We start from the raw sequence: 57,014 nt of genomic DNA, 5'->3' as shown, positions 1-57,014 counted from the left end.
AAAAGGAAGTAGGCATGACTCAAAATAGTCCGATATCCATCTTAGTGGTGGAGGATGAACCGGCACAACGTAAACTGATTGTGCAGATGTTAGCAGCACAGGAACACAGGGTGACGAGTGCAGCCAGTGTCGAAGATGCGATTGTCAGTTTAAAGCAGCAAACGCCGGATTTGATATTTTCCGATTGGAAGCTCGGTCAACTTACGGGGATGGATTTACTGCGTTATGTACGCACTCACTACCCTGATATCGGTTTTATTATTGCTACAGCATACGGCACGATTACCCATGCTGTTGATGCAATGCAAGCTGGCGCAGATGATTACTTGGCCAAGCCTTATCAAAGACAGACGTTACTGTTAGCCATCGATAAAGTGGCTAAATCTACCCAGTTAAAGCAGCAAAACCGGCAGTTAACCTCAGCGCTGGCAGAGCAGCAACAACTGGTTGGCTTAGTGGGTAAAGCGCCGTGTATGCAAAAAGTTTATACCCGGGTCCAGCGCATCAGTGCAACCGACGCCACCGTGCTCATTGGTGGTGAGAGCGGTACAGGCAAAGAGTTAGCCGCCAGAGCCTTGTATCAGTTATCAGACCGCCACAATAAACCCTTTGTCACTATTAATTGCGGCGCAATTCCAGAGTCGTTAGCTGAAGCTGAATTATTTGGCGCTGAAAAAGGTGCCTACACCGGCGCTAACACGCTAAAAATCGGTAAATTAGAAGCCGCTGACGGCGGCACCTTGTTTCTGGACGAAATTGGTGAGCTGCCGTTACTGCAACAAACTAAGCTATTACGCTTTTTACAAGAAGGCGTTGTATCTCGCATTGGGCAAAATACTGAAATGACACTCGACGTGCGGGTGATTGCCGCAACTCATCGAGACTTACAGGCTGAAGTTGCGGCGGGGCGTTTTCGTGAAGATTTGTATTATCGGCTCAATGTGGTGCCGATTCACATGCCTGCATTGCGTCAGCGCCGTGAAGATATCGGTCGGCTTGTTGAACACTTCCTTTGCTTACACGCAAAACAATACGGCGTTACAGCGCCTAAGCTGACAGCGAAAACATTAAAAGTCCTGTTAGATCACCCATGGCCAGGAAATGTCCGAGAATTGGCTAATCGCATCGAGCGTTTTGTGTTACTCGCCGATGAACAGGAGATGATTGCCGAGCTCAATAGTTGTGCTCCGGCTATCAGTCAGTCGCAATTTGTGTTACCTGATGAGGGCATTGAGTGGGAAAACTTTGAGAAGCATTGCCTACAGCAAGCGATGGACAGGCATGATGGCAACCGGACTAAAGCGGCGAAATTGCTAGGGCTAAGCTACAAAGCCTTTTTATATCGTTTAGAAAAACACCAATTGGTATAGCGTAGCACTAATACTTGAGTAAATTTGCATTGCAAATACCTGAGGCTTTTCTTACGCTGCCTGTAAAAATAGTAATTAAAAGGATCAGCATGACGACAGACAAGCAAAGCTCAGCCTATGGGATTGGTAGCGTAGGGCAGAAATGGGGCAAGGATGAACGTACATTATGGCTAAGTAAACAAAGCATTAAGCGCAGTTATCAGCAAGAAGTTGTGGCGAAGCTTGACGTACTGCCCGATAGCTTGGTTGTTAGTCAGTATGGAGAGTTGCCTTACAATGAACGCAATTACCCACTGTTTGTGGTTAAAAATCGGGTTTGGGATCAAGCTAAACCTACTGTGTTAGTCACCGGGGGCGTACACGGGTATGAGACAAGCGGCGTACAAGGAGCGATTCGTTTTCTAGAAACTCAAATTGCCCATTATCCACAGTTTAATTTTGTAGTGGCGCCTTGTGTCAGCCCTTGGGGTTACGAGACCATCAATCGTTGGAACCCCAATGCCGTTGATCCTAATCGCTCTTTTATGGTTAATAGTCCCGCGCCAGAGTCAGCAGCTTTGATGGCCATGGTTGCCAGTTTGGGGATTGATTTGATTGCCCATATTGACCTGCATGAAACCACTGACACCGATAATAGCGAGTTTCGCCCAGCGTTAGCCGCGAGGGATGCGGTAGCGCATACCAATTGGAACATACCCGATGGTTTTTATTTAGTGGGTGATAGCGAAAATCCCTGTGACGATTTTCAACAGGCCATTATCAAGGCGGTATCACATGTCACCCATATTGCGCCAGCTGATGACAATGACAAGTTGATTGGTGTCGACGTCAGTCAGTTTGGGGTGATTAATTACGCCACTAAAGCGCTGAGCCTCTGTACCGGGTTTTCTGATGCTCAGTACAATACCACTACTGAAGTCTACCCAGACAGCCCGCTAGTTGATGATGAAAACTGTGTTGCTGCTCAAGTTACTGCCATTACATCTGGACTTGATTATATGATTAGCCAGCATCAGCTAGGCTAGTTTAATCTTGTTTTTTGAACTGTTGCAGTCGTTCATGACTGGCTGTGACAGTTCGATTAAAGTGTTAATACATCTGGCATTGATGTTTGCACAAGGTGTTCTGCCTGTAGTCAAACTATTATTTTTCAAGATTATTTAGTCTGTTAATTGACTTGCCCATATGCCCACCTATAATGCGCGGCGATAACTGAGCTCATTCAGCAAAAAGCTCGTTCAAAAACAAAGCTTATTCAAAATCTTTAGTTGGTACTCACTCGCCCATAGGTGACTTGTGCCTTTTCATTCACCCCTACATCAGGAGATAAACATGGAAATTGATTACCCTCCTAGTATGTGCGGCGTGGAGAAGGACAGCAACTCATTGATATTCGCTCGCCCATCTGTTTTTTATAAACCGCTTCTCCCACGCCCCTTATTTTACTTAGCGATACGTTAAACCCGAGAAAATTAGGGAGGACGATTTATGTCCAATATTGCACTACCTTGTGAGCAAGGTTTGTCGATTACGCACACAGCCAATACGCTAGCTTTAGGGTCAGAACTCGATACGACTCTGAGCGGCACAAGCTTGTTGAAAATGAATTCGCAGCAGCAAAAGCAAATGCTTGCACAGTGTAGTTTGGCAAAAAGTTATCAGCTCATTGCGCCGCTATCCGTTAAACAACGCAAAGTACTGCGCGCAGCCATCAGTGAGGATATCTATGCCGATCTGACCATCGCATTAAGTCAAACCGAGCCCGTTATTGCGGTGATGTCCGGTGGCTATTCAATGCCGTTGGTGGATAGCATGGTGGTTGGTGACGTATTGGCTTTGTTGCAAACACAAAATTATACCCATTCTAGCTGCTTCCTTACTGATAGCGATGGCCAATATCTCGGCGTGTTAGAACTTGCGCGTTTAGCTGGCGAAGATCATAGCAGTTCTATTGCGAGTCTAATGCAGCGGGTACCTGCCTATCATGTCAGTTTAGATCAAGAGCAAGCGGTAACTTTATTGAGTCAGTCTAGTATTGACTGCTTGCCACTGATTGACAGTTATGGCCGTCCTGTCGGCTTTTTCAATAGCCAGCAAGCCATCTCGGTTATGCAGCGAGATCAAACTGAAGATGTAGAAAAAATGATGGGGATTCAGGCCGATGCGCTAGGTGGCACTTATTTAGAAACGTCGGTATTTGCCCATATCAGTAAGCGCATTTACTGGATCTTGGGCCTTGCTGTGGTGGGCATTACCTCAGGTATGGTAATTCAAAGCTATGATGATGCCATTATGGCATTGACCATTTTGGCCTTGTATATGCCTATGGTGGCTGATACTGGCGGCAACTCGGGTAGTCAAGCGGCTACGGTCATTGTTCGAGCACTGGCATTGGGTGAGTTAAAGCTCTCTCAATGGTTACATGTTTTGTGGAAAGAGCTGCGTATTTCATTGTTCATCGGCGCGTGCTTGGGTTTGCTAACCGCATCAAAAGTTTATCTGTTGTCGTATGGTATTGAATTGCCCGAAAACCTGACATTTTCTCTAGTGGCGTTTGCAATCGGCCTCGCCTTATTTTTACAGGTAATTTCGGCTACGGTGATTGGCGCTGCGCTGCCACTGATGGCGCAAGTGTTAAAGCAAGACCCTGCGGTAGTAGCAAGCCCCGCTATTACTACTTTGGTTGATATTACTGGCTTGCTTATCTATTTCTATGTCACAACGTCAATCTTGTTGAGTTAACGGCAAAATCGCAGACTGGCTGTTAGTACTACGTTGGCGTGGTTGCTATGTTAATGACGTGGCCAATGAGATGATGATGACACTGGATGCAATAATAAACAGTGCCCCTGTTAACAGGTTTATCAGGGCGCTGGCATTCAGTAATTTTTGCTGAATGTTGGGACGTGATAAGAAAAGCGCAATAATACAAAACCAAGCCAGTGACAGCACGAGTAACAATAATGCGGCGGAAACTTTAGTTAATAGCTGAGTTTGCGGCGTTATCATGGCTGAAAATAAGGTAATAAAGAAAACTAAGGCTTTAGGGTTGAGTAGGTTGGTGTATAAGCCCTGCAGAAAACCTTGGCTTCGGCTTAGCTGTGGTTGCTGATTATCAAGGCGAGTGAGTTGTTGCTTAGCCCGCCATTGAGCCATTGCCCCTTTGACCGCTGATAGCCCCATCCACCCTAAATAGGTTGCGCCTGCAAGCTGTACACAAATAAACAATACTGGCGAACTTTGAATGACAATACTGATGCCCGTCAAGCTTAGTATGCAGTGGATCAGGATAGCTAAAGCAATCCCCACTGCACCGGCAATAGCAACCTGACGCTGTTGTTGACTGGCCAATTTGACTACTAAGGCAAAGTCAGGGCCTGGGCTCATTAGGGCAACGCTATGAATGATTGCCAGAGAAAAAAGTAGTTGCCATTCCATTTGTAAGCTCACTTATCTTTATTATTGTGTTTCGGCATGTTGTCAGGACAAACACCGTCTTAGCTTGTTACAAAATTGATTAAATCGCTAGCGCTGATTTCAATTTAGCTGCGCGGTTTAATTGAACCCCATTAGAACAAAGGTTTGCTTGCCATGCCGGAGTGCTTTAATTAGCGACTTGTCGGTTGAGTCCGTCTGTCAACATTTAACCTGAGTAGACCCATTTATTAAGCTAATTGGTATTGGGTCAAAATCTTATTATTCAATCGCAAATATCACAATTTAGTCGTGAATTTTATTTCAAGTTATCACATAATGATGCGGGGATTTTGGGTTAAATTAATTTATTTTGGAGCTGTGTTGTGAAAGGACAAATCATTCGCGAAATGAAGGTTCAACCTGTAATTGAGGTTGATTATGAAGTTCAGCGTCGTATTGCATTTATCAAAACAAGATTGAAAGACGCCAATGCAACTCAGCTCGTGCTTGGGATAAGCGGCGGGGTCGATTCATCTTTGACCGGCAAATTGTGTCAACTGGCCGTAGATGAGTTAAACGCAGAACATCAGAGCAGTGACTATCAATTCATCGCAGTACGTTTACCCTATGATGTACAAAAAGATGAAGATGAAGCTCAGTTAGCGTGTGATTTTATCGCCCCCTCAAAACGAGTGACTGTGAACATACATGCCGGTGTTGATGGTGTTCATCAGCAGACTTTATCAGCGGTTGAAGCAGCAGGATTGGCTTTGCCAGAGCAAAGTCGCGTCGACTTTAATAAAGGCAATGTTAAAGCCAGAATGCGTATGATTGCCCAATATGAGATAGCCGGTTTGCTCGGTGGTTTGGTTGTTGGGACAGACCATAGTGCCGAAAATATTACCGGTTTTTATACTAAATGGGGTGACGGTGCCTGTGATTTAGCCCCTTTATTTGGACTGAGCAAACGTCAGGTCAGGCAACTTGCCAGCTTCTTAGGCGCGCCAGAACTGTTAGTTAACAAAGCGCCTACAGCAGATTTAGAAGATGACCAACCGCAGTTAGCAGACGAAGTTGCCTTAGGGTTAAGTTACGATGAGATTGATGATTTTCTTGAAGGCAAAGCGGTCAGTCAACAGGTTGAAGATAAGCTAACGGCTATCTATTTGCGCACTCAACATAAGCGTGAAGCGATTCCCACCATTTATGATTAATTGCTAACATTGAGGCGATAGCCATTGGGTTCTTGTCTCCTCAATTAGCGCGTTAGGGCATTGTCGATAATCTAAATAGGGTAGGGCAATAATTTGTCCATTTGTGCAGTTTTTCATTTGCTGCTCAAGTTGGTGCTGCATCTTATTGCCACAAATAAAGTGCTGCGTTGCATGCGGTGATAACTGTATGGCGTTGATATAAATCGCTTCATGATGCTTGAGCAAATGGTTTGCTAGGTAATCACGCCACTCATCTGATGGACTCATCAACTTTGCCATTATTACCATGATCTTGCGCCAATGATTACCATTGTCAGCGATTAATTGCTCTATCGCGTGGTTGTTTTCGTGCCGCCAATCCGAAGCTAATATCGGTGGTGTGGGTAGATAGAAAATGCTGCGAGCATCACTTGGGCCAATAATCATAACGGTATAAATCACCTTTGTGGGGGTTGCATAGCATAACAACTGCCAGCGCAAAAACAGATACGGTTGAGGCTTTTACTATACCTCTGCATACTGAGTATAGGAATTGATAAAATGATTGTAACGGATTAGCCATGATGCGCTTCAACTGGCTATCTTAGGACAGGTAATGAAAACCTTAGTGATTGGATCAACAAAGCACCTGCTGATGGCCGCAATGTATATCGCGATGGGAGGCTTTGCGACTTTAATTGTTACCGCGGTTATCTTTCTCAATGCTCGGCCTGATTTAGATATTTGGCATACCCGCTTATTAGCGCATCAATATCACCACGACAGCGCCATAGACTCATTTAGTGACTATATTGCCAATGAGCAAGATTTGTTCAATGAAGTCGAAACTCATGTTTACCAAAACACATCATTAGCGCAACACTCGCCTATTAATCGTTATGTACGTGGCAGCTTGGCTGATCCCAAGCATTGGTCTACTGATTGGAATCGCAGCTTTGAGTGGCCAAATAGCCAAGCTGAGTATGGTTTGCTCTTGTTGCATGGGATGTCTGATTCACCCTATGTCTTATCGCATATCGGCAATCATTTTCGTGATAAGGCCCATGTACTTGGCTTACGGTTACCAGGGCATGGCACATTGCCCTCGGGGTTGGTGAATTTATCTTGGCAAGATATGGCTGCGGCAGCCAAACTGGCTACAGAGCATTTGCAGCAGCAATTGCAGGGCAAGCCATTGTATGTGGTTGGTTTTTCAACCGGTGCTGCTTTGGCATTAAACCATGAATTGACCGCGATAGAGCAAGGTGGTGCTACGGCTTATCAGTCTATGGTGTTCATTTCACCCGCTATTGGTTTACCGCCCGTTGCGGCTGGGGCCAAATGGCAGGCAAACCTTGGACGTTTACTGTCACTGGATAAATTACTTTGGAATAGTATTCAGACTGAATATGATCCATTTAAATATGGCTCTTTTGCGGTTAATGCTGGTGATGTTGTCTATCAGTTGTCACAGCGCAACTCTCGGCGTCTGCTACAGTTGCCCTTAGCGCAGCGTGAGCGAATACCGAAGACACTGACATTTCAATCACTCATGGATGCGACCGTATCTAGCCCTGCCGTAGTCAATGATTTTTATCTGCATTTGCCGCAATCAGTAGCGCACCAACTGGTGATGTTTGATATCAATCGAACTCAGATAAATATGGGACTTATTCCAGAAGATCCACGGGTGCCATATGAAAGTTTACTGGCAGCCAATCAGTTCAATTTTGAATTTACTTTGATTCAAAATAAAGCGCAGCCATCATTAGCGACTTACATGGGGTTAAAACCACAAAATGAAGTCGAAGCGGTGCGCTATCAATCTGGCACGACCGAAACAGAGGCTTTGTCGCTGTTTTGGCCGCCATCAGTGTATTCTCTTTCTCATGTGGCTTTACCTATCCCTAAAGAAGATAGTCTGTATGGCCCTACTGCAAAGGATGAGTTGCCACGGGTGCATATTGGTGCCGCAGACTCCCGCGGCGAAAGGGGCTTGTTAAGCGTGCCGGCTAATGAAATATTGCGGCAAAAATGGAACCCTTTTTACCCCTATATGTTGCAACGAATTGAGCAACATATAGGTCATTAGCGCTAAAGTTTTGTTGCCTGTAAAGGTGCGTCTGGCTGCATTGAGGTTACCACTCGATTGCGGCCATTTGATTTGGCGTGATAAAGGTTTCTATCCGCAATCTTAAACCAATCTTCAAGATCGCTTGAGTAACTGGCATTACCCATCACAGCACCAATACTGATTGTCATCGAGATGGTTTTATCATCTTTAGCGGTTGGAATCGATAGTGCTGCCACTTGTTGTTTAAATTGGTTAAGGTGCGCTTCAACTTTAAGGACATTACATAGCGGCAAAATCAGTAAAAACTCTTCACCGCCATATCTAGAAACCATGTCAGTATCACGCTTAAAAGACTTCAGCATCTGTTTAGCAAGTATGCGAATCGCTTCATCACCGACTAAGTGACCATGGCTATCATTGATGTCCTTAAAATGATCAATATCGATAATGGCAAGGGTCATAGCTTCATCCGTTCGCTGACACATCTCTTGAATACTGGCAAATTTCTGCTCAGCATAGCGACGGTTGTAAAGCCCGGTGAGATCATCACGCTCTGCAAGGGACTTTAACTTAGTATTGGCTTTTTCTAATTCAAATGTGCGAATGGCGACTTTTTCTTCAAGCTCTAGCTGATAGCTAATGAGTTGCCGCTTACTTTGGCGAATACTGCTATGTAACGCTTGAATTTCAAGCGGTACTTCAGCTTCAATGATGACAGCCTCATCTTCAAAGTCGGTACGCTTTTCAGAGAACTTCTTAGCAATTAGTTCTAGCGGTCTCGTTAATCGCTGACTAATCGTTTGGATTAAAAAGACGGTGATAATTAACGAGATAACCAGCACTGCAAACGTAGATAAATATTGTGTCTCAAGCAGTTTTAGCAGTGGTGAGAAAGGTTTAACGGTATAAAGTGACCAACCGTTGTCTAGCCCGAACTGGGTAAAGACATATTCTGGACTTTGGTTGTCAATATCACCGAAGTTAATCATTTGCAAAATTGTTTTGTAGTTTTCACCACTTAAGCTGTATGTAAAGCTTGAGAGCGCTGCCATTCCCAATTCAGGAGAGGCATAGATAACGCGATTGTCATTGTCGATGATCACCATAGAGATGCCATCAACACCATGTTTAATATCAAACTGACCAAAATTGTTGAGATTTAACGACCCCTCGATAATACCAACAACCTGATTTTGCTGATAAATAGGTGCACTAATCGCTACTATTGGGTCACTGCCAAACCCGCGACCTTGGAAAACCGGTGATACATAGGTTCTCTGGTTGTAAAACGCCTCATGGAAATAGTCGCGGTCACTAATATTGATATTACCTTTAGCTATTTTTTGTTGGTTTAGGCGACTAATGGGACTTGCAGCATTGATATTACCGTCAGCGTTGGCCATCAACATAGTGATAAAGCTGGGGTAATTTTGATGCATACGTGACAACATATTTTGCCATTGCTGGTCTTGTTGACTCGATAAACTAAGCCAACTCGCCGCATTGTTGATGGCGGTTTGATGGTGTGCAATGTATTTGTTGGTTGCAATACCTATCTGAGTTGCTGTGTCTTCGAGGTTGCGCTTTAAATGGTTTTGCTGTTTGTCGATAAAGTAGTGATTAAAAAGTAGTGCTGAGCAGATCAGCGCCATGGTCAAAATTTGCGTAAACGTATAGGTGAGCTGGGCATTAAAAGGGCGTGACTGACTATCGGCAATTTTACTCGGCCACTGCCACAGTTGCGGGATAAAAGTGACCAACAACGAGCCCAAAGACGTACAAAATATACCGTTAATTGCTTGTTTTAATGTCACAAAAGTTAAATGGCTCCCAGGCATGTCTGAGAACATGACCACATAACCATAAAACAGAGGCATGCCAACGATTAACCAAAAGGCAATGTCGGCATATAGGGAGTAAATATCTTTACGCCGAGCAAAGCCTAGCCAGAGTGCTTGAATCGAAAACAACACAAAAATATGCCAACTTTGCCAGGCGATAAATAGCCCAATTGAAGTCATTGTAGCAGCAAGTAGTGCGTACCAAGGGCCAAGTAAAATTGCCACGATCACATAGGCGGCATTACCGACAATCAATTGTGCATTGCCAAACAGCGGGATGGGATACAGATTGATAACTAAGCCGATAAGGCCGAGCAAAATAGTGAACTTGAGACGCGATAAATGGACTTTGGGCATGGTTTTTTTGCTTTGTTTCTGCTTAGTTATCATGCTAGCCGCTATTAGTAGCTTGTTCAAATAAAATGTTGCAAATGTTAATTTTTTATTTTGCTGGTATGGTATTCTTGTATATTGGAACTTAAGAATAATTGGATGTAGCTCACAACGTCGAAGGATAAAACGTTAACTGCTAGACAAGTTACTACCAAGTATAACATTCTTAAGCTTCAATTAAGGAACGTAGCTAAAAATAGCCTTAACTTGCTGATGAATTCCGTGGTAACGTTATTAATTACATGGTTTTTTATGCACAGTTTGGCAGGGAAAATTAACTAATAAGTGAAACATTAGGGTTAGGCAGAAGTACTCTAGCTTAGCGGAGTAACTAGCGATTAATGGTTTCATAAATTGATGTGAGATGACATCAATTAAGGGCGATAGCCCATCTTGATGAGGAGCATGTATGAAATATTTAACTATGGTAGCAGCATTGGTTTTCGCTGGTTCAGCGGTAGCAGTAGACTGTACTGATTGTCACGAAAAAATTGACACCACTATGCACGTTGAGTCTGAAGCAACGCTAGCAAATTGTGCAGATTGTCACTCGATTGCAGATGCGCACGAGATTGATATGGACCTACATACTCAAGATCTTACGATCACTGAGTGTGCTGATTGCCACGAGATGTAAACCATCTTCACTACGGTAATGCGTAGAACTAAAAGCCAGCATCATTGCTGGCTTTTTTGTTTTAGGAGAGGGTGGCAGCCATGACTTTGACGGTGCGGTCTTCTATTTGGCTACGGCTATGTCTAAATTCGTGGGCAAGTTGATTGAATGTTGCCACAAGTTCAGGGTTGAATGCCTTACCGCTGAGTTCGTTGATGATTGCTGAAGACTTTTCAAAATCATATGCAGGCTTATAGGGCCTGATGGACATCAATGCATCAAAGCAGTCCACAATACTGACTATTTGCGCTTCAATTGGTATCTCATTGCCGCTGAGCCCTCTTGGGTAACCCGTACCATCCCATCTTTCATGGTGGCAATAGACGATGTTTTCTGCCACCGGACTGAGATTAAACTCTCTAATCAAGTTATAGCCATTTTCCACATGTAATTTCATCACTTCCCATTCATGGGGATCTAATTTTCCTGGTTTGCTCAAGATGGCATCGGGTGTAGTGATCTTGCCTAAATCATGCAGTGATGCATAGCGATGAATATCTTCTATCACAGGTTTTGGTAACTTAGCTTTTACCGCCATTAATCGAGAGAAGTGGCTGACACGTTGCACATGGCTGCCCGTGACCGGGTCATCACCTTCATGTAATCGCTCTATAAGCTCGGTGACTTTCTCTAATACTGCATGCATTTTCATTTTCTGTATCTGCGACTGAATGCGCTGATAGTTTTTATAAAGCAGCGTGCTCAATAAAATGCAAAACATAAAGGAAAACACCATGTATCCCCACCACTTGTGAGAGGTTAGGTACAAGTCATAGTGGCGGTGGTTCGCTGTGATTGTTGGCTGATAATCTGCTTTGTATTGCAGCACAATGCGGTCGAAATAATGGCTGTTGTCCGCATGTTTAAATATATCTGAAAAAGCCATGATATCTTCGTAATAAAGCAGGCTATTTTGATTAATCTTGAAGTTATTAAAGTCCAGCTTTCTATTACAACCTAAGTCTTCACAAAAGGTCATTGACTGATTAGGGTGAAGTAGAAATTGCGACTGTTTATCGACAATGATGACATTGATGTTGGGACTTGCTAGGTCATTGAGACTATTAAACAAGGTATTGACGTCGTAGTTAAGGATGACGCTGCCGAGTTTATTACCAGTGTCATCAAGCACGGCTTTACCAATCCGCACAACCGGACGATGGGGCAGTTCAAACACACCGTAGTCGCGATTAAGACTAACTTTAGAGATATAGAGTTCATGGTCACTTTGGGTACTCATCTCTTTAAAATAGAAATGGCCTGACTTATCTTGTAGCTCTTGTCTATCAAGGGTTTGAGGCGCACCACCACGTTGGACGATTTTAAATAACTCTAGCCCCTGATTATCAATCAACCTAGCTTGAACAATTCGAGGTTTACTTAACATCATTTGCGTAAAGATATCTTCGATATATTTATATCGACTGGTATTGAGTGCATTACGGGTGCTGATTAACTGCGCCAAGTAGTCGACTTCCTGCTGATCTTGACGCATTTGGGTCGCGACAAAAGTTGAAATCGCATGTGCTTTTGCCACTAGTTTACTATGGGCGTCTTGTTCAGCCTTTTGATGGTTATAGTGAATATCGAGCGTCACAAAAGCCATCACCACGGTGATTAAGATGGCAGAAGGAATGATATATAACAGCAGGCGTATCATTATTTAAAGAAAACCCTAAGTATTGTAATGGTATTATTATGCAGGAGTTAATTAACCTGATCTATTGAGTGAAAACTCCAATTGCTAACGAGGTGTAGAAGGCCGTAAGTTTACTCATTACTGATAATTGGCGTTTATACTGTCAGGTTTGTTTAATCACGATAAATATACTGGAAACGATTGATTGTTTAGTAAAATAAGTTGAAGTACATCACGGTTGAAAAATGTATGGGATGTTGTTGGCTGGTGGCGTAAATTGCTGCCAGTTAGTCTCGGTATAGATTTTTATATGGTTAGTTAGAGCATTTAAAACGGTTACGTCTGATTTTTTGCTCAGATATCGCATATCGACCATTCGTTTCGCGCGTTAACGGGTGGATGCAAATTGATACAAAAATAATGTCTTTTATGCTGTAAAAAACCTTAGATATTCACATTTTTAAAGATTATCTGGTTGTTGTAAGGCCCTTGGTGGGTATTTGATTCGCTTTAAAACCCATTTATTCCCGTTGCAAGCGATAGAGTAAAACGGGTTTTTCTTGCTGACTTCACGCTTAAAAGATACATAGGTGATCGCAAGTTTTGTCCCACGCGTATTAGTTATTAGCCGTCGCAATAGGATAATTCTGTGGTTGTAGAAAATTTATCAAACTCCTCATCTGTCGCTAATCATCACTCCCAGCATAGGGAATGCACACGATTAAGTGTTTTCCCGTTACCGTTATTTCTGCTTCCGGGAGCGGTGAGTCATCTGCGTATTTTTGAAGCGAAATATTTGGATATGGTCACCGCTAGTTATAAAGAAGGCGGCTTTGTTATTGCCCGCTATGACAAGGATTTCGCCTTTAATGTGCCCAAGTGGGGCTGTCATGTTGAAATCGTTGATTTTCACACCAGTGAAGACAATGTTTTAGTCATAGAGGTACGAGCCAAAAAGCTGGTGGCATTAAATGATTTTAACTATCGTGATAATGGGCTGCTTAGCGCCATGGCGACTACACTCCCTAATTGGGCTCCACGTCATCACAACGACATAACAGACGAATTCGCACTATTTTTGGCTGAAATTTATGAAAGACAACCAGCATTACAGCAGCTACATGATGCCCTGCATCTGGATGACCCTATTTGGGTTTGTGCTAGAATTCTAGAGATCATTCCTTTATCTTTGATAGAGAAGGAAAAATTCATAGGTGAAAATGAGTTTGATAATCTAGTTTGTTTTCTTCAAACGCTGATTTTAGGTCAAGTAAATAAAAATTGATCCCTTTAACTATTTGCTGCGTATTGATGATTATGTCGAACAACTAAAAGCACGAGCTATGCAAAAATCAGTCGCAGCAATCGACAAAAAAGAGGTTTGCACTATCAACGCGAACACCATGGAAAATCAGGTACCACCCGAGTTGTCTCAGTGGTTGGTAGACGTTGCTAATGTGCGCTGCAAACGCGCCTTTACTGAATTGTTCCGGTTTTTCTCTCCCAAAATCAAACGCTTTGGTATTAAACAGTTGGGTAATGAAGCTCAAGCCAATGAGCTGATTCAAGACACAATGACTAATGTGTGGAAAAAAGCCCATTTGTACAATGCAGACAAAGGTGCGGCAACGACATGGGTTTACACCATTATGCGTAATGCCTCGTTTGATATGTTGAGACGGATCAAGAGTAAAGGTGAGGTTCAACTTGCGGATGACATCTGGCCTACTTTTGCCGATGAGCAACCTGAAGAGGTCATGTTTGGTGATCATCTGATGGAAAAGCAGATGTTTAACTATGTCGACAGTCTACCCGAGGCTCAAAAAGCCGTGGTTAAAGGCGTTTACTACCAAGAGTTATCCCAGGAGCAACTCGCCAAACAGTTGGGCGTGCCAGTAGGCACCATTAAGTCGAGATTGAGATTAGCGCTTGCAAAATTAAAGAAACAGCTGGGAGAGTCCAATGATTAATCATCACCCCAAAAATGACATTTTAACTGCTTTTGTCAGCGGGCAATTGCCAGCGTCGGTATCGGTGGTTGTGGCCAGCCATGTTGAACTTTGTGAGCACTGTCAGCAGCAAGTTGAATTAATCACAGCGCAACAAGCCGCAAGCGCCTTTAACTCGGCCTCAGATAACGAATTAATTGGTGAAGCTCCCATCTCTAACAGTGAGATTGATGAGCTTGATATGATTGACATGATAACCGCGCTAGAGCCTGATACCGCCAGCGTTGAGACTGCGCCAGTCGAAGTGGCAGTTAATAGCAAGCTACTGACTTTACCAAGTGCCTTGCGACAAGTTGTTCTCAAGGAGTGGCAGGGGCTAGGAAAGCTATCTCGGGCGCGATTTGATTTAGATGACGATGAAATGCGCATGAGCCTGCTGCATATCGATAAAGGCGGCAGTGTACCCACTCATACTCACAAAGGCTTTGAGGTGACCTTGTTACTAGAAGGCAGCTTTGATGATGAGATGGGGCACTACAGCGTAGGCGATTTTATTTGGCTAGATGGTGAGCACACACATCAACCAGTAACTCAAGAGGGCTGTGTTTGCTTGACAGTATCGAGTGACGCGATTCACTTTACTCAAGGCGTAAGCCAAATACTTAACCCAATTGGTCGATTTATCTATTAGGCTTAAGTGGCAATCTGGCAGGAGAGGTAGGTTATGGAAAAGCAGCTAACAATCGGTATTAGTGCCTGTGTCATGGGTGAGCAAGTACGCTTTGATAGGGGACATAAAAAGTCTAATTTCTGTGTTGAACAGTTAGGTGAATTTGCAGCCTTTAAACCGGTTTGTCCTGAAGTGGGCATAGGACTGCCAATACCTAGACCGACAATTAGACAGATCATTCGCGACAATATTATTACTGTATCGCGCCCAGATGGCAGCGGTGACGTAACTGATGCGCTCAAAGAGTTTGGCCAAAAAGCAGCTAAGCAATACGATAAGTTATCTGGCTTTGTTTTTTGCGCCAAAAGCCCTAGTTGCGGGATGGAGCGCGTGAAAATTTATCATCACCATGGCAAAGGTTCAGAATCCACGGGAGTGGGAGTATTTGCGGAACAAGTGATGCTGGCCAACCCGTTATTGCCTTGCGAAGAAAACGGTCGCCTTAATGATCCTGTGATTAAAGAGAACTTTATCACCCGAATTTTTACCTACCAGAAATGGTTAGATTTGAAAGAGGCGGGGATTACCAAACATAATTTAATTGCATTTCATAGTGAACACAAATACTTAGTGATGAGTCATCATGTAGAAAGCTATCGAGAGCTTGGTCGCCTGTTAGCCAGAGCCGATATGGCCCTGGATGACCAAGCAGATGCCTATATTAGTGGGCTGATGACGGCGCTAAAGCATAAAGCGACACGTCGCAGTCATACTAATACACTGCAGCATTTACAGGGTTACTTTAAGAAACAACTCGATGCCGCTAAGCGCAAAGAGCTTACAGAGCAGATAGCGGATTACCGTGACGGTGTGACTCCACTCTTAGTGCCATTAACGCTCATCAAACACTATTTGATGGAGTATCCTAACGAGTATCTAGCCAAGCAAACTTATCTCAATCCACATCCGCAGGCATTGCGGTTAAGGTACGGTTACTAATGGCTATTTTATGGATTCGGCGGGATATGAGAACCCATGACAATCCAGCATTAATCGCAGCGATAGAGCATCATGCCACTATCGCTGTTTTTATATCTACGCCAGAGCAGTGGCGTGAACATCATCAAGCAGCCATTAAAGTGGATTTCATTCGTCGCCACCTTAATCAATATGCTCAGCAGCTAGCTGCATTAGGAATAAAACTTGTTCACTTACAGGCGACAACATTTGCGCATCAAGCTGAAGTGCTGCGCGACTTTTGTCATCGCCAAAATGATAAGCAAGTGTTCGCCAATACTGAGCCTGAAGTTAACGAGCAGCGCCGCGATGAGCAGATTCGTTCAGCAGGTATCGATTTGCAGCTCTATGACGCAGATCCTATCGTCCAGCCAGGTAGGGTGCTCAATAAGCAGCAACAGATGTTCAAAGTGTTTACTCCTTTTAAACGCGCTTGGCTTAGTGAGGTTGCAGCTAGAGGAGTGACGTGTATCCCTGCACCCGCAAAGCCAAGTATTGAAGCGATTGCAGAGGTCGGCGAAATAGCGCCTGATGATTTCAATTACCCGCTGGTAAGTTCTGCCGCTTGGCCCGTAAGCCAGCGAATTATTGAAACGGTAATTCCGAATTTTTTTGAAAATAAAGTTGCAAATTATCATGATGATAGAGATATCCCCAGTATTAAGGGAACCTCCGGTGTATCGCCCTATCTAGCGATTGGTGCCATTAGTGTGCGCTGGTTGGTTACGCAGTTAATTCAACGCGATCCTGATGTGCTTCGCGACCCCTCACACGTTCATTTTAGTTGGCTTAATGAATTAATATGGCGTGATTTTTACAAGCACTTATTGGCTTTCTATCCCAACTTAATTAAAGGTGACAGCTTTCTGCCGCAGTATCAAAATGTGCGTTGGCTAGGAACTGATAGTGATTTTAACGCTTGGTGCGCCGGTCAAACTGGCTATCCGATTGTTGATGCTGCGATGAAACAGCTCAATCAAACCGGTTGGATGCATAACCGCCTAAGAATGATTGTTGCCAGCTTTCTCAGCAAACATCTGTTAGTGGATTGGCGTTTAGGTGAACAGTATTTTATGGAACACCTGATTGATGGTGATTTTAGCGCTAACAATGGTGGTTGGCAGTGGGCGGCAAGTACCGGTTGTGATGCGCAGCCCTATTTTCGTATTTTCAATCCACTGCTACAGAGTAAAAAGTTTGATCCAAATGGTGACTTCATTCGTAAGTATTTACCAGAACTAGAAAATGTACCGAATAAAGCGATTCATTTTCCCCATGATTTTCTCGCTGATAAAGGTGAATCTGGGACATATTGTAAGCCCATTGTTGAGCATAAACAGGCCAGAGAACGGGCACTCTCTTTTTACAAACAAGCTTAGGAATTACTCGCATGATGACCAAGCCGCTATGGTTAGAAAATTTCATTGCTGTCTATGAGCGGCTAGGGACTGACAACCTCGTCGCACTAGATAAGGTTTATCACCATGATGTGACCTTTTTAGATCCAATGCATAAGGTCGAGGGGCTCGAGCAATTATTGGGCTATTTTGATGGTCTTTATGAAAATGTTCTCGAATGTAGTTTCCATATTGATAACTGTTTTACCATTGATGAATATGCGGCTGTTTATTGGACCATGACCTACCGACATAAACAATTAAATGGGGCGAAGCCTATTGTGGTTGAAGGTCATTCGATGCTCAAAGGCAAAGACAACAAAGTGGTCTATCACCGCGATTACCTCGATGTGGGGGCGATGCTATACGAACACTTGCCGGTGCTGGGCTTTATGGTGCGTAAAATCAAACAACGAGCGGGTGCATAATGGCTAGGGTACTTATCACTGGCGCAAGCTCAGGTATTGGCCATGCACTGACATTGGCTTATCAAGCGCGTGGAGAGCAGGTGATAGCCTGTGGTCGAAATGCTGAAAAACTCGCGGCTTTAGGCGAACTTGTAAACGTTGAAACTTTGCAATTTGACGTGACCGATAAGTCACAGGTGCTGGCCACTGTGGCACAAATGCCGTCGCTCGACGTGGTCATCTTAAACGCCGGTGACTGCGAGTACATAGATGATGTGATGCATTTTGACAGTACGCTGTTTGAAAGAGTGATAAAAACTAACTTGATTTCAATCGGTTATTGCTTAGAAGCATGGACAAGTAAGCTATCAGCCGGTGGGCAGCTAGTTTTTGTCAGCTCTAGTGCGCAGTTTTTACCTTTTCCTCGGGCGCAAGCTTATGGTGCGTCTAAAGCGGGCTTGAGTTATTTAGCTAAGGTTATGCAAATTGAGTTACAACAACATGCAATAGGGGTCAGCTTAGTTCATCCCGGATTTGTGGCTACCCCACTGACCGACAAAAATACCTTCGATATGCCCTTTAAAGTGACCGCTCAGCAAGCCGCGCAACATATTATTGATGGCGTGGAAAAACGCCAGTCAGAGATCGCTTTCCCCGGCGGTTTTATTTTTATCTTAAAGTTACTTAAGGCTTTGCCCCTAAGCTGGTGGCGCGCAATTGCGCTAAGGATGCAATCATGAAAAAAATCGCTATTGTAGGCTCGGGCATTTCCGGTCTGACTTGTGCTTACCTGCTTGATAAGCAATATGAGGTCACTGTTTTTGAAAAGAACCATTATGTTGGCGGCCATACAGCCACCGTCGATATTGAGCACAATGGGCAAGACTATGCCATTGATACCGGGTTCATCGTTTTTAACGACCGTACTTACCCCAACTTTAATCGTTTACTCGAACAACTCAATATTAGTGGCCAGAAAACGCAGATGAGTTTTAGCGTATTTAATATGGCCAGTGGTTTTGAATATAACGGGCATACGGTTAACACGCTATTTGCCCAAAGACGTAATATCTTTAAGCCGCGTTTCTGGCGATTAATTTTAGAGATCATTAAGTTCAATAAGCTGTGTAAGCATGTTTTTCATAATCAAGAGTACACAGAGGGTGACACGCTTGGTGCGTTTCTTAAGCAACACGGCTTTTCAGACTTCTTCAGCGAGCATTACATTTTGCCTATGGGGGCTGCGATTTGGTCAACCAGCTTAAAGGAGATGAAACAGTTTGAGCTGGCTTTTTTTATCAAGTTCTTCTTTAACCATGGCTTACTGAATATTACCGACCGACCACAATGGTACGTGGTACCTGGTGGCTCTAGAGAATACGTTACTGCGCTGTTGGCAACATTGTCAAAGCCAGTGGTTACCGGAGTGGATTTAGCCACCATTAATCGTGACGATGACGGCGTTGAGTTGGTGTTTAAAAGTGGCGTGACGCAACGTTTTGATGAAGTGATTATGGCATGCCATTCAGACCAAGCGCTGGCCCTACTTAATCAACCCAGCGACGATGAGCAGCGCATCTTAGGCGGTATTCCTTATAGTGAAAACCATGTGGTGCTGCATACCGATGTCAGTTTGTTGCCAAGGCGACGTTTAGCTTGGGCGAGTTGGAACTACCAACTCGACAGCAATAATCAGCGTCCAGCTTGTGTGACCTACAACATGAACATTCTGCAAGGGTTCGATAGCCGTGACACCTTTTGTGTCACCCTCAATCAAACGGAACAGATCGATCCCGATAAAATTCTTAGGCAGTTTGTCTACCATCACCCCACGTTAAATCAACACACAGTTGCCTGTCAGCAACAGCGCAATACCATTTGCGGACAAAACAATACTCACTTTGTCGGTGCCTATTGGTACAACGGTTTTCATGAAGATGGGGTACGCAGTGCCCTGGATGTGACTCGCCGCTTTGGTCTGTCCTTGTAGGGAGAATTGCTATGGCGTTATCTAGTGCAGTGTATCGCGGCGAAGTCAGACACCGTCGCTTTGGTGATAAGCCCCATCGATTCAATTATGGCATGTACATGATGGCCATTGATTTAGATGAACTCGATAGCGTGTGCCAGCAGAGTCTGGTTTTTGGTAATAAATGGTACAACCCGATCCGTTTTTGTGAAAAAGATTACCTAAAAAGTGAACCGGGTACACTTAAACAGCGTATTAGCAATAAAGTGCAACAACTTGGTGGTAAGTGGCAGGGAGAAAAAGTGGTCATGATGGCTCAGTGCCGTTGTCTTGGGATCTACTTTAGCCCGATAAACTTTTACTTTTGCTATGACACACAAGGCGACTGTCAGTACCTGTTGGCTGAGGTCAGTAACACCCCTTGGAATCAACGCCACTACTACTTGATTGACTTAGCTGGCAGCTGTAAGACCGATAAAGTTTTTCATGTGTCACCGTTCATGGAAATGAACATGCAATATCACTGGAAGATTATGGCACCACAAAGCAAAGTTATGGTGCACATAGAGAATCATCAGCAAACTAAAGTGTTTGATGCCACGTTGGCGATGAGTCGCCAGGAGATAACGCCTAAGTCGTTGCTTAAAACCTGGCTTAGTACGCCAATGATGACCGGCAAGATGATTGTGGGGATCTACTGGCAAGCATTAAAACTTTTTTGGAAGCGGGTGCCGTTTATCGCCCATCCTGAAGCCTAATTTAGACTGGATTGCTTAGCATTTTACGAGGTTATTAATGGAACAAATACAAAATACCGTCATGACGACTAAGCCACTCAATTGGTTAGAGCAGCGTTATCGTAAACTGGTTTTTTCCGTCCTGAATCATATTAGTCATGGTGCAATTGAGCTTAATGATCAAGGCCAGCATTTCCATTTTGGCGACAAGCATTCTGATCTTAAGGCACAAATTACTGTGTTCGACAGTAGTTTTTATAAAGATATGGTGGTCAATGGCAGTATTGGCGCCGCTGAAGCCTATATTGATGGTAAGTGGGCCAGCAAAAACCTCACGGATCTCATCGGTGTCATGGCCAGGAATCAGCACCAGTTAGATAAACTTGAGCAAAGCACAGCTTGGTTGAGTAAGTTGAAAAAACAACTGCTCAGAATCAAAAACAGCAACTCTGAAGCTGGCTCAAAGCGTAACATTTTGGCTCACTATGACATAGGCAATGACCTTTATGAGCGCTTTCTAGACGAGACAATGCTCTATTCATGTGCCGTATATGACCAAGCGAACTCAACATTAGCACAAGCTCAGCAAAATAAGATGCGCACTATTTGTGAAAAGCTTGAATTAGCCCAAGGTGAGCATGTCATTGAAATTGGTACCGGTTGGGGCGGACTCGCTATTTTTATGGCGCAAGAATATGGATGTCATGTCACCACCACAACCATTTCAGATGCGCAGTTCGAGCTGGCGCAACAGCGCGTCAATCAATTGGGGCTACAAAGTCAAATTACCTTGTTAAAGCAAGATTATCGCTTGCTTGTTGGCGAGTATGACAAGCTAGTGTCGATTGAGATGATTGAGGCTGTTGGCCATGAATATTTAGCAGGCTTTTTCCACAAGTGCTCCAGCCTATTGAAGCCCGATGGAAAAATGTTGATCCAAGCGATAACGATTGCTGATGGCAGGTATGAGTCATACCGCAAAGGTACAGACTTTATTCAAAAGTACATATTTCCAGGTGGCTGCCTACCGTCTGTCGCGATAATGACTGACCATATGGCGACACAAACAGATTTAGTAGTGGAAAACCTGCAAGACATAGGTTTGCACTATGCTCGAACGTTAAACGATTGGAGAGTTAATTTCGAAGCCAAGTGGGATGAACTGGCTCAGCGAGGCTACAGCGACGAATTCAAGCGGTTATGGTTGTTTTATTTTGCCTATTGCGAAGGGGCATTTAAGCAACGTGTGATCAGTACTCATCATTTAGTGGCCAGAAAACCACAATATGTGGGGAAGTCAGATGAAAGCGTTTTGGATTATTAACTTACTGTTATTTCAATTGAGCTGGTTTGCGGCAGCTAAATATACTGATGTTGCCGCAGCAGTCATCTTTATTAATTTGGCGCTGCACTTTGTGTTATCACCGAGTCGGCGTGGTGATCTACTGTTGATTTTATTGGTGCCCATTGGCATCGCGGTTGACCAATTAATGTTGTCACTACAGGTGTTTACTAGTGACTCATCGTTATTACCGCTATGGTTGGCGTTGTTATGGTACATGTTTATTTTAACTTTCAACCATAGCTTAAAGTGGTTGATGCATCAGTCTTTGGCTGTGGTTGCACTCGTTGGCGCCGTTGCCGGTCCATTGACTTATTGGGTTGGTATTCAAGCCGGTGGCTTAGGGCAAGGCTGGCCAACGCCGCAAATGATAGCCTTCTTAGCCTTGGTATGGAGTATCTTGTTACCTGTACTCGCAGGTTGTTATCGCACTTTGATGGCAGGTATGCGCCGTGAAGCTGGCACTAGCCTAGTCGGGGGTAAATAGCATGGGTAAATTATGTATCGCTGCGGTGTCATTGTGGCTAAGTTGTTCAATGGCCGTCGCAGCGCCGATAGATGCGATGAAAAAAATCGGTGAAGGGCAGATGAGTTACCTGTTTTGGGATGTCTATCGTGCATCCTTGTACAGCAGCGGGCAAGCCTTGCAGGGCAGTGCTGAAAGTGACTATCCTTTGGCGCTGCAGATCCAATATTTAAGAGATATTGATAGCGATGTGCTGATTGAAGCGACACAAGATCAGTGGCAGCACCTAGCCTACAGTGACGAGCAAATTAGTCGATGGTCACAACCGTTAAATACACTATGGCCCGATATTCAACAGGGTGATGTGTTAACCATTATTGTGGATGAGCAAGGCATGAGTGACTTTTATCATGGTGACACTGCATTAGGCCGCGTTGATAGTCGCGATTTTGGTCCGGCTTTTTTAGCGATTTGGTTGTCTGAAAATACCACTGAGCCTGAATTACGTCAGGCACTGTTAGGAGCGGCGCAATGAGGATATTGGTGGTTTTATGCCTTAGCATGCTGCTAGCTTCCTGCTCATCTGTTGAGCTAGATGATTACCAAGGCACTCGTCCCGATCTGAAACTCGAACAGTTTTTCGATGGAAAGCTGGTGGCCTATGGCATTGTATTGGATAGAAGCGGAAAAATGATCCGTCGGTTCGAGGTTGATCTCCTTGCCAGTTGGCAAGGGAATAAAGGCGAGATTAAAGAATGGTTTCGTTTTAATGACGGTGAAAAGTCGACCCGAATTTGGCAGTTAGAGAAGTTGGGTGATAATCAGTATCAAGGCACGGCAAATGATGTAGTAGGGATCGCCAGCGGCCAAACATCAGGTAGTGCACTGTATTGGCAATATCAGCTTGATATTGTGGTAGAGGGTGAAACTTACACGGTAACGTTAGATGACTGGATGTATCTTTTGGATGAAAAACGTCTGTTTAACAAAACCGATATGAGTAAGTTCGGCTTCAAAGTGGGCGAAGTGATTCTCTATATAGAGAAGCAAAGTTAATCCACTCTATGCTTTAAAACCCAGTCAGCGATTAACCCCATTGAGCAGGATAACCATGCTGCCTATCAGCGATGACTCGCATAGCCTTAGCCATTGTAATAGCCATCGCAATAGCCAGATAAACTAACCAGCGCTACCGCTGCTCAGAGGCGATAATGTCCCGTATGGTGTGTGGGTGTATTTTGATACAAACATCATCCGCTTTGATAGCAATGGTTGGATTTGCTAAACGCTCGGCTTCACCTTTTGGTGAGCTCATCTTAATATTAAAGCGGCGGTCTCCGTTAAGCACTGGTGCAAGTTCTGGCACCAGCGTGATTAATCGCTCCGATAGCTGGTCACAGTCTTGGGCATCACAAGGTAGCACCAACTCGATGTGCTCCCAACCTTCTTGAGGATAGTGTTTGTCTCCAGGGTAGGGGAGCTCCACGCAATCAATTGCCATGCTACCTAATTGCAAAGGCGTATCTAACGCGATAATCAAAATGGGCCTGCCATTGATGATATTGTTGGATATGATTTCACCATGACGGCTAAACCAAGTTACTAACTCATCAGCAGCTTGCGTGCTATTGACCCGTAAAGCGACATGATCGCAATGTAAATTTAGCGGGTCTAAGTGCAATTCCGATAGTAAAGTTAAGATTTTTCGTTCAAACCTTGTCCAGCCCTGTTGCAGGCTTTCGACAGTTATTGTTGCTGGTTGCATTTGGTACTCGTTGCTAGGTTTAAGGCCATATTTCAATAGGCGTGTTAATTTCGATGGCTTGCCAGAGCTCATCCATTTCATGATTCTTTATTGCAATACAACCATCGGTCCAATTGAGTTTCTGTGCTTCGCTAGGCGATAGGGATGAATTTGGATTTTGACCGTGGATCATGATTTGCCCGCCAGGTTCTAAGCCAAGGGCTGCGGCCCGCAGACGATCTTCTGCATTGGGGTAAGAAATATGAATGGCGCGATAATAGGCGCTGTCGGATTTTTTATAATCTAGCAGGTAGCGCCCCTGAGGCGTGCGTTGATCGCCTTCGGTTAACTTATGGCCTTTGGGTCTGTCTCCCATGGCGATACGGTATTCACGCACCACTTCACCATTTTTCAGTAAACGCATTTTGCGTGCTGATTTGTTGACCACCACTAAATCGACTTTGCCAATGGAAGCAGTGGTACTGCCTTGCGACGAGTGTTGAGAGCTGGTGGCGGCCAGAAGGTTGGCACTGAAAAAAACAACGATGGCACTGATTAAACTTACAAAGCGCATGTGCTAACAACTACTCTCTAACGTGACTGGAACCGATATCATACCCGACTGAGTCAGCCTTTTCGAATTGGAAGACAAGTTTATTCCTTTATTGCTGTTTCTACTGCTGTTTTTCTTATCTCAGGATAAGCATTGCGAGTGAGATGGAAGCTGCATTAAATATGAGTGTACTTTTCAAATCATTCGTTTACTGAAAGCAAATGACCTACGTCATTGTGGTGGCGCTTGTTTAAGCATTAAAGTGTGCTTACCAATGATAGCTATTTCAAAGCCGATAAGTCTTAGGTTGCGGTTAAGTTCCGCCCGAGTTGGAAGATAATAGTTGACTGTTGCGGTTGGACTTTTGCTGATTAACTGGCACTATAACTGTTTGTCTGGTTTGGACTTATTAGCAAGGTATTGAGAGTTATGGCTGCGAGTGAATCTTCTGAAGAATCGGCCTTGAAGCTGAAGTTACGTCGAGTGATATTTGGCACAGACAGTAAATCGGGGCGCTACTTCGATATTGCCTTGATCATCTGCATTATTTGTAGCGTAGCCCTAGTTTTACTCGATACTGTTGCCAGTATTCATGCCCGATTTGGTGAGCAAATTCGCGCACTTGAATGGGTGTTTACAGCAGTTTTCACCGTCGAGTATATTTTACGACTCTATTGCTCTGCGCATCCGATAAAATATGCTCGCAGCTTCTACGGGATTGTTGATTTACTATCGATATTGCCGAGCTACCTCGCCTTGCTATTCCCAGGCAGTAACTTTGCGCTGGTTATTCGTATATTGCGATTGTTCCGCATCTTTAGAGTGTTTAAATTGTTACGATATCTTAGCGAAGGCAACCTGTTGCTGCGCGCTATGATACATTCTAGTCGTAAGGTGTTTATCTTCTTTTTCTCTGTCAGCTTAATTGTGATGGTGGTGGGCGCAATCATGTATGTGGTTGAGGGACCAGATAATGGTTTCAGCTCGATACCTAAGTCAATTTACTGGGCGATAGTGACCATCACCACCGTTGGCTATGGCGACATCACGCCAGTGACCAATTTGGGGCAAGCGATAGCGGCTTTTACCATGTTGTTAGGTTATTCGATCATTGCTATTCCGACCGGCATATTGACCGCGGAGATATCCCAAGAAATGGGTAGGAGTAAAGACTTACGTCGCTGTAGCAACTGTTTAAAAACCGGACATGAGTCTCAGGCCCGTTTTTGTGACCAATGCGGAAGCGAATTAGAAGCAGAGATATAATTGCACCGAATTTGATCTTGAAACGTATTAAAGACTACTGCTAATGCTTAAACCACTTCACAAGGATAGTCATGACCGCGGCTAAGTTTGTTCAAGGCTCTATTTTACGCCATATACTTGTAATGAGTTCGACAGCAGCGATAGGTATTTCGGCGCTGTTTATTGTAGATTTAATTGATATCTTCTTTTTGAGCCTGTTAGGTGAAAAAGAACTTGCGGCGGCGGTGGGTTATGCAGGCACCATTTCGTTTTTCACTACCTCAATCGGCATCGGTTTATCCATCGCCTTAGGTGCGCTAGTTTCAAAAGCGATTGGTGCTAAGCAAGTTGAAACCGCTAAAAGACAATTATTAAACAGTGCCGTTGCTACTTTGGCGCTGACTATCGTCATTGCTATTATTGTTACCTTGTCTATTCCGACTTTGCTGAGTTGGGTGGGGGCAACCGGTCACACTGCAGACCTTGCGGCCAGCTATCTGTATATTTTGATCCCTTCTATGCCGGTGATTTGTCTAGCGATGGCGCTTGGCGCAGCACTGAGGGCCGTGGGCGATGCTAAGTTATCAATGATGTCGACGTTGGCAGGCGGTGGGGTTAATTTAGTCTTTGATCCTATTTTCATCTTCTTACTGTCAATGGGAATTGAAGGGGCTGCGTTGGCGTCAGTATTAGCTCGTTTCATGGTGTTAATCATTTCGGCCCGTGGGGTTATCGTTAAACATAAATTGTTTGGCGAGTTTAATTTCAATCACTTTGTCGCAGATCTAAAGCCTATTTTTGCTATTGCGGGGCCGGCGATGCTCACCAATATTGCCACCCCCATCGGCAATGCTGTGGTGACCCGAGCCATAGCTGATTTTGGCGACGGTTATGTTGCGGCCTGGGCGGTTTTAGGGCGCATTATCCCAGTAGCATTTGGGATGATATTCGCTCTTTCAGGTGCCATCGGCCCCATAGTGGGGCAAAACTTTGGGGCGATGATATTTTCTCGAGTGCGAGAAAGTTTGACCAAAGCGCTTCAGTTTTGTGTGGTGTATGTTTTGAGCGTTTCGCTGCTCTTGTTTTTGTTGCGCAATGTCATTATTAGCGTGTTTGATATGCGTGGCGACAGTGCTGACCTAATCGACTTTTTCTGCAGCTATATTGCCGTATTCTTTGTATTCTCTGGGGCGCTTTTTGTCGCTAATGCGTCGTTTAATAATTTGGGTAAAGCCAAGTACTCCACTGCATTTAATGTGGGTAAAGCCACGATAGGCACGATTCCATTCGTTTACTTTGGTGCGCAATTGGGTGGCGTACAGGGCGTATTAATTGGCCAAGCTATTGGCTCAATCTTGTTTGGGGTATTGGGGGTGATTACCGCCTATCGCTTGGTTGACCGAGTTGAAGCAAGTTACCTGACAACGGGTAATCATCAAGATGATGCGAACAATGAGTTGGAGAAAGAGGTACTCACCACGACTTCAAATCCGTTATCGTCGGGTTGTGCGCAGATGGCACAGATAAGTGAAGAGCGAGATTGTGAAGCCAGCAATGAAGTAACGAACATGCTAATAGGTGATGACAACAAGCGCAAGTGATGCATAGCGCCATGATTTTCAGGCGCTATAGTGCTAATGGTGGCTGCGATAGTGCAACGTTATTTAAGCAGATTCGCTGCTAGTTGGCTGCTCTTGAGTGGTTTCTGCTGAGCTTTCTTGTGCGTTTTGCTCAGCTTCAAGCTTGGCTTGGTTTTCTGCTCTTTCAGCTTTAGATACGTACTTTTTAATTGTTGGCGGCGTGTGTTTGTTTTTGCGAGCTTTAGCGCGCTTTGCCGTTTTTTTGATCATTTTTTGCTTTCTGTTCATGCCGTATACCAACTCATTGTGACTATTTGAACGCTAATTGGTGATGTTACCTAATTGCGGCTGCGGATTCTAACGTAAAGTGAGCCGTTCGGCTAGGTTTGTGATTGCAGCTTGATTAAAGTGTAGCAAACAAGCGCGCTATTGAAATGGCGCTCGCCTTAAGGTGAGAAGGGTGTTACACCCTAAGTCTAACGATACAGCAAGCATCATTGAGGCAAGGGCAAACCAGTAGTATTAAGATGCAAATGCTTGTTTATCTGCTTCACTCGCGCCTTCAATACACTCACCGCGGATTTCACCACGGCCATATTCAATGATTCGGCTTAATTCGAAGTAACCTTCACGGCAAAAGCCGGTCATATCGATTGTTTTAAGCAAACCCAACTCAATTTGTTCAGTCCAATCACTGAGATCGGGGCCTGAGTTGCGGCTGCTACGTTTAGCTTGTTTAGCACGGTAGACGTGGGGGAGCTCTTTATTGTTTACCTTTCTCACCTTATAGACAAACAACTTAATGCCATCGCCCTTAATCGAGGTTCGAAATTGATCTTCGACTTGATCTTGAAAATCTTCCACGGTGGCTTTTTTAGCACTGCAGCCAACGAGCATGGTCAATAATAAGGCGGTTAAGAGCGGTATTGGTTTCATAGTTATTTTTATCCTCTTGAAGGGATATTAAAGCACGAGGATCACTGCAGGCTCAAGTCTAGAATGTTGCCAATATTTGCATATTCGGTGTACGGCTATCGAATCACTACTGAAATCAAAAAAACAGCTTATGTATGAGTAGCTCCGACTGTATGAGTAGCAGTCACTTGGGTGATGCATGACACCTATCAGGCTGTCTCGCGAGCAAGAATCTCCCACACTTTTGATTTAAATCACAAACTACGTAGCTTTTGTTAATTTATTGTTGAGTTTTATGTTGATGAGCGCAAACTAAACTTATGGCGCAAAGTGGTGAACTGTAGTAGGAGCGTCAATCGTACAGGGAGGAAAAATGGCAGCAATTGTGACGCTATTAAAATCAATGTTAGGTAGTTTCCGTGACTTAGTGCCTATCATTTTAGTTGTCGGCTTTTTTGAGATATTTGTGCTGCAACAAGCACCAGATAACTTAGCCTCCATTCTTATCGGTTTAGTCTTTATCGTGCTGGGTTTGACCTTCTTTGTTTTTGGTCTAGAGATGGGTTTGTTTCCCATTGGTGAGTCATTAGCGCAAGCTCTTGCGCGTAAGGGCAGCATTTTCTGGTTGGTTATTTTCTCATTTTCCTTAGGTTTTGGTACCACACTTGCTGAGCCCGCGTTGACTGCTGTGGCCAATGAAGCTGCTGAAGTCGCATCCCTAGCGGGCGCGATAGCGCCCACTGAAGAGGCGATGGACGAGTACGCCATGGGACTTCGTCTCACGGTTGCGCTTGCAGTTGGCTTGGCGATTTTATTAGGTGTAGTAAGAATCCTTAAAGGTTGGCCTATTCATTATCTCATCATTGGCGGCTACGTCACGGTGATGATTTTAACTAGCTTTGCCCCTGCGGACATTATTGGTATTGCATATGACTCAGGTGGGGTCACCTCTTCGACCATCACGGTGCCGTTGGTGACTGCGTTAGGGGTTGGGTTAGCGACAGTGATTAAAGGGCGTAATCCAATGTTAGATGGCTTTGGTCTTATCGCCTTTGCCAGTCTTACGCCAATGATATTTGTTTTGCTATACGGAATGGTGGTGTTGAAATGACAATGTGGGCGACCATAGCCGAGACATTCTTGTTGACGGCTCGGGATGTCATCCCGATTGCAATAATCTTATTTGGATTTCAGTTAGGGGTGCTAAAAAGGCCAATAGTTAATTGGCGCAAAGTGGTGCTTGGTTTTGCTTATGTGATTATTGGCTTGAGCTTTTTCCTCGTCGGTCTGGATATGGCACTGTTTCCCATTGGAGAAAGTATGGCCGAGCAACTGACGTCGACCAGCTTCTTACAGGACGGTGATAGTCAGTTAACTCAATTTGCTTGGCAAGACTACTTATGGGTGTATATTTTTGCAGCTGCAATCGGCTTTAGCACCACCATTGCCGAACCTTCACTTATTGCTGTGGCAATTAAGGCTAATGAAGTTTCGGGTGGCACCATAGGGATTCAAGGTTTGCGAATTTCCGTTGCTATAGGCGTCGCGATGGGAATTTCATTGGGGTGTTTTCGGATCGTGGTGGGAGATCCTATCCATTATTACATTCTAGCCGGCTATGTGGTGGTGGTCATTCAGACGTTTTATGCGCCAAAAATGATTGTGCCATTGGCCTATGATTCCGGCGGTGTCACCACATCTACTGTGACAGTGCCACTCGTTGCAGCGTTAGGACTGGGGCTTGCAACAAATGTTGAAGGGCGTAACCCGCTTATCGATGGTTTCGGTTTAATCGCGTTTGCTAGCTTATTTCCAATGATCACCGTGATGGCCTATGCCCAGTTAGTCGAATTGGTAAACAAAAGAAAAGTTGCAAAGGAGCGAGAACATGCGCTTTAAATTGATTGTTGCGTTTGTCGATGAAACCTGTACAGATGATGTACTGGATGCGGCGAGAAAAGCCGGAGCAACGGGGGCGACGGTGATAAATCATGCCCGCGGAGAAGGGGTGGTGAAACAGACAACGTTTATGGGGTTAGGGTTAGATATTCAGCGTGATGTGATACTTTGGTTAGTTGAAGAGCACATGAGCCGTGAGATATTGGAAACCATTTGCCGGATTGGTCATTTTGATACTAATCCGGGCCAAGGAATTGCCATACAAATTGATGTAGAAGATGCGGTTGGCGTTGCACATCAAGTTGAATTGCTCAGCAAAGAGATAGAGGATCAAATATGAGACCGCAAAAGCCGATTTTTAATAACGATGTAATGACTCAAGATTATGTCATGGTTGATGGGCTTCATACTGTGGCAGCCGCCATTCGCATGGCGACTGAAAAAAATGTCAGTATTTTGTTAGTCAATAAGCGCCATGAACATGATGCTTATGGCATGGTGTTGATGAGTGATATTGCCCGCAAGGTATTGGCAAAAGATCGCGCGCCTGAGCGCATGAACGTTTATGAGATTATGATTAAACCGGTGTTTGCGGTCGACCCCGATATGGATATTCGTTACACCGCCAGATTATTTGAACGTTTCGGGATTAATAAAGCACCGGTGATTGAGTCGGGTAATATATTGGGTATAGTGACGTATCATGACATTGTGCTTAAAGGTATGGTTGCTGCCACACAAGACCCTTTGCCAGCACCATAAACAAAACAGGCCGCGATGGGTAATACCACCGCGGCCTGATTACGTATCAAGCTGAATTAGGCGAATCGTTGGTTAAGATAGTTAATAATATCTGATGATTCGTACATCCAGCGCACTTCACCTTGCTCCTCTATTCGCAAGCAAGGCACTTTAGTTTTACCACCCAACTCTGTCAGGGTACGCTGATGTTCATCTTGCTTGGCATCCACCAAGGCAATATTTAAATTTTGACGACGCATCGCACGGCGCACTTTTACGCAAAAAGGGCAGGCTGCATATTGGTATAAGGATAACGATTGAGTTTGTTCATCAATCTTGTTTTGCTCTGCAACCGGACGCTGGCGCTTTTTTGGGGCAAATACGAAATTCAACACTAAAATAATACGACCTAAAATCCAACGAACAATGAACATGAACAACCTCTTGATATATTAGATGCCGCCGATTTTAGCTTAAGCGGCATCATTGTTAAAGACTGGTATGAGTTATTTGTTTGCTGTAGCAAAACACGCTCAATAGCATCAGCTATTTTATTAAATTCACAACAAGACGTTATTGGGCATCTAAGGTTAATTGCGCGATGGCCTCACTGCTAATGGTATCAACTTGGCTGTCCAGCAAAAATATTCTTGATGCCGCAATGCTTTGCTGGTCAACGAGATAAGCTTTGACAGCTTTAGCACGCTGCGCGGCCAGTTGCCCTAGTTGTGCAGGGGAGATATCAAGTGTGTTGAGGGTGAGGTTATACATGGCAATATGCCACTGGCGTAATACCTGCTCCTCGCTTATCTCTGCTTGTTGATTGTCTTGTTTTACCTGCTCAAGTAGCAACTCAGGGGCTTGCTGTGTTTGCTGGGTATACAAGCGTTGCAATGCATTAGATAGTTCACCACTGGTGGGGATATTACTCGCTAACAACGGCTCTTGATTGCTGTCACTGTTGGCTTGCCCGGCCATAGTAAATAGTTGTTGGTTGAGTGTTGCTTGTTTCAACGCAGCGCTATCGTCAAGTGCATTCACTGCGCCTTCAACATTAACCATCAGCTTAGGCCGGTCGGTTAACGCCTTAGCTAATGTTGCAAGCTTAGATTGCTCATAGTCATCTATTTCACTGTTGCCTGCAGCAAAACTTACTTTGTCTAGCTGCTCATCTTCACCAAACAAGTCACCTAGCAAGGCAAAAGGCGCCGTGACCGCTTTAGTAATAATATTTGTAAAGGCGGTCAGAATGACGCTGCCGATGCCAAACTCAGGGTCGTTGACATCACCAGAGACATCCACGCCAAGGTCAATAATACCGTGGCGGTCTTGCAACAAAGCTATGGCTAAGGTCACCGGCAATGTAGTGGCAAGGCTGCTATCTGTTGGCTCACCGAGTTTAAGCTGATCAACAATCATGTGATTACTACCAACAAGCTGGTTGTCTTGCAATTGATAGTTGAGATCTAATGACAGCCGGCCTTTATCTATATAGTAGCCCGCATAAGTCCCTGAATAGGGGTTGACCGACGTGAGTTCAACATGTTTAAAACTCAAGTTAAGGTCTAAATAGGGATTGCTCAGTAGTGGATTAAGTTTACCTTTTAATTTTACTGGGGCGTATTTATCTATTTTGCCGTTAATATCGACGCGGGCAATGCTGTCTGCATTGGAGTTGATCTCAGATATTTGACCGTTCACTTGCTCAATACTGGCCGCAAATTTAGGGCTGAGAGAGTTATCGGCAAAAAATGTCGCCCCATCGCTGACATTAATTTGAGCTATTGCGATTGTAAGAGGCTGCGGGTCTTCCGTGGTGCCTTGGGGCGCAGTTGTCGAGGCCTTATTAGCGTTGTCTTGGGCCGATTTTTCATCGCTGATGTTTGATGGTCCGCCTTCGCTGTGGCGATTGACAATAAGATCGGCAAAATTTGTTTGCTTATCTTCTGCAATAACGATGCGGGCAAATGGTTGCATTAAGTCAATAGAAGCAATGTTTAAGCTTTTTTGCTGCAGATTAAAATCGGCTTGGTTAAGCTGTACTTTTTGCCATTCTAGTAGGGGTAAATCTTGTAGCTTGTCTTGCACCTGTAAGTTATCAATGCTGGCGTCCAAATTAACTTGTGCTTGTTGGCTCAAATTACTCACAAGCTGACTGTTTACCGATAAGTCACCTTGTTTAAGATCGATATTAAGGTAAGGACTCAAGTAAGGTTGTAATGCGGCCAAGTTGAAATCTTTTATAGACCAGTCTGCTTGTAATTGAGGGGTACGGACATCTAGCGCGCCTGCGCTATTAAATTGTCCCTGCTGGTTAATGTTAAAACTCAGTTGGTAATCTATCGGATCAGCTAACTTGTCGGTAAAACTGCCTGTCGACAGTTTGAAATCAGTGATTTCCCATAAGCTATCATTTGCGATTTTGTTATCGGTTAAGCTAGCGGCATAATCACTGATTTGCAGTTGGTTTACTGCGATTGACCAAGGTAGCTCAGGTATATCAAATAAAGCCGAGTTTTCAGCCTGAGAATGAACTTTTTCAGCCTCTGTGTCTGGAGCTGTATTTGCAGCAGCCTGCTTGCTCACAGCAGGTGATTGGTTATTTTTGAAATTGAAATCTTTTTGTAAATTAAGTCCTTGCTGAGATAACGTGGCGTGAACTTGTAGGCCGTGACTGCTGATTTTACCGATATCAATACTGCGCTGATTGGCATCAATGTTGATTGGCTGCACCGCAATACTGCTAAGTGAAACAAGGTCACGAACGCCATTAACCCAATGTAAATCATCCACCGCAAGACTGGCATTATTGAGATTAAAGCCAATAGGCTGAAGCGGGTCTTGTTGCTCGAACAGGTTAAAATCGGTTTCAAAGCTTATGCTGCCAGTTTGCAGCTGTGCGTCTACCTGCTTATCAATAAATGACCAGAATTGTGTTAAGTCTACTTTTGTGATGGCTAAGTGACCCTTTACAGACAAAGGTTTAAGCTGCACTCGCCCTTGAGTCGCAACGCTGCCACCTTTTGCGCCTGTGAGTGCGATATCAAAGTGATTGCCCGTTTGCTGGTTACTTAGCGTCGCGCGCGTATCGAAGGATTTGATATCGATATTAAGGTCGGGGTAATTGAGTCCGGTTCCTAAGGTGAGGTTATGATAACTAAGGCGTCCTTTCTCGATACTAATATTATTAACTAAAACATGGGGTAAGGGACTGTCATTTTTAGGCTGAGCATCTTGTTCGGCTTGGGTTTGCTCCTCTGATGTTGGGACTGTTAGTTTGTCGATAATATCGGAAAAATTGAATATTAAACCGTCCGTGTGATCATTAAAGCTTTCAATATTAACGTAGGGGCCTTGTAACTTGACGTTGTTAATACTCAATGCCATTTGGCTAAGTGAATGCCAAAAACGTAAATCGAAACTCAATGCACTAAAGCCAACAAAATCAGCGCTTGAAGTTTCATGGATAGCAAATTGACTTACCTGAGTGTCGAAGGTAAACGGGTTAATTGTAATGTCCCCCAGCTTTACAGGCCTGCTGAGTCGCTCCGACAGCGTATCAGGGGCATACTTTTTAACCAGGTAAGGGGTGAGTTGATTGACTGAGAGTAAAAATAGAAGGTAAAAAAGTAACAAAAAGCCGATATATCGCTGATACTTAGGAATGCGCTGATACATGAGTTGAATTCTAGCGCGACGAGATTTGGGTGTAGACATGGAAACCTTTTATTTATCTATTTAATCTAAGCTGCGATAAGGTCTAATCGGATGATACACAATGACCTACAAGATAACTTTGTTATTAAAATGAATGCAATGGCAATTATAGCAGCCAAGTTTTGTTTTCAAAACATCATAATGTAACCATGGTTTAAACAGATGACACAATTTTTTTTAGATGGCCAAGCGTTTGATTCGCTAGAAGATGAATCCGTTTTGGACAGCTTGATTAAGGCCGGCCACAAGTTAAATTTCTCTTGTAAAAAGGGCGTATGTAAAACCTGTCTCGTGCAACATGTAGGTGGTCAGTTGCCAGTGGGGGCACAGCGGGGGCTGGACCTAGCGCTGAAAGAGCAAGGGTATGTTTGTTCTTGTTTGTGTAAACCAACAGATGGATTAAAGTTTAAATCGGTGATGACCCAAGATCTGTTTATTAGTGCCTCGCTACTTAGCAAGAAATATTTGTCGGAAAGTGTGGTCGAAGTAACGCTAAACCTGAGTAAGCCTATCAACGGCCGGGCTGGGCAATATGTTAATTTTCGCCGCTTTGATGGGTTGACTCGCAGTTATTCATTGGCACCAGGCAGCCATGGGCGTCAGGCTGTCGTTCACGTGCGGCGCAAATATAATGGTCAGTTTAGTGATTGGTTGTTTCATCGTGCTGGCAACGGTGAGCAACTGCTTTTACAAGGCCCATTAGGGGCTGCTTACTACCAACAAGGATATAGTGCTGATACTTTGGTCATTGTCGCCTGTGGTACAGGTTTAGGGGCGGCTTATTATATCGCTCAAGAGGCGATAGAGCAGGGACATCAAGGTGATATTTTCTTGTACTATGGCACAAATGATATTGCTGAATTATATCAACATAGTCAGCTAATGCAGGCAAGTTTACGCCATCGTCAGTTGCATTATCTTGCTTGCATTACAAAAACGCCGCAGGGTAATTTGCCGGGTAAAGTGGTGGTTGCCGATCCCTTTGACGAAGCCGCTAAAAATCATCAGTTTGATCGTCAACACCGAGTGGTATTGTGTGGCGAACCTAGCTTTGTCAATGCAAGTCGTAAAGCCGCCTTTCTTAATGGTGTTCCTATTGATAGAGTGCATGCTATCGCGTTTGAATATAAAGACTTGCGCGCTAGAGAGCGAGCTTAGTCCTAATGACTAGTCAGCTTGGTTGTTATAGGTGATTGCAGCAATAATTGCGCCTTGAGGGTCTTTAATCCAACAGAAGCGACCAATTTGAGGAATATCTTCGGGGCCGTATAGCAATTCGCCGCCAAGTTCTTTAGCTTTAATTGCAACATCATCTACGCAGTTAACCGTGACGTAGCCCGTCCAGTGACTTGGGGTATTGGGCTGAATATTATCGCAAATCCCACCAATTCCTTGGCCATCGCTCTCAATGACATAGTACGGACCGTGGGGCAGACTCAGTGTTTTAAAAGACCAGTTAAACACCTTGGTGTAAAACGCAATGGATGCATGGGGGTCATTGGAGCTGAGTTCGTGCCAACTGACGGCACCATTGGTGGTAAATGCAGAGGTCATATCAATCATTCCTTGGTAAAAGCCGATGACTTTAGTGTAGTCGACAAACATTATTGCACTAGTTTATGATGGGTTTTTTTGTTGATAAATTAGTACAAAAATCAACCTATTCTATGATTAGACTGCGATGACTATTATGCTAAGGTTAAGTTGAAAAAAGGATATAAGGTTCGCATTCACGTAGCTTTCGCTGCCATAACTATTATCAAGGATGGTATATGTTTTTTCGCATCGCAATCGATGAAGATTTAAAGTTGCTAGCCCCACTTTTTGATGACTATCGCTGTAGTCTTGGGCAGCCAAGTCACCCAGAATTAAGCCAGCAGTTTATTTCTGCACGATTGTCTGAAAATGATAGTGTGATTTTTCTGGCATTTGTTGAGCAGCAGTTGGTCGGTTTTATTCAGCTTTACCCGTCGTTTTCCTTTTTATTGCTAAAACCGCTGTGGTATTTTGATGATTTGTATGTCGATCCGGGGTTTCGTGGCCAAGGCATAGCGAAACAATTAATCGCTAAGGCAAAGGAGTTGGCCGATGAAACTCAAGTACTTGCTGTTCGACGTGACAAGCTCAATAGCCCAGGATTTTTACCTATCGAGATAGATAGCCTCGATGAGGTATTGTGCGCAGTGTCCTAATCAAATTTCCGCTTTACCAAGCGAAGCGAACTTGTAAGACCTATAACGCCATGTGGTAACATATGGCGTTATTTTTTTGGTGATTGGGGAATTTAAGATTGAACAAAAGTGTTGTTACTAACGTTATTGCGGCTTTATGTATTGCCGTGGGTTATTTTTTACAACAGCCGCTTGTATTGAGCGTTGGTCTGTTTGCCTTTTCTGGGGCTTTGACCAATTGGTTAGCAGTGCACATGTTGTTTGAGAAAGTACCAGGGCTTTATGGCTCTGGTGTCATCCCAGCACGTTTTGAACAGTTTAAGCAAGCGATAGCTGATTTAATGATGGAGCAGTTTTTTACCAATGAGAATATTGATCGTTTTTTAAGTCAAAATGGTGATGGCGCGATGAAAATCGATTTAGCACCAGTGATTGAAAAAGTCGATTTAGACCCTGCTTTTGATGCTTTAGTGGTCACTGTCGAGCAATCATCGCTAGGCGGGATGTTAGCAATGTTCGGTGGCAGTGATGCTATCACACCGTTAAAAGAGCCTTTCGTTAACAAGATGAAAGCCTCTTTGGTTGAGATTGCTCAAAGTGACAAGTTTTATGAGTTAGTCAAAGATGAACTCGAGCAGCCCGATGTTTTGGATGACATGCGCAGCAAGATTGAAGAGATTGTCCAGCAGCGCCTTAGCGAACTGACGCCACAATTAGTCAAAGAGATCGTACAACAAATGATAAAGGAGCATTTGGGCTGGCTGGTCATTTGGGGTGGTGTTTTTGGTGGTCTCATTGGTTTATTTGCCGGTTTAGTCAAGCTATAGCCTGTGTCGATATGCCGTGTGCTCAGGTTGATACTACTGAGTGAATAATGTGCGAGTTAGGCTAAAGCTTGCTATGCTCAAAATAGAAAAAAGAGTGGGAACCTTAATATGTCTGCGCATAACAAAATCAACTATCTAGAGCTTCCAAGTCAAGATTTAGCCTTAACAAAGTCCTTTTTTAAAGCCGTGTTTGGATGGGGATTTATTGATTATGGTCGAGAGTATACCTGTTTCACCGAAGCGGGTTTAAATGGCGGATTTTATTACTCAAGTTTGCAAGCCCGAACCGAGTCAGGTTCGGTGCTTGTCGTGCTCTACAGTGACGATTTAGAGGCAACACAGCAAAAAATCATAGCAGCCAATGGTTGTATTACTAAGCCAACGTTTGATTTTCCCGGTGGACGACGGTTTCATTTTAGCGACCCCAACGGTAACGAGTATGCCGTTTGGACGGAGTAGCGTGTTATGCCACATTGTGTCGTTGAGTATGCTGAGTCGATGCAAGCTCAGTTTAATATGCAACAAATTATCCATGAAATTCATCACGGTGTTATTGCTAGCGGTTTGTTTGAAGCCGCAGCGGTAAAAACCCGAGGTTATGCTGCGCCGCATGCCTTTGTTGGTCATCTTGAAGAAGGGCATTTTATTCATATCCAGCTTATCATTATGCCAGGGCGTAGTTCTGAACAAAAACAACATCTAATGCACACTGTCTATCAGGCTATAGCTGAGTACACCCAACAGGTCGACAGTGTAACCATGATGGTTTCGGACATTGATAAGCCACATTATTTTAAAGTGTTAAAGGGTTAATCGTTAGCAGGTACTGGTGATGAGCTTAATGCAAAAATAGTCATGCTCTCACCGTGAACAGGACAGGGGAGTTGTGCAATTTGAGGCTGTGCGCTTGGATAGCATTTCTAGTGGTGATTAACTTTCCGGCTTGGGCAGCGCCCAAGTTACGCTTGTGTGTTGATCATTACCCGCCGTTTCAGATCATTGAAGATGAGCAGGTAACCGGAGAGAATGTGGTCGCTGCACGACTGTTCGCACAGTTGATAGATCATGAGTTGGTGATAGAGCAAAGCCCGAATTTTGCCCGTTGTCTACGTATGTTAGAAACTGGCAATGTGGACATGGTCGCCGGTTTGATTCAACAGCCACAGCGAATGACTTATGCACATTTTTTACCATTTAGGCTCGATAGCGCCTATCGATTTATCAGTGATTTAACCGTCGCTGATATCCATCAATATCAAGCATTGCATCAACACACCATTGGCGTCTCGCGTGACACTTTTTACTTTGAACGGTTTGACCAAGATAAACAGCTTAGGAAAGTCGTGGTCAACAGCATCGACATCGCGATGAACATGTTGCTTAAAGGACGCTTCGATCTATTAATCGCCCCAGAAATTACCCTCGCGAGTTTACAGCGTCGATTTCCTCAATTTGTAGAACGACTTAAAGTACACCCTTATCAGTTTCAAGAGCAGCGGTTAATCTATTTTGGTGTGAGTAGAAAGCATAAGTTAAGTATTTCAGATATACAGCTGCAAAGAACTATAGAACAAGCTTACCGAGAACAAGAGTTCCAAAAAGAGATTGAACGGTTTATAGAATCAAACGTAGATTGGTATTAGTCACTGGCTGTCAATGACGACTTGTTAAGCTCTTTAGTCTGAATAGATGTTCTCCATAATTGCTTCTTTTTATAATGTCTCAGTGTAATCGCTTCGTTAGATAGCGATTCAAAGATAGATAAAACTTGTATTATTTTAGCGTAAATTTGACCTGTTAGTCCCATCAATATTAACAATATCCTGCTTAATTTAATTGGATGAAGGATTATTGCCGCCATTACTCTACCAATTTTCTGATGTGAAGCTATACACAGCTAATTTATTGTTTTAGATACAATTTGAAACACCAAAAGTGATCTGGGTCACATGTATAAAAATTAAACAGTTTAATATCGGTGGGGGGTGTAACTGGTACTAAGGACATTGAAAATGCATAGAGTAATCAGCTTAGTAAGTTGTGTTGCAATAGTTTTATCCATATCGGGTTGTAATGATTCTTCAGACAATGAAGTTTCACTCGATTCCCCACCTACAGTAGCGTCAAATGGCAATGCTTTTGTAGCGTTGCATGCTGATGGAACAATCACTGCTTGGGGGAATGAGCACTATGGAGGCAACATACACTGCGGCTTTCCATGTCGAGGAGTCGCAAATGAACCGAAAGATGTGATTCAGGTTGCTTCAATAAGTGATGCATTTGCGACCGTTAACGGGAGTGGTAGTGTTAATTTTTGGGGAATGGAGAATTTTGATGTTGGCTATGATGAAATAAAAAGGCAACTGAACAATGTGTCTCAAATAGTGACAACTAGCGCCACGAATGGCGGGGCATTCGCAGCGATGAAACAAGATGGTACGGTTGTGCTTTGGGGCGCTAGCGACTGGGGGGCGCATAATGGAGGTCAAACTCTGGAGAATATTAGTAGTATCACTGCAAGCTATAACAATGGCGGGGGCGCCTTTGCAGCTATTAAGCTCGATGGAACAGTGATCACATGGGGCAATCCATATAATGGTGGCGATTCTGGGACTGTGAGTGGTGATCTTCATGACGTGATAAGTATTACTGCAACTGGAAGTGCTTTTGCTGCATTAAAGCGAGATGGAACCGTAGTTGTATGGGGTAATGAAGGCTCTGGAGGAGATGCAAGTTCAGTCGCAAGTGAACTTAATGATGTTGTTGATATTATTGCTAGTGAAGCAGCTTTTTCTGCACTAACAGGATCGGGAGATGTCATATCATGGGGGAACAAGGATTATGGTGGCGATCCACATTGTGATGATGGCTTTTTTTCATTTTGTACGCCAGCTTCGTCTGAGTTAACCAACGTTATCGACATTGTGACCAATGGGGAGTCTTTTGTTGCGATAAAATCTGATGGCAGTGCGGTTAGCTGGGGAAATAGCACCAAAGGTGGAAACAGCAGCGACGTTCAAAGTCAATTGGTCGGGGTGACCGACATTGCTGGAAATAGCGGAGCTTATGCAGCTATAACAGAAGGCGGGAAGGTCGTCGCCTGGGGGAATGATAGCACTGGCGGTGATCCATACTGTGACATTAATACACCTTTCAGCGACTGTTCTCCAGCAAAAGCTGAGTTAAGCGATGTGGTTTCCATCGTTGGCAATAATCAAGCCTTTGCTGCGATAACTGCCAGTGGCAATGTTCTCACTTGGGGTGATGCTAGCAATGGTGGAGACCCTTTGTGTGAAAAACAAGTCGATTTCGTCTCGTGTGCTAAAGCGAGTTCAGCATTGACTGAAGTGATTGATGTTGTTCCATCTCGGGGAGAAGGCGGGAGTGCTTTTGCCGCTATAAAATCTGATAACAGCATCATTGCTTGGGGAAATTCAGATCATGGCGGAAAACAATAATGTTAGCCAATCATCATTTGGATCGTATCATTGATTCGAGTCCCATAAGTCAGCTTTATATTTTTCGATATTGGTGCTAAGCCACTTTAAATCGCTTTGGCAATGGGCTATTTTAACTGACTAAATTCCCTGTTGCTAAAGCGTAGTAAATGAAGCCAATTGTCGTCGTTCTCTTGCTTATCAGTCACGCCATCATTGCCATGATGGGCTTTGCTGCTGGGATATATGCGTTGCCTATTCTAACAGCGCCTGAGGCACCTAAAGATCAAGTTATACAACAATTAGCGCGTGAGGTTCGCTTTGAGGCCGAACTAAGGCGTGATTTAGTCGACAGTGATATGTTGCATTGGGGCGAGGGGCGAATTGTAATAGGCGCTGAATCTATCTCTTTATTGGGCTCATTAGCACCGGGGCCAGATTATCGTTTGTACTTATCTCCAGAGTTTGTCGAAACAGAAGCCGATTTCAAACGTTTAAAATCGACGATGGTCAATGTCGGGCCGGTGAAGACTTTTAGTAATTTTATCGTGCCTATTGCGGATAACATTGAGCCGGCAGACTACACAAGCGTTATCATTTGGTGCGAATCGTTTGGTGAGTTCATTAGTGCAGCGCGGTATCAGTAGATAAGATTCTAATTGACGGGGCAATGGTGCTCCTTATACCGCTTGTATGGCTCATACATTAGTGATGAGCTAAGTTGGGTATGTGTCACCTAGTGATTGTTATCTGCAGTAAGTTAGTTTTTATTTTTATAGGAAATTTCATGTCGTTACCCCCATGTCCTCATTGCCAGTCAGCGTTTGTGTATCAGGACCAACAGCTGATGATCTGCCCTGAGTGTGCCCATGAATGGGACCCACTAGAGAGCGATGAAGAGGAGCTGATACAGGTCAAAGATGCCAATGGAACTTTGCTTGCCGAAGGCGATAAAGTGACACTGGCGAAAGATTTAAAGGTAAAAGGTAGTTCCCACGGATTGAAGATTGGCACCAAAGCGTTGATAAGGCGAATATTCGATAGCAAAGATCATCAACTTGATTGCCGTGTTGATGGTGCGGGAGAGATATTAATTACCGCTAAGTTTGTCAAAAAGGCTTGATAGATGGCGGCAATCAACATGGTTTGGCTGTGATGACGGCCTTCCAATTCAACTGCAATTTACAGGGGATATCATGAAGCCTATTGAAATTGCCGCAGCTTACGATCGGCTGACTCACCTTTGGAGCAAAGATAGCTTTAATCATCAAAATGGCCTTAGTGCGTTAAATAAAGCTATCGGGTTTGTTAGTCACAAAACTAAGCTGCCACCCAGTGACTTAGCTAGTAGCGCTGCCGATGGAGATACCGACACTGCAGCTCAAACGTCACCGATGACCAGGAAGTTTTTAACTGCAATAGATATTGGTTGTGGTTGCACTGGGCGATTTAGTCAGTTGCTAGATGAACATCAATTTAAAGTCACAGGTCTAGACATTTCGACGCAAATGCTCCGTTTAGCTAAACAACGCCATATTGCACTAGAGCTTACTGACGTCGACTTTATTCAAGCCGACATTTGTCTGCAACCATTGTCGCAGCAATATGATTTGATTATCGCTTGGGATAGCATTTGGCACGTTCCGTTAACCGAGCAAGCTAAGGTGTTGACCCATATTGTAAATAGCCTGACGGATGGCGGGGTGTTTATTTTCTCTTTTGGTGGCACTGAGCAAGCGGGCGAACATGTTGATGATGCGATGGGGCAACAAGTGTATTACTCATCTTTAGGCACCGCTGGTTTTGTTGGGCTGTTTAATACATTAGGGTGTCAATTGCGGCATTTGGAGTTTGATCAACACCCAGAGTTACATGCCTATATGATAGTGGAAAAAGTGACTAAATGATCACCTAAGCTGGCGGCAACAATCGATTACCAGCCAGCTTAGATAATATGCGGTGTTAGTACGCGCTTTCGTGTACAGATTGAACAGCACGCCCTGATGGGTCAATAATGCCTTGTAGGCTTTCATCCCATGCTAGTGCTTCAGGTGTTGAGCAGGCGACAGATTTCCCTCCGGGTACTGTCTCTGCTGCGCTTGCTAATGGGAAATGCTCCTCAAAGAACACACGGTAGAAGTAAGCTTCTTTGGTTTCAGGTGTGTTGTAAGGGAAGCGGAATTTCGCGTTAGCCAGTTGCAGATCATCAACCTGTTCAGCGGCGTGATCTTTTAGACCATCAATCCAGGAGTACCCCACGCCATCACTAAATTGCTCTTTCTGGCGCCAAGCGACTTCCTGTGGAAGTTTATGCTCAAAGGCTTGACGTAATATGTGCTTTTCAATCTTGCCATCTTTTGACATTTTCGCTTCAGGGTTGATGCGCATTGCGGTATCAATGAACTCTTTGTCTAGGAAAGGTACACGGGCTTCCAATCCCCAAGCTGCCATGGCTTTGTTTGCTCGTAAGCAATCAAATAGGTGTAGCTTATCCAGCTTACGTACCAGTTCTTCGTGGAACGCTTGGGCATTCGGCGCTTTATGGAAATACAGGTAGCCACCGAATAACTCATCCGCGCCTTCACCAGAAAGTACCATTTTTATGCCCATGGCCTTAATTTTACGTGCCATCAGATACATAGGGGTCGCGGCGCGAATAGTGGTAACATCATAGGTTTCAAGGTGATAGATCACATCTTTAATGGCGTCTAGTCCATCTTGGAAGGTAAAAGTGATCTCGTGGTGAATCGTGCCAATGGCATCGGCAACTTTTTGCGCTGCGGCCAGATCTGGAGCCCCTTCGAGGCCTACTGCAAATGAATGCAACTGTGGCCACCAGGCGCTACTTTCGCCATCATCTTCAATACGGCGCTTGGCAAAGGTTTGCGTAATCGCTGAGATAACCGATGAATCCAGTCCGCCAGAAAGCAACACACCATAAGGGACATCAGACATCAATTGGCGCTTCACGGCCGCTTCTAGTGCTTCTCTTAACTGTTCAACACTGGCTTCATTGTCTGCTACGGCAGCATATTCTTGCCAATCGCGTTGATAATAGTGTTGGTAGCCCGATTTAGTTAGGTAATGTCCCGGCTTAAACTCTTCTACTGTTTTACAAACAGGCATCAATGCTTTCATCTCAGATGCGACATAAAAGTTGCCTTCGGCGTCGCGGCCAGTGTAAAGCGGAATAATTCCCATATGGTCACGGCCAATTAAGTATTCATCTTTGCTCTTGTCATAGAGCACAAAAGCGAAAATGCCGTTCAGCTTATCGAGGAAGTCTACGCCATACTCTTGGTACAACGCTAAAATAACTTCGCAGTCTGAGTTAGTTTGGTAGGCGTACTTTTCGCCAAGTTGCGATTTGAGTTCTTTATGGTTATAGATTTCGCCATTGACCGCTAAAATGATTTGTTCATCTTGGCTAATAAGTGGTTGCGCGCCGTTAGCAACATCGACAATTGCTAGACGTTCATGGGCTAGTATTGCGTTATCGCAGCTATAAATACCTGACCAGTCTGGGCCGCGGTGGCGTAGCAGTTTGGACATTTCCAAGGCTACTTGGCGCAGCGGTGCTGCGTCTGATTGGATATCTAAGATAGAAAATACTGAACACATATGGCACTCCCAACAAAACTCTATAAATCTGTATTGGTTGTTACTGTGACAGCATTTTGCTCAATTGCCAAATATCAAATTGATAAAAATTGAGTATTTACAGGGTGTTTTGCATTGATAATCCATTTTTGTGGTTTCAAAAATGTATTATCAATAATTTTTAGTGGGATTTGTTGGGGTATGTTTGATTTTTCGGTGTTGATTGCCAGCTTGATTGGTTATTTATCAATGTGACTTAAAAAACTGCTGTTTGGTTAATAATTTTAGTAATTTGAGCTGTCTTTTGATTGGTTGACTAATTATTAAACAATAAGCGCCATTATGGCGCTTATTGTAAAGGTGATAATTTCGCTTATCGGCAATACTGCTTATCACATTGGGTCGGCATTAAGCCCGTTACTCTTGTTTGGCCGGTCTTAGGTGATGAAATTCTGTAGCGGGGTAATAACCTGGCCAATCACTACTATTGGCAAGCTGATGCGCCACTTGATAGTAAATGGCGAGATCTTGCAATGCACCTGAAAGATCCCAATCGGCACGATATTCATCACAGACATTGTGATAACAGCCCTTCATTTTTTGCTTCATCGCCGCTTTATAAGCCGCAGTCGCCTCGTCAATGGGCTGGGTTCCGCCACCGGCAAATACTGCAGGTACCCCTTTTTGTGCAAAACTGAAATGGTCTGAGCGGAAAAAACCACCGGATTGGGGATTTCTCTCACTAACAGCGGTTCGGTTTTGACTCACCAGCGCGGCTTCAAGGTAAGTCTCAAGTTCTGATTTACCTTTACCCACAATCGTATAGTCCTTGGTTTTTCCGTAAACATTGGTGCTATCTAAATTGAATACGGCAACAGATTTGTCGATAGGGTAAATAGGGTTAGCAGCATAGTAGCGTGAACCAAGCAAGCCTTGTTCTTCACCTGTGGTGGCTATAAAGGTAATTGAGCGATCGTTCGGGTGGCCTTGCTTTGCTTGTTGAGAAAACTGACGGGCAATTTCTAGAATGCCTGCAGTACCAGAGGCGTTATCTAATGCACCATTGTATATCTTGTCACCTTGCTTGCTATCATCAACGCCGATATGGTCCCAATGGGCAGTGAACAATACATGTTCATCAGCAGCGGCTTTTCCTGGTAGTGTCGCGACCACATTATAGCTGTCGGTAAAGGTCGCACTGTTAGCAAACGCAATGTCGGCCGTTTGGTTCAAATCGATGGCGATCGGCGCAGCAGCGGCGCGGTCCATTAAGGTGTCTAAAGATAAACCCGCTTTGCTAAATAAGGCTTGGGCTTGTGGTAGCTGAATCCAGCCTTCGATCTGCACACGCTGATCCATGACTTCTTGGCTGAGGACTAAATCTTGTTGTGGGCCAGTCCAGCTGTTTTCTACCACCGACCATGGGTACGATGCGGGTTTGGTGTCGTGAATGATAATTGCGCCTAACGCACCTTGTCGGCTAGCCTCTTCAAATTTATAACTCCAGCGGCCGTAGTAGGTCATGGCTTTGACATTAAACCGTGATAACTCTGGCTGAGCGAAACCAGGATCATTGACGAGCATAATGGCAATCTTGCCTTTCATGTCGATCCCTTGGTAATCGTTCCAATCATATTCTGGTGCATTAACCCCATAACCCACAAACACCAGCGGAGCCTGGCTAATGTCAATCTGCTCATTTTGGTGACGACTACTCAGAACGATGTCTTTACGGTAGCTTAAATCGATACCCGCCATTGTGATCGACTGATTTTCAGATGCGGTATAACTGACCATAGGTACAGCTTGTAGAAAGCTGCCCTGATTGGCGCCGACTAACCCGGCTTGTGCAAAAGCATTACTCAGATAGTCTAAAGTGAGTTTTTCACCATGAGTGGTGGGCGCGCGCCCTTCAAATCGGTCGCTAGAGAGAATTTGGATATCATCTCTAAATCGTTGGTCATCAAAGTTTGGAGTGAAATGTTCGCTGCCTGTATCTGAGCTACCTTGACTGCATGCACTGACAACCATTGCAGCGCAAAGAGGTATAATATGTCGCATGTTTATTCCCGTAAAATATTATTATTTTTTGTTGTTTTTAATTATCGATTTTTATCTGTAGACACCGTCTATGCGGTTGTAGGCTATCATGACCGAACACCTTGCTATGATGCAACGTGCACAGTTTACTAAATTGTTACGCAATATTGCGCGTGAGGGAATTAACGTGAAAAATCAGTGGTGAAACGCAGGCAAGCCCGTGTGGTTGCCTGCGTGCTATGGCTTAGACAATATCAATGTCACCGGCGCAATCAAAGATATGGTTAGGTCTAAAAGGCTCTTTATCGATGTCGCTAATTTGACTCACACCGCTGGTAACCAAAATAGTTTCAAGGCCTGCTTGAAACCCCGCCAAAATATCTGTGCGCATATTATCGCCAATGATGACTGTATTTTCGCTATGGCCATCAATATGGTTCAATGCTGAGCGAATGATCCAACTGCTTGGTTTACCTACATAAAATGGTTTGCGACCAGTGATTCGCTCGATTGGTGCACATAATGCGCCGCAAGCTGGGCTATGCGCAGGACCATGGGTATCAGGGTTGGTTGCAATAAATCGTGCGCCATTGGCGACAAATTGTGCCGCTTTATGGATCATATCCCAGTTGTAAGAACGTGTTTCACCCACAATCACAAAGTCAGGATTGATATCGGTAATGGTAAACCCAGCCTTGTATAGTTCGTGGGTCAAGGCTCCTTCACCAATCACATAGGCTTTGCTACCGCTTTGATGTTTAAGAAAGTCAGCCGTTGCCATGGCGGCAGTATAAAAGCACTCTTCGGGCACATTAATACCTGCTGCGCCCAAACGGTTTTGTAAATCTTTACCCGTTTGTACTGGATAATTGGTGAGAATGACCAGTGGATTGCCTTGCTCTACAATGCGGTGGATAAAAGTATCGCTGCCAGGAATGAGTTGATTGTTGTGCAGTAAAACACCATCGATATCGCAAATAATATTTTTCATCGGACCTTCTATGTTCATCTGTATTGTGCAGCATGAGAGCTTTATCTAATGACAAATACCGATAAAACACAATGACTTTTACTGTTTTAAGATTATTTTAGCTTTTGATTGGTATCGAAAACGAGAGATTTTACTGATTTGAGCGACTGTTAATGTACGAAAGTGCAGGGAGGTTATGTGTTGTCTGATGCCTAGAAACATTAATAAAAAAAGGCACTGATTGCTCAAGTGCCTTTTTATTAAAATTTTGTTGCTAATTAAAGCGGTATCGCGAGTTAGTCTGCTGCGTAGCCACGTTCATCGAGGGCGGTATTGTCTAAATAGGCAATACCGTCATGCATGTGCAATCGTTGCTGGCTGAACCATTTAACCACTAATGGATAAATGGCATGTTCTTGCTCATGCACACGCTCGGCCAAGACAGTGACATCGTCTTCGGCATAAACCGGGACTTTTGCCTGCAAAATTACCGGTCCGGAATCCAGCTCTGGCGTAACAAAGTGCACGCTGGCACCATGTTCAGCATCTTTAGCTTCGATGGCACGTTGGTGAGTATGCAGGCCTGGATATTTAGGTAGCAATGATGGGTGGATATTAATCATTTTACCTAAGTATTGAGTGACAAATTTGTCACTCAAAATGCGCATAAAGCCCGCTAACACGATAAGATCAGGTTGATACTTCTCAATGGCGGCACTTAAGCGCAGATCGTAGTCTTCGCGAGACTCGCCTTTATGCGCTATCACACAACTGGTATCGATTTCACTGTGGTGAGCTCGAACAAGTCCATATGCATCAGGCTTATTGCTAATAACACCTACAACTTCAGCGTTAAGGTGATCATCGCATCCATCAATAATGGCTTGTAAATTACTGCCATTACCTGAAATCAATACTAATACGCGATAGCACTGGGGCATTACACTATCTCCACTTGCTCTTCGTCACCATTGCGCGCGGCAATGCTACCGATTAGCCAAGCGTTTTCACCTTCGGCGGTAAGTAAAGCGAGTGCGCTTTCAACTTGTGCTTCAGGTAGGGCAATGATCATGCCCACACCACAGTTGAAAGTACGGTACATTTCAAATTCTGCAATGTTGCCGTTTTCCATTAGCCAGTTAAATACTGTTGGCCACTGCCAAGAATCGCCTTTTACAACCGCTTTAGCGTTGTCTGGTAGTACGCGAGGGATGTTTTCCCAGAAGCCACCACCGGTGATGTGCGCCATTGCGTGTACATCGTTTTGTTCTAGCAGCTTAAGTAGCGGCTTAACATAAATTTTAGTTGGCTCAAGTAAGTGATCAATTAACGGCTTACCTTCAAGTGAGGTTTGTGGATCCGCTTGACTGACTTCAAGAACTTTACGAATAAGCGAGTAGCCATTTGAATGCGGACCGCTAGAACCCAATGCGATTAACGCATCTCCTGCAGCCACTTTTGTACCATCAAGTACTTCATCTTTTTCTACAACACCAACACAGAAGCCTGCAAGATCGTAATCTTCGCCTTCGTACATGCCTGGCATTTCAGCTGTTTCGCCACCGATAAGTGCACAGCCTGATTGGGCGCAACCTTCGGCAATACCATTGACAACTGATGTCGCTGTTTCTACATCAAGCTTGCCAGTAGCATAGTAATCTAAGAAGAACAGTGGCTCTGCGCCAGCGACAATCAGGTCGTTAACGCACATAGCAACAAGGTCTACACCTACGCTGTCATGCTTTTTATAGTCAATGGCCAGTCTAAGCTTGGTACCGACACCGTCTGTGCCAGAAACTAGAACTGGATGTTTGTACTTAGTTGGTAGCTCACACAGAGCACCAAAACCACCTAGGTTGCCCATAACTTCTGGACGGTGGGTACGTTTAACAGCAGATTTAATATTGTCTACTAGGGCGTTGCCGGCATCGATATCAACACCTGCATCTTTATAGCTTAGCTGGGTAGGAGTGCTCACGGAGGATCCTCTCGGGTACATCGTTATTGGATTTTATGCGGCGCTATTCTACCAGCTTGTTCGCAGCCTCGAAAGTGATGATTGCTATTTATCAAAAGGACTTGGGTCACGATTTAGTGTGTTTGTAAAACTTTATGTTTTCCATTGTGAACAAATCTACTAAAATTGCTTCAATTTGATGGTAAAACTCGCCAAATACATCAGGAGAATAAGATGAAAGTTGTTGAGGTTAAACACCCTTTAGTACGTCATAAAATAGGATTAATGCGTGAGGGAGACGTAAGCACTAAGCGTTTTCGTGAGTTAGCTGCTGAAGTAGGTAGCTTATTGACCTACGAAGCGACTGCTGATTTTGAGACAGAATTAGTCACCATCGAAGGTTGGAACGGCCCGGTTGAAATCGAACAGATCAAGGGTAAAAAGGTCACAGTGGTACCGATCTTACGTGCAGGTCTTGGCATGATGGATGGCGTACTTGAACATATTCCTAGCGCTAGAATTTCAGTCGTTGGTATGTACCGTGATGAAGAAACCTTAGAGCCGGTTCCTTATTTTGAAAAGTTAGCCAGCAATATGCCTGAGCGCATGGCGTTAGTGGTTGATCCTATGCTTGCAACAGGCGGGTCAATGATATCGACCATTGACCTACTTAAAGAACGTGGTTGTAGCGCAATAAAAGCGTTAGTGTTGGTTGCTGCGCCGGAAGGGGTTAAAGCACTAGAAGAAGCACACCCAGATGTAGAACTATACACTGCATCAATTGATCGCTGCCTCAATGAGCAAGGGTACATCTTGCCAGGCTTAGGTGATGCCGGTGATAAGATTTTTGGTACTAAGTAACCATTAATATGATGGGGAAACCCACGCTAAATTGATAAATAAAAAAGGAGCCCATTGGCTCCTTTTTTGTTGACTCTAACCCGTGCTAAATAACGAGACTTGCTTAGAGTACCATGGCTGCAATCCAACCAAATACCAATAACGGAATATTGTAGTGAATAAAGGTTGGGATAACACTGTCGCGTATATGGTCATGCTGACCATCGGCATTCAAACCCGCCGTTGGGCCTAGTGTTGAGTCTGAGGCTGGCGAACCTGCATCCCCAAGCGCCGCCGCTGTTCCTACTAAGGCAATCGTTGCTGGCACAGAGAAGCCAAAGGTAATGGCAAGTGGTACATAGATAGTGGCAATAATAGGGATGGTAGAGAATGACGAGCCAATCCCCATGGTGATAAATAAACCCACCAGTAACATAAGAAAAGCGGCTAAGGCCTTGTTGTCGCCTATGATGTCGCTCAGTGAGGCGACAAGTGTGGTGACATCACCGGTCGCTTTAACTACCGCTGCAAAGCCCGCTGCCGCAATCATGATAAAGCCGATATTGGCCATCATGCGCACGCCTTGGTTGAAGATATCTTGATCAGCAACATGGCTCAGTGCGCCAGAGAAACTAAAGATAATAAAGCCGATTAGCGCGCCAAAAATCATTGAGCCAGTATAGAGTTGTACTGCCAACGTTGCTGCAATTGCCACTAGAGAGATAGCGATATTTTTGCCACTAATTTGCTGCTGTAGTTCTTCAGTTTCAACATCGTTGGCTTGATATTCACGGGGTTTACGGTAACTGACGAATACCGCAACCAGTAGACCACAAATCATGCCCAAAGCCGGGATAAGCATTGCCGATGGGATCTGTTCGCGCACTGCATTAAGATCGTTGCTATTAAGGTTAGCAAGTAAGATATCGTTTAAGAAAATGCCGCCAAAACCTACGGGTAAAATCATATAGGTGGTCACTAGACCAAAGGTCAGCACACACGCGACCAAACGTCTATCAAGTTTGAGTTTTGACATGACATGCAGTAGCGGTGGAATCAAAATAGGGATAAATGCAATATGGATGGGTAGCAAGTTTTGCGAAGATACTGCCATAGCCAGGATGGCGAACAGCAGTAACCATCGAACGCGCTTAATATTGGTTTGGCTTTGCTCTTTGCCCAGTGCACCAATTACTTTTTGTGATATTAATGTCGTCAATCCTGAGTGGGAGAGGGCAACGGCAAATGCACCTAGCAGCGCATAGCTCAAGGCAATTTGTGCTCCGCCACCGAGTCCAGTGTTAAAGGCATCAACAGTTTGTTGAAGATCCATGCCCCCCATTAAGCCCGCAACCAACGCACTGATGGTTAGAGCTATCACAACATTTACTCGCGCAAGACTCAGGCCCAGCATTAAGCAAACGGCAACAACAACAGCATTCATATATTTATACTTTCTAATTTTTAGTTTGATTAAGAGGCTATTCTTGCCAGTAAAAGCACAATATGTCCAGTTTCAAGCGTATTTATATGAGATATATCAACGCATGTTAGACAGATGTTTTAATGCTGCGCCCAAAGGTAACGCCTTGGTCAAACTTATATCTCACGGTGCTAATAATATGTTGTTGAACACCATAGGCATGATAGTGCCGCACAAACTCTAATCCCTGTATTACGTAGGGGTTTAGCGACGAAGTTGGCTGATAATGGTGCATTTGTGAGCCAGTTCGATGAATATTTATTTAAAAGAGTGATATTCATCGCAAAACCCTTGTGCAAGATTAAACACTGCCTATAATGCCAATATATTTAAAACGAAAAATCGTTTTTCAATCCATAGATGGAGATATAAAATGAGCGTATTAGTAGGCCGTCCGGCTCCTGACTTCACTGCTGCAGCTGTACTTGGTAATGGCGAAATCGTAGATAGCTTTAACCTAACTGAAGCGATTAAAGGCAAGCCAACGGTAATTTTCTTTTACCCACTAGATTTCACTTTTGTTTGCCCTTCAGAACTGATTGCTTTTGATCACCGTATGGATGAGTTCAAAAAGCGTGGTGTTGAAGTGATTGGTGTTTCTATCGATTCACAGTTCACTCACAATGCATGGCGTAACACGCCAGTAGACAAAGGCGGTATTGGCCAAGTTCAATACACACTTGTTGCTGACGTTAAGCACGAAATCTGTAAAGCATATGATGTTGAGCATCCAGAAGCTGGTGTGGCATTCCGTGGTTCTTTCCTAATCGACAAAGAAGGCCAAGTTCGCCATCAAGTGGTTAACGATCTGCCACTAGGCCGTAACGTTGATGAAATGCTACGTATGGTTGATGCACTACAATTCCACGAAGAGCATGGCGATGTATGTCCTGCTGGTTGGGAAAAAGGTGACAAAGGTATGGACGCAAGCCCAGAAGGTGTTGCATCTTACCTAAACGACAACGCTGACTCGCTATAATTCGAGTCCCAGCGATGTACAATTAAGCCGCAGAGATGCGGCTTTTTTTATGGGCGAAATCCCATTTTTAAGCTAGTTGGCTAAGCTATGGCCGACAGCTAATTATCACGTCTTGCTACTGCAGTTTTAGTTGGGTCGCGAGCCAAAGGTTAATTTCAGCATCTATTACCAGATGAACTCTATCTTCGGCGCTGGCATTGCTGACCGAATGAGGGTCACTCAATCGCAAGTACCAGCATTCACCAGCATGCATGGGAACTGAATGTGAGTTGAGCCTAAAATCTATATTAGCGTTTGTTGTGATAGGGATATGCAATCTAGCTTTACCGTGTTCACTATCTAAATCATGGTCAACATGTTCTAACACATTAGATTGTGCCGCCAATTTCATTAACCGTACATTAAGTATCGGGCAGCGAAAATGGTTCAATACCGCCTGAATATACGGCGCTTGTTGCAGGTAGGGTGTGTTTTTAAATTCGGTGCTGGTGGGGTCAGAATAGATCATTTTAATTGGATGTTGAGCGTTGGCGTCGCAGCGAAGTGCTATCGCTTGCCAGTCTCCCTGATAATGTTCAGCCACAAAGTGATCAGTCCATTGGGCTGAGGTGATCAAATCTAAGTTCTGTTTTAACTGTTTAGCATCAAACTCGAAGGGGAGTTTAACTCTATCTGGTAGGGTAATATTCATACGGCCTAGCTCCCTGTGGCACGGTGTTGATAGCAAAATCCGTTTTAGCCCGACAATCATTGTCTGACTCTCATAGTCTAGTTGGTTTCACTTAATCTGGCTCATTTTGACCCTTATTAGCAGCATAATGCAGACTTTTGTACTGTTGGGGTGTTATGTTATTAATTAAGGTAGCATGTTCATCTGTACAATGTGCCGATGTTGGTAGTATCACCTGATGGTTTTGATTGTTGATTGGGCGACAGCTGTAGGGAGGCAGAAATGTTGAAATGGGTTGTGATGCTAGTGTTGTGCTGGTCATCATTTCAAGCACATGCACAGCCGCTAAAATATAATGTGAATGCCTCGAATACTTGGTATCCCTACTATATTGGCGATCCCGAAGCCCCCGGGATCATGGGCGAGTTAATTCCAAGAATATTTACCCAAGCCAATATCGATATCGAGAAAATCAATCTTCCGCCTAATCGAACCAATAAAGCACTTGATACGGGAGAGCTCGATTTTGATGTAGTCAGTCCAAGCTGGTTTAGTCATCAGGATTTGGGGCCTAATTTTGTACATTCTGAGGCGATATTGCCGATAGTCGAGCGCATTGTCGTGCTTGAAGAGAATAAAGCTGATTGGCAAGATATTGAGCAAATTTATGATAAGCGCATAGGTACGGTTAGAGGCTACCTGTATCATGATGACGATCGCTTCGTTCGTGCTGATTTTAGCTCAGAACGAGAGCTGATAAAGGCATTACATAAAAAGCGTATAGACGCCATTATAAGTGGCGATTTGCCAGCGCTTTATTGGTCGCAACAGTTAGGCCTGCACGTTGAATTGGCAGCTGTGCATTCAGATGGCGATTTAGTGATTCGATTGCGCAAAGAGCATGCGCATATGTTGCCACAAATTAATCAAGCGATAGGGCAGCTCAAACACAATAAGGTTGTATCGCAAGTCATTGCCAAATATGTGGATATGCAAAACCCGGTGTTTCGTTAGCAGTCAATCGTGGTATGAAAAAAAGCCGCTGTAAATTGACAGCGGCTTTTTGTTGTTTGTGCTTGTGACTAGCACGCATCGCCGTCGGATTGCGACTCTTCGGCTACTGCAAGTGGCCAGCCGCCTAACGCCTTCCATTTATTGACAATATGGCAAAATAGCTCGGCAGTTCGCTCAGTATCATATAGCGCCGAGTGTGCCTCTTTATTATCAAAGTCGATACCCGCAATACCACAAGCTTTAGCAAGAACGGTATGGCCTAACGCTAGGCCTGATAGCGCTGCGGTATCGAAAGTTGCAAACGGGTGGAACGGCGTTCGTTTTAGGCCATTACGGTCGATTGCTTTGGTGACAAAGCCGTGATCGAAAGCGGCGTTATGGGCAACAATAATACTGCGGTGGCAGTCACTGGCCTTTTGGGCTTTTTTCACTTCTTTGAAAATCTCTAAAAAGGCTTCTTTTTCCGATACGGCACCACGTAGTGGGTTGTTTGGATCGATGCCATTAAATGCTAGTGCCTCAGGTTCGAGGTTAGCCCCTTCAAATGGTTCAATGTGGTAATGTAGGGTTTTATCTAATACTAATTCGCCTTGTTCGGTCATTTTTAATAAGGTGACGGCAATTTCGAGCAGCGCATCGGTTTGTGCATTAAAGCCTGCTGTTTCTACATCAATGACCACAGGAAAGTAGCCACGGAATCGATGATTAAGTTTGTTAGCGTCGCAAATATCGCTCATTAAAATGTCCAATTTATTAGCAGGACGCTATTATGAGCTAAGATGTAATTGGTTGTCATGTTTGATTGATGATTATTTAGGCTAAAGGTTCAGGAAAGTGTGCCGATAGGGTTAAGTAACGGCAATAAACGAAGAGTGCAAGGAATATGTGGTTAAGAGGGTTACTAGCTTGTGTAGTATGTCTGCCTTTGACGGCTCAAGCAGAGTTGCGCCATTATGTTGCATCACTGGACCAATCAAATTGGCGTATTAGTGATAATACCCCCATTGTATGTCGCCTCGAACATGAAATCCCCTCTTATGGTAAGGCTGTGTTTACCAGCCGCGCGGGAAAAGATCATGATTTGAATTTCTCATTGGATATGTGGGTTAAACCCGATGCAGTGACAGATGCCAAATTAATGAGTTTGGCACCGGCATGGCGACCAGGCGTTGTGTCGAAGAAAATTACTGAGCTGACCTATCAAAAATACTTTAGTGGTGAAGTGCCTAAACAAGCAGCGTGGTCGATGCTTGCAGAGTTAGAGCAGGGGATGCAGCCGACTTTTTATTATGCGGATTGGTACAATCAATCAAACAAGATTGCCGTGGGATTATCAGCGGCTAACTTTAGCCGTCAATACACCCAGTTTAGAGCCTGCCTTGCTAATTTATTGCCCTATAGTTTTGAGGATATTGCCTTTACGGTTTTAACCTATGAATTTGGTGGCGCAGAATTAACCCGCTATTCAAAAGCGCAGATAGCCAAAGTACAAGAGTATCTGTCTTATGATTCAGATGTGGAGTTGGTACTCATTGACGCCTATACCGACAGTTACGGCGGCCGCTCAGTAAACAAAAAAGTTTCAGAAAAACGTGCGGAATCTGTAAAAGAGTTTTTCTTGGCAGCGGGCATTCCTGATGACCGTATTTATACCCAGGGCCATGGCGAGCGCAAACATGTCGCATCAAACAGCACCATAGATGAACGAGGCCGAAATCGACGCGTGGTGATTAGGTTAAGTAAGCCAATGTAGCACTAAGTTTATCTGTAAAGCCCAACATTAAGTTGGGCTTTTTTGTGTCTGACGTTGTCCCGTCCTGAGATAAGTTGACACTTTGGAGACTTATCTATGAAACCTTCGAGCACAATTAGCATTAAACGTACACAACGTGATTACACATTAGGCTTTAAATTAGCCGTTGTCAGTCAAGTAGAAAAAGGCGAGCTAACCTATAAGCAAGCTCAACAGCACTACGGTATTCAAGGTCGAAGTACGGTCCTTACATGGTTAAGAAAGCATGGTAGATTAGACTGGACGCAACCCATAGAGCACTCTCCTATGTCTAAATCTAAAG

Annotated in this window: 60 protein-coding genes (1 of these 60 running past the window's edge); 41 read left to right on the top strand and 19 right to left on the bottom strand. The window is 44.2% G+C overall.

What is annotated here, in order from left to right; translation table 11 throughout:
- From L865_RS23880 to L865_RS23875, 4 genes are all read left to right on the top strand, one after another.
- A protein-coding gene (locus L865_RS23880) for a sensor histidine kinase (RefSeq protein WP_037471210.1) crosses the window boundary here: on the top strand, positions 1–2 show a 2-nt sliver of it. Its footprint begins 1,603 nt before the window's first position; a 2-nt sliver of its 1,605-nt coding sequence is all that appears in the window; its start codon lies beyond the left edge, outside the window; only part of the stop codon is in view: it crosses the left edge, with 2 bases visible at positions 1–2.
- 12 nt (positions 3–14) lie between these two features.
- Positions 15–1,370 carry a sigma-54-dependent transcriptional regulator gene (locus tag L865_RS0114170; protein WP_028773839.1) on the top strand — a complete coding sequence of 452 codons (1,356 nt, stop codon included), beginning with the start codon at positions 15–17 and terminating at the stop codon, positions 1,368–1,370.
- Positions 1,371–1,459: 89 nt separating this feature from the next.
- Positions 1,460–2,395 carry a M14 family metallopeptidase gene (locus tag L865_RS0114165; RefSeq protein WP_037471208.1) on the top strand — a complete coding sequence of 312 codons (936 nt, stop codon included), beginning with the start codon at positions 1,460–1,462 and terminating at the stop codon, positions 2,393–2,395.
- 463 nt (positions 2,396–2,858) lie between these two features.
- Complete coding sequence (locus L865_RS23875; RefSeq protein ID WP_051484622.1) at positions 2,859–4,112, top strand: magnesium transporter; 1,254 nt, start codon at positions 2,859–2,861, stop codon at positions 4,110–4,112.
- Between the two features lie 45 nt (positions 4,113–4,157).
- On the opposite strand, the gene L865_RS0114150 is transcribed toward L865_RS23875, so the two are convergent.
- The gene (locus L865_RS0114150; protein ID WP_028773837.1) at positions 4,158–4,808 is read right to left on the bottom strand and encodes a LysE family translocator; all 651 of its coding nucleotides are present in this window, start codon (positions 4,806–4,808) and stop codon (positions 4,158–4,160) included.
- A gap of 362 nt (positions 4,809–5,170) precedes the next feature.
- On the opposite strand from L865_RS0114150, the gene nadE reads away from it, so the two are divergent.
- A complete protein-coding gene (gene nadE / locus L865_RS0114145; RefSeq protein ID WP_028773836.1) occupies positions 5,171–6,001 on the top strand; it encodes an ammonia-dependent NAD(+) synthetase in 831 nt (276 codons plus the stop codon).
- Positions 6,002–6,004: 3 nt separating this feature from the next.
- Here nadE and L865_RS0114140 read toward each other — a convergent pair whose 3' ends face one another.
- Entirely contained in the window at positions 6,005–6,427 is a 423-nt protein-coding gene (locus L865_RS0114140; RefSeq protein WP_037471206.1) for a DUF6942 family protein, read from the bottom strand.
- A 169-nt stretch (positions 6,428–6,596) separates the two neighbouring features.
- Here L865_RS0114140 and L865_RS0114135 point away from each other — a divergent pair, with 169 nt between their 5' ends.
- Positions 6,597–8,072 (top strand): alpha/beta hydrolase, encoded by a 1,476-nt coding sequence (locus L865_RS0114135; RefSeq protein WP_028773834.1) that lies wholly within the window; start codon positions 6,597–6,599, stop codon positions 8,070–8,072.
- 2 nt (positions 8,073–8,074) lie between these two features.
- Here the strand turns inward: L865_RS0114135 and L865_RS23870 are convergent, their stop codons facing one another.
- Positions 8,075–10,285, bottom strand: coding sequence for a diguanylate cyclase (locus L865_RS23870; protein ID WP_245608442.1), 2,211 nt, complete (start codon positions 10,283–10,285; stop codon positions 8,075–8,077).
- A gap of 412 nt (positions 10,286–10,697) precedes the next feature.
- Between L865_RS23870 and L865_RS0114125 the strand changes: the two genes are divergently transcribed.
- Positions 10,698–10,925, top strand: coding sequence for a cytochrome c3 family protein (locus L865_RS0114125; protein WP_028773833.1), 228 nt, complete (start codon positions 10,698–10,700; stop codon positions 10,923–10,925).
- A gap of 61 nt (positions 10,926–10,986) precedes the next feature.
- Here the strand turns inward: L865_RS0114125 and L865_RS24600 are convergent, their stop codons facing one another.
- Complete coding sequence (locus L865_RS24600; protein ID WP_051484621.1) at positions 10,987–12,624, bottom strand: HD domain-containing phosphohydrolase; 1,638 nt, start codon at positions 12,622–12,624, stop codon at positions 10,987–10,989.
- 628 nt (positions 12,625–13,252) lie between these two features.
- On the opposite strand from L865_RS24600, the gene L865_RS23860 reads away from it, so the two are divergent.
- The 13 genes from L865_RS23860 to L865_RS0114055 all read left to right on the top strand — a co-directional run bounded on the left by L865_RS23860 (position 13,253) and on the right by L865_RS0114055 (position 23,613).
- A complete protein-coding gene (locus tag L865_RS23860) occupies positions 13,253–13,888 on the top strand; it encodes an LON peptidase substrate-binding domain-containing protein (RefSeq protein ID WP_084632546.1) in 636 nt (211 codons plus the stop codon).
- A gap of 118 nt (positions 13,889–14,006) precedes the next feature.
- Positions 14,007–14,573 carry a sigma-70 family RNA polymerase sigma factor gene (locus L865_RS0114110; RefSeq protein WP_245608443.1) on the top strand — a complete coding sequence of 189 codons (567 nt, stop codon included), beginning with the start codon at positions 14,007–14,009 and terminating at the stop codon, positions 14,571–14,573.
- Complete coding sequence (locus L865_RS0114105; RefSeq protein WP_028773831.1) at positions 14,566–15,243, top strand: ChrR family anti-sigma-E factor; 678 nt, start codon at positions 14,566–14,568, stop codon at positions 15,241–15,243. Before L865_RS0114110 ends, L865_RS0114105 begins: the two co-directional genes overlap by 8 nt.
- A gap of 33 nt (positions 15,244–15,276) precedes the next feature.
- Positions 15,277–16,221, top strand: a complete 945-nt coding sequence (locus L865_RS0114100) for a YbgA family protein (protein WP_028773830.1) — start codon at positions 15,277–15,279, stop codon at positions 16,219–16,221.
- Positions 16,221–17,618: a deoxyribodipyrimidine photo-lyase gene (gene phrB / locus L865_RS0114095; RefSeq protein ID WP_028773829.1), complete on the top strand. Its 1,398-nt coding sequence runs from the start codon at positions 16,221–16,223 to the stop codon at positions 17,616–17,618. The genes L865_RS0114100 and phrB overlap by 1 nt, the downstream gene beginning before the upstream one ends.
- A gap of 11 nt (positions 17,619–17,629) precedes the next feature.
- Positions 17,630–18,064, top strand: coding sequence for a nuclear transport factor 2 family protein (locus L865_RS0114090; RefSeq protein WP_306294445.1), 435 nt, complete (start codon positions 17,630–17,632; stop codon positions 18,062–18,064).
- Entirely contained in the window at positions 18,064–18,783 is a 720-nt protein-coding gene (locus L865_RS0114085; RefSeq protein ID WP_028773827.1) for an SDR family NAD(P)-dependent oxidoreductase, read from the top strand. Before L865_RS0114090 ends, L865_RS0114085 begins: the two co-directional genes overlap by 1 nt.
- Positions 18,780–20,033: an NAD(P)/FAD-dependent oxidoreductase gene (locus L865_RS0114080; RefSeq protein ID WP_028773826.1), complete on the top strand. Its 1,254-nt coding sequence runs from the start codon at positions 18,780–18,782 to the stop codon at positions 20,031–20,033. Before L865_RS0114085 ends, L865_RS0114080 begins: the two co-directional genes overlap by 4 nt.
- An 11-nt stretch (positions 20,034–20,044) precedes the next feature.
- On the top strand, positions 20,045–20,770 hold the full coding sequence (locus L865_RS0114075) for a DUF1365 domain-containing protein (RefSeq protein WP_028773825.1): 726 nt from the start codon (positions 20,045–20,047) through the stop codon (positions 20,768–20,770).
- 37 nt (positions 20,771–20,807) lie between these two features.
- Positions 20,808–22,073 carry an SAM-dependent methyltransferase gene (locus L865_RS0114070; RefSeq protein WP_028773824.1) on the top strand — a complete coding sequence of 422 codons (1,266 nt, stop codon included), beginning with the start codon at positions 20,808–20,810 and terminating at the stop codon, positions 22,071–22,073.
- Positions 22,051–22,578, top strand: a complete 528-nt coding sequence (locus L865_RS23855) for a DUF2878 domain-containing protein (protein WP_051484619.1) — start codon at positions 22,051–22,053, stop codon at positions 22,576–22,578. Before L865_RS0114070 ends, L865_RS23855 begins: the two co-directional genes overlap by 23 nt.
- A gap of 1 nt (position 22,579) precedes the next feature.
- Positions 22,580–23,092: a chalcone isomerase family protein gene (locus tag L865_RS0114060; protein ID WP_028773823.1), complete on the top strand. Its 513-nt coding sequence runs from the start codon at positions 22,580–22,582 to the stop codon at positions 23,090–23,092.
- The gene (locus tag L865_RS0114055) at positions 23,089–23,613 is read left to right on the top strand and encodes a DUF3833 domain-containing protein (protein WP_028773822.1); all 525 of its coding nucleotides are present in this window, start codon (positions 23,089–23,091) and stop codon (positions 23,611–23,613) included. Before L865_RS0114060 ends, L865_RS0114055 begins: the two co-directional genes overlap by 4 nt.
- Positions 23,614–23,746: 133 nt before the next feature.
- Here the strand turns inward: L865_RS0114055 and L865_RS0114050 are convergent, their stop codons facing one another.
- Both L865_RS0114050 and L865_RS0114045 read right to left on the bottom strand, forming a co-directional pair.
- The gene (locus L865_RS0114050) at positions 23,747–24,322 is read right to left on the bottom strand and encodes a VOC family protein (protein WP_037471218.1); all 576 of its coding nucleotides are present in this window, start codon (positions 24,320–24,322) and stop codon (positions 23,747–23,749) included.
- A 19-nt stretch (positions 24,323–24,341) separates the two neighbouring features.
- The gene (locus L865_RS0114045; protein ID WP_028773820.1) at positions 24,342–24,875 is read right to left on the bottom strand and encodes a L,D-transpeptidase family protein; all 534 of its coding nucleotides are present in this window, start codon (positions 24,873–24,875) and stop codon (positions 24,342–24,344) included.
- Positions 24,876–25,283: 408 nt separating this feature from the next.
- On the opposite strand from L865_RS0114045, the gene L865_RS0114040 reads away from it, so the two are divergent.
- Positions 25,284–26,120 (top strand): ion transporter, encoded by an 837-nt coding sequence (locus L865_RS0114040; RefSeq protein ID WP_028773819.1) that lies wholly within the window; start codon positions 25,284–25,286, stop codon positions 26,118–26,120.
- A 71-nt stretch (positions 26,121–26,191) separates the two neighbouring features.
- A complete protein-coding gene (locus L865_RS0114035) occupies positions 26,192–27,700 on the top strand; it encodes an MATE family efflux transporter (RefSeq protein WP_028773818.1) in 1,509 nt (502 codons plus the stop codon).
- A 63-nt stretch (positions 27,701–27,763) separates the two neighbouring features.
- On the opposite strand, the gene L865_RS0114030 is transcribed toward L865_RS0114035, so the two are convergent.
- Together L865_RS0114030 and L865_RS0114025 are read right to left on the bottom strand one after the other, a co-directional pair.
- Positions 27,764–27,967 (bottom strand): DUF2986 domain-containing protein, encoded by a 204-nt coding sequence (locus L865_RS0114030; RefSeq protein ID WP_028773817.1) that lies wholly within the window; start codon positions 27,965–27,967, stop codon positions 27,764–27,766.
- Between the two features lie 234 nt (positions 27,968–28,201).
- The gene (locus tag L865_RS0114025; RefSeq protein WP_037471200.1) at positions 28,202–28,615 is read right to left on the bottom strand and encodes a hypothetical protein; all 414 of its coding nucleotides are present in this window, start codon (positions 28,613–28,615) and stop codon (positions 28,202–28,204) included.
- A gap of 352 nt (positions 28,616–28,967) precedes the next feature.
- On the opposite strand from L865_RS0114025, the gene L865_RS0114020 reads away from it, so the two are divergent.
- From L865_RS0114020 to L865_RS0114005, 4 genes are read left to right on the top strand one after another with little or no spacing between them, the layout of a single operon-like run.
- Complete coding sequence (locus L865_RS0114020) at positions 28,968–29,705, top strand: DUF1538 domain-containing protein (protein WP_028773815.1); 738 nt, start codon at positions 28,968–28,970, stop codon at positions 29,703–29,705.
- Complete coding sequence (locus L865_RS0114015) at positions 29,702–30,493, top strand: DUF1538 domain-containing protein (protein ID WP_028773814.1); 792 nt, start codon at positions 29,702–29,704, stop codon at positions 30,491–30,493. The genes L865_RS0114020 and L865_RS0114015 overlap by 4 nt, the downstream gene beginning before the upstream one ends.
- Positions 30,483–30,833 carry a P-II family nitrogen regulator gene (locus tag L865_RS0114010; RefSeq protein WP_028773813.1) on the top strand — a complete coding sequence of 117 codons (351 nt, stop codon included), beginning with the start codon at positions 30,483–30,485 and terminating at the stop codon, positions 30,831–30,833. Before L865_RS0114015 ends, L865_RS0114010 begins: the two co-directional genes overlap by 11 nt.
- Positions 30,830–31,255, top strand: a complete 426-nt coding sequence (locus L865_RS0114005) for a CBS domain-containing protein (RefSeq protein ID WP_028773812.1) — start codon at positions 30,830–30,832, stop codon at positions 31,253–31,255. Before L865_RS0114010 ends, L865_RS0114005 begins: the two co-directional genes overlap by 4 nt.
- A 56-nt stretch (positions 31,256–31,311) precedes the next feature.
- Here the strand turns inward: L865_RS0114005 and L865_RS0114000 are convergent, their stop codons facing one another.
- Together L865_RS0114000 and L865_RS0113995 are read right to left on the bottom strand one after the other, a co-directional pair.
- Positions 31,312–31,668 carry a glutathione S-transferase N-terminal domain-containing protein gene (locus tag L865_RS0114000; protein WP_028773811.1) on the bottom strand — a complete coding sequence of 119 codons (357 nt, stop codon included), beginning with the start codon at positions 31,666–31,668 and terminating at the stop codon, positions 31,312–31,314.
- A gap of 139 nt (positions 31,669–31,807) precedes the next feature.
- Positions 31,808–34,951: a DUF748 domain-containing protein gene (locus L865_RS0113995; protein ID WP_028773810.1), complete on the bottom strand. Its 3,144-nt coding sequence runs from the start codon at positions 34,949–34,951 to the stop codon at positions 31,808–31,810.
- Between the two features lie 162 nt (positions 34,952–35,113).
- Here L865_RS0113995 and L865_RS0113990 point away from each other — a divergent pair, with 162 nt between their 5' ends.
- A complete protein-coding gene (locus L865_RS0113990) occupies positions 35,114–36,109 on the top strand; it encodes a 2Fe-2S iron-sulfur cluster-binding protein (protein ID WP_028773809.1) in 996 nt (331 codons plus the stop codon).
- A 9-nt stretch (positions 36,110–36,118) separates the two neighbouring features.
- On the opposite strand, the gene L865_RS0113985 is transcribed toward L865_RS0113990, so the two are convergent.
- A complete protein-coding gene (locus tag L865_RS0113985) occupies positions 36,119–36,505 on the bottom strand; it encodes a VOC family protein (RefSeq protein WP_028773808.1) in 387 nt (128 codons plus the stop codon).
- Positions 36,506–36,723: 218 nt separating this feature from the next.
- Here L865_RS0113985 and L865_RS0113980 point away from each other — a divergent pair, with 218 nt between their 5' ends.
- From L865_RS0113980 to L865_RS0113935, 9 genes are all read left to right on the top strand, one after another.
- Positions 36,724–37,143, top strand: coding sequence for a GNAT family N-acetyltransferase (locus L865_RS0113980; protein WP_028773807.1), 420 nt, complete (start codon positions 36,724–36,726; stop codon positions 37,141–37,143).
- 98 nt (positions 37,144–37,241) lie between these two features.
- Entirely contained in the window at positions 37,242–37,949 is a 708-nt protein-coding gene (locus L865_RS0113975) for a DUF445 domain-containing protein (protein ID WP_028773806.1), read from the top strand.
- Positions 37,950–38,057: 108 nt separating this feature from the next.
- Positions 38,058–38,408, top strand: coding sequence for a VOC family protein (locus L865_RS0113970; RefSeq protein ID WP_028773805.1), 351 nt, complete (start codon positions 38,058–38,060; stop codon positions 38,406–38,408).
- Between the two features lie 6 nt (positions 38,409–38,414).
- Positions 38,415–38,762 carry a 5-carboxymethyl-2-hydroxymuconate Delta-isomerase gene (locus L865_RS0113965; protein ID WP_028773804.1) on the top strand — a complete coding sequence of 116 codons (348 nt, stop codon included), beginning with the start codon at positions 38,415–38,417 and terminating at the stop codon, positions 38,760–38,762.
- 80 nt (positions 38,763–38,842) lie between these two features.
- Entirely contained in the window at positions 38,843–39,592 is a 750-nt protein-coding gene (locus L865_RS0113960) for a substrate-binding periplasmic protein (protein ID WP_211237700.1), read from the top strand.
- A 369-nt stretch (positions 39,593–39,961) separates the two neighbouring features.
- Positions 39,962–41,407 (top strand): RCC1 domain-containing protein, encoded by a 1,446-nt coding sequence (locus tag L865_RS24595; RefSeq protein ID WP_028773801.1) that lies wholly within the window; start codon positions 39,962–39,964, stop codon positions 41,405–41,407.
- Between the two features lie 149 nt (positions 41,408–41,556).
- Positions 41,557–42,033 carry a DM13 domain-containing protein gene (locus L865_RS0113945; protein WP_028773800.1) on the top strand — a complete coding sequence of 159 codons (477 nt, stop codon included), beginning with the start codon at positions 41,557–41,559 and terminating at the stop codon, positions 42,031–42,033.
- A 140-nt stretch (positions 42,034–42,173) separates the two neighbouring features.
- The gene (locus tag L865_RS0113940) at positions 42,174–42,509 is read left to right on the top strand and encodes a zinc ribbon domain-containing protein YjdM (protein WP_028773799.1); all 336 of its coding nucleotides are present in this window, start codon (positions 42,174–42,176) and stop codon (positions 42,507–42,509) included.
- A 73-nt stretch (positions 42,510–42,582) separates the two neighbouring features.
- A complete protein-coding gene (locus L865_RS0113935; protein WP_028773798.1) occupies positions 42,583–43,293 on the top strand; it encodes a class I SAM-dependent DNA methyltransferase in 711 nt (236 codons plus the stop codon).
- 55 nt (positions 43,294–43,348) lie between these two features.
- On the opposite strand, the gene asnB is transcribed toward L865_RS0113935, so the two are convergent.
- The 5 genes from asnB to purM all read right to left on the bottom strand — a co-directional run bounded on the left by asnB (position 43,349) and on the right by purM (position 49,974).
- A complete protein-coding gene (asnB, locus tag L865_RS0113930; protein WP_028773797.1) occupies positions 43,349–45,007 on the bottom strand; it encodes an asparagine synthase B in 1,659 nt (552 codons plus the stop codon).
- A 396-nt stretch (positions 45,008–45,403) separates the two neighbouring features.
- Positions 45,404–47,047 (bottom strand): M28 family metallopeptidase, encoded by a 1,644-nt coding sequence (locus L865_RS0113925; RefSeq protein ID WP_028773796.1) that lies wholly within the window; start codon positions 47,045–47,047, stop codon positions 45,404–45,406.
- A 223-nt stretch (positions 47,048–47,270) separates the two neighbouring features.
- The gene (locus L865_RS0113915) at positions 47,271–48,017 is read right to left on the bottom strand and encodes an HAD-IIA family hydrolase (protein ID WP_028773795.1); all 747 of its coding nucleotides are present in this window, start codon (positions 48,015–48,017) and stop codon (positions 47,271–47,273) included.
- A gap of 275 nt (positions 48,018–48,292) precedes the next feature.
- Positions 48,293–48,937, bottom strand: coding sequence for a phosphoribosylglycinamide formyltransferase (purN, locus tag L865_RS0113910; RefSeq protein WP_028773794.1), 645 nt, complete (start codon positions 48,935–48,937; stop codon positions 48,293–48,295).
- Entirely contained in the window at positions 48,937–49,974 is a 1,038-nt protein-coding gene (gene purM / locus L865_RS0113905) for a phosphoribosylformylglycinamidine cyclo-ligase (protein WP_028773793.1), read from the bottom strand. Before purM ends, purN begins: the two co-directional genes overlap by 1 nt.
- 213 nt (positions 49,975–50,187) lie before the next feature.
- On the opposite strand from purM, the gene upp reads away from it, so the two are divergent.
- The gene (upp, locus tag L865_RS0113900; RefSeq protein ID WP_028773792.1) at positions 50,188–50,814 is read left to right on the top strand and encodes a uracil phosphoribosyltransferase; all 627 of its coding nucleotides are present in this window, start codon (positions 50,188–50,190) and stop codon (positions 50,812–50,814) included.
- Between the two features lie 103 nt (positions 50,815–50,917).
- On the opposite strand, the gene L865_RS0113895 is transcribed toward upp, so the two are convergent.
- Positions 50,918–52,237: a Na+/H+ antiporter family protein gene (locus tag L865_RS0113895; protein WP_028773791.1), complete on the bottom strand. Its 1,320-nt coding sequence runs from the start codon at positions 52,235–52,237 to the stop codon at positions 50,918–50,920.
- A 412-nt stretch (positions 52,238–52,649) separates the two neighbouring features.
- On the opposite strand from L865_RS0113895, the gene L865_RS0113885 reads away from it, so the two are divergent.
- Positions 52,650–53,255, top strand: a complete 606-nt coding sequence (locus tag L865_RS0113885) for a peroxiredoxin C (RefSeq protein WP_028773789.1) — start codon at positions 52,650–52,652, stop codon at positions 53,253–53,255.
- 115 nt (positions 53,256–53,370) lie between these two features.
- Here L865_RS0113885 and L865_RS0113880 read toward each other — a convergent pair whose 3' ends face one another.
- Positions 53,371–53,946, bottom strand: a complete 576-nt coding sequence (locus L865_RS0113880; RefSeq protein ID WP_028773788.1) for an aspartyl/asparaginyl beta-hydroxylase domain-containing protein — start codon at positions 53,944–53,946, stop codon at positions 53,371–53,373.
- Between the two features lie 261 nt (positions 53,947–54,207).
- Between L865_RS0113880 and L865_RS0113875 the strand changes: the two genes are divergently transcribed.
- On the top strand, positions 54,208–54,939 hold the full coding sequence (locus L865_RS0113875; protein ID WP_028773787.1) for a substrate-binding periplasmic protein: 732 nt from the start codon (positions 54,208–54,210) through the stop codon (positions 54,937–54,939).
- Positions 54,940–55,007: 68 nt separating this feature from the next.
- Here the strand turns inward: L865_RS0113875 and rnt are convergent, their stop codons facing one another.
- The gene (gene rnt, locus L865_RS0113870; protein WP_028773786.1) at positions 55,008–55,676 is read right to left on the bottom strand and encodes a ribonuclease T; all 669 of its coding nucleotides are present in this window, start codon (positions 55,674–55,676) and stop codon (positions 55,008–55,010) included.
- Between the two features lie 146 nt (positions 55,677–55,822).
- Between rnt and L865_RS0113865 the strand changes: the two genes are divergently transcribed.
- The gene (locus tag L865_RS0113865; protein WP_028773785.1) at positions 55,823–56,692 is read left to right on the top strand and encodes a flagellar protein MotY; all 870 of its coding nucleotides are present in this window, start codon (positions 55,823–55,825) and stop codon (positions 56,690–56,692) included.
- A gap of 96 nt (positions 56,693–56,788) precedes the next feature.
- Positions 56,789–57,014: helix-turn-helix domain-containing protein (locus L865_RS0113860; protein ID WP_028773784.1), on the top strand; the 226-nt coding region annotated here is incomplete at its 3' end.

This window comes from Shewanella waksmanii ATCC BAA-643, from assembly GCF_000518805.1.
Lineage (GTDB): Bacteria > Pseudomonadota > Gammaproteobacteria > Enterobacterales > Shewanellaceae > Shewanella > Shewanella waksmanii.
This window is presented reverse-complemented; position numbering and strand designations above follow the sequence as displayed.

Excerpts from the sequence above, each read along its gene's own strand:
- L865_RS0114170 (WP_028773839.1), top strand. The coding sequence starts at position 15 with ATGACTCAAAATAGTCCGATATCCATCTTAGTGGTGGAGGATGAACCG.
- L865_RS0114165 (WP_037471208.1), top strand. The coding sequence starts at position 1,460 with ATGACGACAGACAAGCAAAGCTCAGCCTATGGGATTGGTAGCGTAGGG.
- L865_RS23875 (WP_051484622.1), top strand. The coding sequence starts at position 2,859 with ATGTCCAATATTGCACTACCTTGTGAGCAAGGTTTGTCGATTACGCAC.
- L865_RS0114150 (WP_028773837.1), bottom strand. The coding sequence starts at position 4,808 with ATGGAATGGCAACTACTTTTTTCTCTGGCAATCATTCATAGCGTTGCC.
- L865_RS0114140 (WP_037471206.1), bottom strand. The coding sequence starts at position 6,427 with ATGATTATTGGCCCAAGTGATGCTCGCAGCATTTTCTATCTACCCACA.
- L865_RS0114135 (WP_028773834.1), top strand. The coding sequence starts at position 6,597 with ATGAAAACCTTAGTGATTGGATCAACAAAGCACCTGCTGATGGCCGCA.
- L865_RS23870 (WP_245608442.1), bottom strand. The coding sequence starts at position 10,285 with ATGATAACTAAGCAGAAACAAAGCAAAAAAACCATGCCCAAAGTCCAT.
- L865_RS0114125 (WP_028773833.1), top strand. The coding sequence starts at position 10,698 with ATGAAATATTTAACTATGGTAGCAGCATTGGTTTTCGCTGGTTCAGCG.
- L865_RS24600 (WP_051484621.1), bottom strand. The coding sequence starts at position 12,624 with ATGATACGCCTGCTGTTATATATCATTCCTTCTGCCATCTTAATCACC.
- L865_RS0114110 (WP_245608443.1), top strand. The coding sequence starts at position 14,007 with ATGGAAAATCAGGTACCACCCGAGTTGTCTCAGTGGTTGGTAGACGTT.
- L865_RS0114105 (WP_028773831.1), top strand. The coding sequence starts at position 14,566 with ATGATTAATCATCACCCCAAAAATGACATTTTAACTGCTTTTGTCAGC.
- L865_RS0114100 (WP_028773830.1), top strand. The coding sequence starts at position 15,277 with ATGGAAAAGCAGCTAACAATCGGTATTAGTGCCTGTGTCATGGGTGAG.
- phrB (WP_028773829.1), top strand. The coding sequence starts at position 16,221 with ATGGCTATTTTATGGATTCGGCGGGATATGAGAACCCATGACAATCCA.
- L865_RS0114090 (WP_306294445.1), top strand. The coding sequence starts at position 17,630 with ATGATGACCAAGCCGCTATGGTTAGAAAATTTCATTGCTGTCTATGAG.
- L865_RS0114085 (WP_028773827.1), top strand. The coding sequence starts at position 18,064 with ATGGCTAGGGTACTTATCACTGGCGCAAGCTCAGGTATTGGCCATGCA.
- L865_RS0114080 (WP_028773826.1), top strand. The coding sequence starts at position 18,780 with ATGAAAAAAATCGCTATTGTAGGCTCGGGCATTTCCGGTCTGACTTGT.
- L865_RS0114075 (WP_028773825.1), top strand. The coding sequence starts at position 20,045 with ATGGCGTTATCTAGTGCAGTGTATCGCGGCGAAGTCAGACACCGTCGC.
- L865_RS0114070 (WP_028773824.1), top strand. The coding sequence starts at position 20,808 with ATGGAACAAATACAAAATACCGTCATGACGACTAAGCCACTCAATTGG.
- L865_RS23855 (WP_051484619.1), top strand. The coding sequence starts at position 22,051 with ATGAAAGCGTTTTGGATTATTAACTTACTGTTATTTCAATTGAGCTGG.
- L865_RS0114060 (WP_028773823.1), top strand. The coding sequence starts at position 22,580 with ATGGGTAAATTATGTATCGCTGCGGTGTCATTGTGGCTAAGTTGTTCA.
- L865_RS0114055 (WP_028773822.1), top strand. The coding sequence starts at position 23,089 with ATGAGGATATTGGTGGTTTTATGCCTTAGCATGCTGCTAGCTTCCTGC.
- L865_RS0114050 (WP_037471218.1), bottom strand. The coding sequence starts at position 24,322 with ATGCAACCAGCAACAATAACTGTCGAAAGCCTGCAACAGGGCTGGACA.
- L865_RS0114045 (WP_028773820.1), bottom strand. The coding sequence starts at position 24,875 with ATGCGCTTTGTAAGTTTAATCAGTGCCATCGTTGTTTTTTTCAGTGCC.
- L865_RS0114040 (WP_028773819.1), top strand. The coding sequence starts at position 25,284 with ATGGCTGCGAGTGAATCTTCTGAAGAATCGGCCTTGAAGCTGAAGTTA.
- L865_RS0114035 (WP_028773818.1), top strand. The coding sequence starts at position 26,192 with ATGACCGCGGCTAAGTTTGTTCAAGGCTCTATTTTACGCCATATACTT.
- L865_RS0114030 (WP_028773817.1), bottom strand. The coding sequence starts at position 27,967 with ATGAACAGAAAGCAAAAAATGATCAAAAAAACGGCAAAGCGCGCTAAA.
- L865_RS0114025 (WP_037471200.1), bottom strand. The coding sequence starts at position 28,615 with ATGAAACCAATACCGCTCTTAACCGCCTTATTATTGACCATGCTCGTT.
- L865_RS0114020 (WP_028773815.1), top strand. The coding sequence starts at position 28,968 with ATGGCAGCAATTGTGACGCTATTAAAATCAATGTTAGGTAGTTTCCGT.
- L865_RS0114015 (WP_028773814.1), top strand. The coding sequence starts at position 29,702 with ATGACAATGTGGGCGACCATAGCCGAGACATTCTTGTTGACGGCTCGG.
- L865_RS0114010 (WP_028773813.1), top strand. The coding sequence starts at position 30,483 with ATGCGCTTTAAATTGATTGTTGCGTTTGTCGATGAAACCTGTACAGAT.
- L865_RS0114005 (WP_028773812.1), top strand. The coding sequence starts at position 30,830 with ATGAGACCGCAAAAGCCGATTTTTAATAACGATGTAATGACTCAAGAT.
- L865_RS0114000 (WP_028773811.1), bottom strand. The coding sequence starts at position 31,668 with ATGTTCATTGTTCGTTGGATTTTAGGTCGTATTATTTTAGTGTTGAAT.
- L865_RS0113995 (WP_028773810.1), bottom strand. The coding sequence starts at position 34,951 with ATGTCTACACCCAAATCTCGTCGCGCTAGAATTCAACTCATGTATCAG.
- L865_RS0113990 (WP_028773809.1), top strand. The coding sequence starts at position 35,114 with ATGACACAATTTTTTTTAGATGGCCAAGCGTTTGATTCGCTAGAAGAT.
- L865_RS0113985 (WP_028773808.1), bottom strand. The coding sequence starts at position 36,505 with ATGACCTCTGCATTTACCACCAATGGTGCCGTCAGTTGGCACGAACTC.
- L865_RS0113980 (WP_028773807.1), top strand. The coding sequence starts at position 36,724 with ATGTTTTTTCGCATCGCAATCGATGAAGATTTAAAGTTGCTAGCCCCA.
- L865_RS0113970 (WP_028773805.1), top strand. The coding sequence starts at position 38,058 with ATGTCTGCGCATAACAAAATCAACTATCTAGAGCTTCCAAGTCAAGAT.
- L865_RS0113965 (WP_028773804.1), top strand. The coding sequence starts at position 38,415 with ATGCCACATTGTGTCGTTGAGTATGCTGAGTCGATGCAAGCTCAGTTT.
- L865_RS24595 (WP_028773801.1), top strand. The coding sequence starts at position 39,962 with ATGCATAGAGTAATCAGCTTAGTAAGTTGTGTTGCAATAGTTTTATCC.
- L865_RS0113945 (WP_028773800.1), top strand. The coding sequence starts at position 41,557 with ATGAAGCCAATTGTCGTCGTTCTCTTGCTTATCAGTCACGCCATCATT.
- L865_RS0113940 (WP_028773799.1), top strand. The coding sequence starts at position 42,174 with ATGTCGTTACCCCCATGTCCTCATTGCCAGTCAGCGTTTGTGTATCAG.
- L865_RS0113935 (WP_028773798.1), top strand. The coding sequence starts at position 42,583 with ATGAAGCCTATTGAAATTGCCGCAGCTTACGATCGGCTGACTCACCTT.
- asnB (WP_028773797.1), bottom strand. The coding sequence starts at position 45,007 with ATGTGTTCAGTATTTTCTATCTTAGATATCCAATCAGACGCAGCACCG.
- L865_RS0113925 (WP_028773796.1), bottom strand. The coding sequence starts at position 47,047 with ATGCGACATATTATACCTCTTTGCGCTGCAATGGTTGTCAGTGCATGC.
- L865_RS0113915 (WP_028773795.1), bottom strand. The coding sequence starts at position 48,017 with ATGAAAAATATTATTTGCGATATCGATGGTGTTTTACTGCACAACAAT.
- purN (WP_028773794.1), bottom strand. The coding sequence starts at position 48,937 with ATGCCCCAGTGCTATCGCGTATTAGTATTGATTTCAGGTAATGGCAGT.
- upp (WP_028773792.1), top strand. The coding sequence starts at position 50,188 with ATGAAAGTTGTTGAGGTTAAACACCCTTTAGTACGTCATAAAATAGGA.
- L865_RS0113895 (WP_028773791.1), bottom strand. The coding sequence starts at position 52,237 with ATGAATGCTGTTGTTGTTGCCGTTTGCTTAATGCTGGGCCTGAGTCTT.
- L865_RS0113885 (WP_028773789.1), top strand. The coding sequence starts at position 52,650 with ATGAGCGTATTAGTAGGCCGTCCGGCTCCTGACTTCACTGCTGCAGCT.
- L865_RS0113880 (WP_028773788.1), bottom strand. The coding sequence starts at position 53,946 with ATGAATATTACCCTACCAGATAGAGTTAAACTCCCCTTCGAGTTTGAT.
- L865_RS0113875 (WP_028773787.1), top strand. The coding sequence starts at position 54,208 with ATGTTGAAATGGGTTGTGATGCTAGTGTTGTGCTGGTCATCATTTCAA.
- rnt (WP_028773786.1), bottom strand. The coding sequence starts at position 55,676 with ATGAGCGATATTTGCGACGCTAACAAACTTAATCATCGATTCCGTGGC.
- L865_RS0113865 (WP_028773785.1), top strand. The coding sequence starts at position 55,823 with ATGTGGTTAAGAGGGTTACTAGCTTGTGTAGTATGTCTGCCTTTGACG.